29 protein-coding genes and 3 pseudogenes are annotated in these 43,870 nt (G+C 33.8%); 22 read left to right on the top strand and 10 right to left on the bottom strand.

Annotated features, from left to right (window positions below; all coding sequences use genetic code 11):
- The first annotated feature begins 66 nt into the window (after window positions 1–66).
- The 6 genes and pseudogenes from BWZ41_RS06735 to htpG all read left to right on the top strand — a co-directional run bounded on the left by BWZ41_RS06735 (window position 67) and on the right by htpG (window position 8,069).
- Complete coding sequence (locus BWZ41_RS06735) at window positions 67–1,224, top strand: IS4 family transposase (protein WP_158619498.1); 1,158 nt, start codon at window positions 67–69, stop codon at window positions 1,222–1,224.
- A 46-nt stretch (window positions 1,225–1,270) separates the two neighbouring features.
- Window positions 1,271–2,242, top strand: a pseudogene (locus tag BWZ41_RS06730) (IS110 family RNA-guided transposase); the annotation flags it as partial.
- A gap of 440 nt (window positions 2,243–2,682) precedes the next feature.
- The gene (locus BWZ41_RS06720) at window positions 2,683–4,080 is read left to right on the top strand and encodes an ankyrin repeat domain-containing protein (RefSeq protein WP_241653961.1); all 1,398 of its coding nucleotides are present in this window, start codon (window positions 2,683–2,685) and stop codon (window positions 4,078–4,080) included.
- A gap of 128 nt (window positions 4,081–4,208) precedes the next feature.
- Window positions 4,209–4,808 (top strand): recombination mediator RecR, encoded by a 600-nt coding sequence (gene recR, locus BWZ41_RS06715; RefSeq protein ID WP_458695276.1) that lies wholly within the window; start codon window positions 4,209–4,211, stop codon window positions 4,806–4,808.
- A 3-nt stretch (window positions 4,809–4,811) separates the two neighbouring features.
- The gene (locus BWZ41_RS06710) at window positions 4,812–6,014 is read left to right on the top strand and encodes a KAP family P-loop NTPase fold protein (RefSeq protein ID WP_063630800.1); all 1,203 of its coding nucleotides are present in this window, start codon (window positions 4,812–4,814) and stop codon (window positions 6,012–6,014) included.
- Window positions 6,015–6,164: 150 nt separating this feature from the next.
- Window positions 6,165–8,069 (top strand): molecular chaperone HtpG, encoded by a 1,905-nt coding sequence (htpG, locus tag BWZ41_RS06705; protein ID WP_143689859.1) that lies wholly within the window; start codon window positions 6,165–6,167, stop codon window positions 8,067–8,069.
- A gap of 188 nt (window positions 8,070–8,257) precedes the next feature.
- Here the strand turns inward: htpG and ltrA are convergent, their stop codons facing one another.
- Entirely contained in the window at window positions 8,258–9,514 is a 1,257-nt protein-coding gene (gene ltrA / locus BWZ41_RS06700; protein ID WP_177429443.1) for a group II intron reverse transcriptase/maturase, read from the bottom strand.
- Between the two features lie 507 nt (window positions 9,515–10,021).
- On the opposite strand from ltrA, the gene BWZ41_RS08205 reads away from it, so the two are divergent.
- On the top strand, window positions 10,022–13,414 hold the full coding sequence (locus BWZ41_RS08205) for a host RNA manipulator TomO (RefSeq protein ID WP_241653960.1): 3,393 nt from the start codon (window positions 10,022–10,024) through the stop codon (window positions 13,412–13,414).
- Window positions 13,415–13,478: 64 nt separating this feature from the next.
- On the top strand, window positions 13,479–14,675 hold the full coding sequence (gene hemA / locus BWZ41_RS06690; RefSeq protein ID WP_177429468.1) for a 5-aminolevulinate synthase: 1,197 nt from the start codon (window positions 13,479–13,481) through the stop codon (window positions 14,673–14,675).
- A gap of 280 nt (window positions 14,676–14,955) precedes the next feature.
- Here the strand turns inward: hemA and BWZ41_RS06685 are convergent, their stop codons facing one another.
- From BWZ41_RS06685 to rimM, 3 genes are read right to left on the bottom strand one after another with little or no spacing between them, the layout of a single operon-like run.
- Entirely contained in the window at window positions 14,956–15,648 is a 693-nt protein-coding gene (locus tag BWZ41_RS06685) for an inositol monophosphatase family protein (RefSeq protein WP_007302192.1), read from the bottom strand.
- Entirely contained in the window at window positions 15,649–16,215 is a 567-nt protein-coding gene (gene efp, locus BWZ41_RS06680; protein ID WP_143689857.1) for an elongation factor P, read from the bottom strand.
- A gap of 59 nt (window positions 16,216–16,274) precedes the next feature.
- Window positions 16,275–16,775: a ribosome maturation factor RimM gene (rimM, locus tag BWZ41_RS06675; RefSeq protein ID WP_143689856.1), complete on the bottom strand. Its 501-nt coding sequence runs from the start codon at window positions 16,773–16,775 to the stop codon at window positions 16,275–16,277.
- Window positions 16,776–16,872: 97 nt separating this feature from the next.
- Here rimM and BWZ41_RS06670 point away from each other — a divergent pair, with 97 nt between their 5' ends.
- Window positions 16,873–20,523 carry a DEAD/DEAH box helicase gene (locus tag BWZ41_RS06670; RefSeq protein ID WP_143689855.1) on the top strand — a complete coding sequence of 1,217 codons (3,651 nt, stop codon included), beginning with the start codon at window positions 16,873–16,875 and terminating at the stop codon, window positions 20,521–20,523.
- On the opposite strand, the gene BWZ41_RS06665 is transcribed toward BWZ41_RS06670, so the two are convergent.
- Window positions 20,520–21,689, bottom strand: a complete 1,170-nt coding sequence (locus tag BWZ41_RS06665) for an aspartate aminotransferase family protein (RefSeq protein WP_143689854.1) — start codon at window positions 21,687–21,689, stop codon at window positions 20,520–20,522. The genes BWZ41_RS06670 and BWZ41_RS06665 overlap by 4 nt on opposite strands.
- Window positions 21,690–21,753: 64 nt before the next feature.
- Between BWZ41_RS06665 and BWZ41_RS06660 the strand changes: the two genes are divergently transcribed.
- The 7 genes from BWZ41_RS06660 (at window position 21,754) to BWZ41_RS06630 (ending at window position 28,441) form a co-directional block, all read left to right on the top strand.
- Window positions 21,754–23,181 carry a sensor histidine kinase gene (locus BWZ41_RS06660; RefSeq protein WP_143689853.1) on the top strand — a complete coding sequence of 476 codons (1,428 nt, stop codon included), beginning with the start codon at window positions 21,754–21,756 and terminating at the stop codon, window positions 23,179–23,181.
- A 177-nt stretch (window positions 23,182–23,358) separates the two neighbouring features.
- The gene (locus BWZ41_RS06655) at window positions 23,359–24,096 is read left to right on the top strand and encodes a WD_0702 family putative metalloprotease (RefSeq protein ID WP_143689852.1); all 738 of its coding nucleotides are present in this window, start codon (window positions 23,359–23,361) and stop codon (window positions 24,094–24,096) included.
- Window positions 24,097–24,363: 267 nt separating this feature from the next.
- Window positions 24,364–24,585, top strand: coding sequence for a hypothetical protein (locus BWZ41_RS06650; RefSeq protein ID WP_143689851.1), 222 nt, complete (start codon window positions 24,364–24,366; stop codon window positions 24,583–24,585).
- Window positions 24,586–24,718: 133 nt separating this feature from the next.
- Window positions 24,719–25,327: a P44/Msp2 family outer membrane protein gene (locus tag BWZ41_RS06645; protein WP_143689850.1), complete on the top strand. Its 609-nt coding sequence runs from the start codon at window positions 24,719–24,721 to the stop codon at window positions 25,325–25,327.
- A 274-nt stretch (window positions 25,328–25,601) separates the two neighbouring features.
- Window positions 25,602–26,759 carry an IS4 family transposase gene (locus BWZ41_RS06640; protein WP_158619486.1) on the top strand — a complete coding sequence of 386 codons (1,158 nt, stop codon included), beginning with the start codon at window positions 25,602–25,604 and terminating at the stop codon, window positions 26,757–26,759.
- On the top strand, window positions 26,725–27,057 hold the full coding sequence (locus BWZ41_RS06635; protein WP_143689849.1) for a hypothetical protein: 333 nt from the start codon (window positions 26,725–26,727) through the stop codon (window positions 27,055–27,057). Before BWZ41_RS06640 ends, BWZ41_RS06635 begins: the two co-directional genes overlap by 35 nt.
- Before the next feature lie 37 nt (window positions 27,058–27,094).
- Window positions 27,095–28,441 carry an IS110 family RNA-guided transposase gene (locus BWZ41_RS06630; protein ID WP_143689027.1) on the top strand — a complete coding sequence of 449 codons (1,347 nt, stop codon included), beginning with the start codon at window positions 27,095–27,097 and terminating at the stop codon, window positions 28,439–28,441.
- A gap of 80 nt (window positions 28,442–28,521) precedes the next feature.
- Here BWZ41_RS06630 and BWZ41_RS08740 read toward each other — a convergent pair.
- Window positions 28,522–29,668: pseudogene (locus BWZ41_RS08740) on the bottom strand (IS3 family transposase).
- Window positions 29,669–29,724: 56 nt separating this feature from the next.
- Here BWZ41_RS08740 and BWZ41_RS06605 point away from each other — a divergent pair.
- The 5 genes and pseudogenes from BWZ41_RS06605 to BWZ41_RS06590 form a co-directional block, all read left to right on the top strand.
- Window positions 29,725–30,509, top strand: a pseudogene (locus tag BWZ41_RS06605) (transposase); the annotation flags it as partial.
- 114 nt (window positions 30,510–30,623) lie between these two features.
- A complete protein-coding gene (locus BWZ41_RS07580) occupies window positions 30,624–30,761 on the top strand; it encodes a hypothetical protein (protein WP_158619497.1) in 138 nt (45 codons plus the stop codon).
- Window positions 30,762–31,177: 416 nt separating this feature from the next.
- Window positions 31,178–32,236: a tRNA (adenosine(37)-N6)-threonylcarbamoyltransferase complex transferase subunit TsaD gene (gene tsaD, locus BWZ41_RS06600; RefSeq protein WP_143689848.1), complete on the top strand. Its 1,059-nt coding sequence runs from the start codon at window positions 31,178–31,180 to the stop codon at window positions 32,234–32,236.
- Window positions 32,237–32,297: 61 nt separating this feature from the next.
- Window positions 32,298–36,236, top strand: coding sequence for an ankyrin repeat domain-containing protein (locus tag BWZ41_RS06595; RefSeq protein WP_143689847.1), 3,939 nt, complete (start codon window positions 32,298–32,300; stop codon window positions 36,234–36,236).
- 195 nt (window positions 36,237–36,431) lie between these two features.
- Window positions 36,432–38,180 (top strand): type I secretion system permease/ATPase, encoded by a 1,749-nt coding sequence (locus BWZ41_RS06590; protein ID WP_143689846.1) that lies wholly within the window; start codon window positions 36,432–36,434, stop codon window positions 38,178–38,180.
- Between the two features lie 99 nt (window positions 38,181–38,279).
- On the opposite strand, the gene BWZ41_RS06585 is transcribed toward BWZ41_RS06590, so the two are convergent.
- The 3 genes from BWZ41_RS06585 to BWZ41_RS06575 form a co-directional block, all read right to left on the bottom strand.
- A complete protein-coding gene (locus BWZ41_RS06585; RefSeq protein ID WP_143689845.1) occupies window positions 38,280–39,041 on the bottom strand; it encodes a hypothetical protein in 762 nt (253 codons plus the stop codon).
- A gap of 57 nt (window positions 39,042–39,098) precedes the next feature.
- Window positions 39,099–40,355, bottom strand: coding sequence for a pyruvate dehydrogenase complex dihydrolipoamide acetyltransferase (locus BWZ41_RS06580; protein ID WP_143689844.1), 1,257 nt, complete (start codon window positions 40,353–40,355; stop codon window positions 39,099–39,101).
- Window positions 40,356–40,631: 276 nt separating this feature from the next.
- On the bottom strand, window positions 40,632–41,057 hold the full coding sequence (locus BWZ41_RS06575) for a WBM0748 family T4SS-associated protein (protein ID WP_241653959.1): 426 nt from the start codon (window positions 41,055–41,057) through the stop codon (window positions 40,632–40,634).
- Window positions 41,058–41,362: 305 nt separating this feature from the next.
- On the opposite strand from BWZ41_RS06575, the gene BWZ41_RS06570 reads away from it, so the two are divergent.
- On the top strand, window positions 41,363–42,325 hold the full coding sequence (locus tag BWZ41_RS06570; protein WP_143689843.1) for a hypothetical protein: 963 nt from the start codon (window positions 41,363–41,365) through the stop codon (window positions 42,323–42,325).
- 143 nt (window positions 42,326–42,468) lie between these two features.
- Here the strand turns inward: BWZ41_RS06570 and BWZ41_RS06565 are convergent, their stop codons facing one another.
- Window positions 42,469–43,761, bottom strand: coding sequence for an IS4 family transposase (locus BWZ41_RS06565; RefSeq protein WP_143689401.1), 1,293 nt, complete (start codon window positions 43,759–43,761; stop codon window positions 42,469–42,471).
- Window positions 43,762–43,870 lie beyond the last annotated feature (109 nt).

Below are 43,870 nucleotides of genomic sequence, written 5' to 3'. Positions count from 1 at the left end.
CATAAGTGTTGAAAGTAGTATCAGAAAAGTATAAAGAACTGTTATTGCAAGAAAATGGAGGCAATAATGGATCAAATAGAAAGAGTACTAAATTTAATAAAAGATGAGGATTTAGAAAGGCTAGGAAAATTAAGTGAAGTAGATAAATGTAATACTAAATTGTTGGGCAAGATTATATTTAAAGGTCTAATGAAGTTAATATTAATGGGGCAAAAAACAAGCTTAAGAGCGCTAGAAATGGTAATAAACAGGTGTATAATGGATAAGAATAGCGATAAAAGTACAGTAACATACAGTGGTTTGTCAAAAAGGTTAAAAGTTATAAATCCAGAATATTTTAAGGGAGTATATATTGATTTGATGAGCAAGATTAAAAAGCTATTACCCCAAAAAACATCAAATAATTTACATAAGTTTGATTCGACAATCATAAATTTATCGGGATATCTCATAAAAGATGGGCTAAAAATAGGCGGTAAAAGTAACGACAGTCAAGTTAAAGTGAGTGTAGGATTAAAGGATCAATTGCCGACAAGTATAAGATTTTGTAAAGGACAAGAAGAAAGTAGTGAAGATATAGCATTAGTGAGAGCCATTAATGAAGCTAAAGTTGAAAAAGAGGATATTTTATTATTTGATAGAGGAATCAGAAAAGTTGGAACTTTTGCCGAATTTGATGAAAAGGAGTACAAATTTATCACAAGAGTTAAAGTAGGAAGAAAACATGATGTTATAAGCAGGAACAAAGTTATAGGAGAACAAAAATCGGATGGATCAGAGATTTTAGAAGATATAATAGTTAATCTTTATCGTGCACGAGGTAAAGTAGCAGAAAAGCATGACCTACGTTTAATAAAAATTCGAAATAAGGCAGGAGATGAAATATGGTTTTTAACCAACTTGCTTGAAATGTTAGCTTATGAAGTAACAGAGCTATATAGGCGCAGGTGGGACATAGAGGTATTCTTTAAATTTATAAAGCAAAATCTTGGATATAAGCACTTTTTAAGCCATACTATGAATGGCATGAAGGTGTATATTTACATGATTATTATTACGGCTTTGTTATTTCTTGTTTATAAAATCAAAAATAATCTACACGGATTCAAAATAGCACTATTACAATTCACATTGGATCTTAATGATTCTTTTATACGTTCAATTGTTTTACTATCAGGAGGGAATTTACATGCCGTCAATCACCTTGTATCACTCCACTTATAGCACTTTCAACACTTATGGGGGCTGGTGGGGAAGTTCCACTGGTCTACTCGACCCAGATAATCAGATGTGTGTATTGCGCAGTTACGTACGGCAGCGCAGAAATCTCACTGAAAGTGCATCTACACATATTCTACGTATGCAGAAGGCATTAATTCAAATGAATATACAATTACACAAGGTTATTAGTCATATTACTGGGATAACTGGTATGAAAATCATTGAAGCTATAATTGAAGGCGAAAGAGATTCTGAAAAATTAGCAGAATTCAGGGACGTGCGAATGAAAAATGATCAGTCTACTATTGCAAAAGCGTTAGCTGGTGACTATAGAGAAGAACACTTATTTACGCTAAGGCAAGAATTTGAACTATATAATATTTATCAAGAAAAAATAGCAGAATGTGACAGAAATATTGAAGCCTATTATAAAACGTTTGAAACAAAGTCTTGTGAAAGCAAACAGCTAAGTAAGCAAAAGAATAAAAATAGCAAAAGTAAGCCAAGCTTTGCTTTGTATGAGGAACTGCACCGAATCACTGGTATGGATTTTACTAAAATTCCTGGATTTGATGTATTAAGTATACAAACCATAATTTCAGAAGTTGGTATAAACCACAGTAAATGGCCAACAGAAAAGCACTTTTCGTCGTGGTTGGGACTCAGTCCTGCTAATAAAGTTACAGGGGAAAAAGTGTTTAATACAAGAACACGTAAAGTCATTAACCGTGCTGCAAATGCTTTGCGAATAGCTGCTCATGCTGTAGGAAAGAGTAAAAGTGCGTTGGGTGCATACTACAGAAGATTGAAAAAACGACTAGGAGCACCAAAAGCAATAACAGCTACTGCAAGAAAAATGGCATGCATATTTTATAGTATGCTCAAATACGGATAGGAATATGTAGAAAAAGGAATGGAATACTATGAAACACTCTATAAAGATAGAATTGTAAAAAATTTGATCAAAAAAGCGAGCGAATTTGGCTATATATTAGTTCAACAAGAAGAGTTAGTTGAGTGAGTTTCTTAGGAGAAATCTATTCATTTAAAACTTGTTTGAGAAACCGTAGCTATACCGCAGGTACCAGTTGGTTTTTATTAACTAAAGTAAAGGTCAAGTATCTGGAATTCTAAACATAAGATCCCCCTGTATAAAAAAGATTAGAAAAAAATGCAGTGCACATACAACAGATACACTCTGAAGAGGATACGCTACATTTTTAATTAGTGTGATTAAAAAGTCTGCAGACAAAGATAAATTTTTGAGCTCTGAAAATATCTCTAATTGTAATTGTAATCAGATTTAAAATATGCGGAAGTAATTTTTTAGCTATAAAATCTTCTAAAAAATTAACACAAAAGTTAGTTTCACAAGTATTTTTATCAAAAACCATTTCAAAAATAGGGTTGAAAATTTTCAAAGATGAGATAGTCTTCCTGTAATCTACTCATTAATTTTTTATGTTACCAATAGAAGGTCAAATAAACGCTGCAGCAAATTTTCAAGCAGAAGACTTTGAGTCTAAAAATGCTACAGATCTTGATTATTTAGCTAACCCTCTAAGTGCTTCGAATGCAAAGATTGCTGAGATCAAAGATAAAAAGAACGAGGTGCCTTTTTCCAGTAGAAGAAGCAGCTCGCATGTTTTAGAACTTTTTTCTAATGAAGATGTTGAGATTAACTTTCAAGATGAAACACCTTGTGCTGCTCGGAGTGAATCAGGTATAGCTGGAATATTTAGAGGTATAGCTGGGTTGTTTAAAGGTAGGAATAGTATGGACGTAATCCTTTATCAATCTAAAGTGCAACGTAGCTCTGCAATTGATTACAGTACTACAGAAAGTATAGGGTCACGACTATTAAGTATCTGTCAAGGAAAAGAAGATATCTATTTTGACCAAGAGATTGATTATCTATATAAAGAGGGTTGTTTGTATGATGCATTATTGTTGCAAGACGAGAAAAATCAGGACACACCTTTACATGTGGCCATAAAAAAAAATCGTGCTGATTTTGTAAAAAAGCTTTTGTGTATTCTTAAGGAACCATATTGTTCGAATGAGTTTTACAAGCACAAATATTTTGAACGTAAGCAAGAGAATGAAAAGCCGCTTTTCAAAGTTATTAATACTAAGAACAAAGACGAAAAAGATTTAATTACTCTGGCTATTGAGGGTAATAATTCAGAATGTGTTTCAGCTCTTTTCAACTACTTAACTCATGAAAATATTAACAGAAGGAAAGATGTTAAAAGTGAGTACACACCTCTACACGAAGCTGTGCTTCTTGGGAAGAATGAAGCAATCAAAGAGCTTCTAAAATCAAAGGATATAGATACTGAACTCATGGATAAGGAATCTTACAAGGCATATAATTATACTAATAACAAAGAGGCAATAGAATTGTTTATTAAGCACTATAGTAGTAAAATTAGTGAGTTGCGTATAAAATTAGAAGATAATAATAAAAAACTAGCGCGAATTAAGTGCGTCCTAAACAAAACAAAACTTACTTGCATATGCTTAGCAGCCTTCGGCTCTTGTTTTAGAATGTATAAAAATTCTCATGACATAATAAATGAAGAAGTGAGTGAAGATATGTTATATTATTCTCTTGAATTGCTCTCCAACACTACAGGTCTAATATTATTTTTTAATTATTTGATCGATACAATACTTTCCAAGTATGAAGAAAAAAATTCTAGTTTGAATAAAGAATCGGACAGTTATGTGGAAGAAAGAAATATGTTGAAAAATAAATTGCGTCACTTTCAAAAAAGAGGTGCTGGAGTAACTACGCAAATGTATGAGATAATTTCAGTTATACCTGAACCAGAGTTAGGTTACAGTAGATTATGATTACATTACTTTTTTCACAATAGTTCTGAAAAAATGGGAATCTTTTTCATAGCCAATCAAACTAAGCTTCCTTTACAAAAGGTTTGGTGTTATCATTTTATGTACTATCCTAAATTTATTGAATGAACATTAATATAAAAAATTTAGTTCATGCTTTTTCTAAATTGCCAAGTTTAGGGCCATCATCATCACGAAGGTTAGTTATACATTTGCTTCAAAATAAAGAGAAAGTCATGCTACCCCTTGCATCTTTGATTAGAGAGCTAGCGGATCTTATAATAGAGTGTAAGATTTGTGGAAACCTAGATACTAAATCGCCGTGTTCTATTTGTATTAACCCAAAGCGCGACACCAAGTTAATGTGTGTAGTAGAAGAATTGGTTGATCTATGGGCATTTGAAAAAGGGAGTATATACTCAGGTATGTATCATGTTTTGGGTGGCAGGCTATCAGCAATAAATGGCATAGGTCCAAAAGAACTCAATCTTGAGAGTATTCATAAAAGAGTTACAGAATTTAAAATTGAAGAGGTTATTGTTGCAATTAATCCGACATTAGAGGGCCAAGTCACTGCACAATATATAATTGAATTGCTAAAAAACTTGGACGTAAAGATATCACGACTTGCTTGTGGCATACCGATCGGTGGAGAAATTGACTACCTAGATGAGGGAACGCTGAGAATAGCACTTACTTCAAGACAAGAGTATGAGTTAAATATAAAGTAAGGCATGTGCTTAAAAAAACTTATATCGCTAATAACATTAAAAAAAAAAGAAGAGGAGCAATTGCCTAAGGTAATAACTTGGGAGAATGATTGCTTGGGTTACAAACAAGTTGCAAGTAGATTTAGTAATATAATTAAGACAATTGATCAGTCTTTTTCGATCGTATCCTTAGAAGGATATAATGAGTGGGGTAAGACATTTTTTTTGAAAGAATGGGTAAAGGATCTAGAGCAGCAAAATGAAATTGCAGCTTATTACAGCGCATGGGATATTAGCGCGCTAGATCAGCCATTGCCTTCTTTTTTGCATTTTCTGTTTGAGGATCTATTTGCATCATACAAAGTAAAAAGGAGTGTTATACAGCAGTTCAAAAACATAAACCAAGAACTATTTTCTCTCAATACATTAGGAAAGCTGATCAGTAAATCTCCACTTGCTATGCTTTCAGTATTTCTCGATGCTGCAAAAGAGGCTGATAAGAAAGACATAGGTTTTGTCTTGGGTGAATTAAATCTTCTCCAAAGGAGAAAAGAGAATATTAGAGATTTTAAGATACAACTAGCAGATGTGGTTAATAAAATTAGAAAAGACAAAAACATCTATATAATGGTGGATGACCTTGATATATGTCGCCCTAAATTCATTGTCGATTTTTTAGAATCCATAAAGTACATGCTTGATGTCGAGGGACTGGTTTTCATTATCTCTGTTAGTCAAGATAAAAGTAACGTGCAAAGAGCAATCAGCACAATACTTGGACCAAGTTTTAGCCTAAAATCTTTTACTGATCTCTCTCTGCATTTGCCAAAACAGCCAATAGAGAAGTTTACAAGAAAGCTATTTCAAAATGTTGAATTACCGAAAAAATCAAAAAACTTAATTATAGATAGCTTTATATTTTACGCAAAAAGCTTCTCATTATCATTGCAGGCAATACAATATTGCGTAAAGAAAATAAAGCTATGTTATGCGAAAATTGATCCGAATTTATTTACATTTTTAGTAATACTACAGTCAGTAAACACTAATTTGTATGAGGAATTATATTCATCACCTCAGAAAGCACTGGAGGAGATTGAGAGCGCTTTGATTCTAAACGTTCAGGAAGAATGGGAAAAGCTTAAAACTTCTCTTGAGACTACTTTTAAAGAAAAAGAATCAAAGACTCACAAATCTTTGAAGCAAATAAGAGATCTCTTGTTCTAAGAATAAAGATAATTGTAGAACAGAACCCTCTTCTTATCATTTCAGCTTGCATGACAAATTGGCTCACATAAATTTTAGCATATATGACCTTGAAAGATCGCTGTGCAATACTTAAATTACTAGAATAGCAGGCTAATAATGGAGCTCAAAATGCACAACATAAAAGAAACTGAAAGTTTAAAATTTGACGCTGAAGTAGGCAAAGTACTAAATATAGTAATTCATTCACTTTATACTAATAAGGATATTTTCTTGCGTGAGTTAATATCAAATGCATCAGACGCATGTGATAAATTGCGCTATGAATCGCAATTAAATCCTAATTTACTAGATTCAAGCGATGAATTGAAGATTACTATTAGCTCCAGTAAAGATAAGAATGAGCTGTATATAACCGACAATGGAATTGGCATGAACAGGCAAGATTTAATAGATAATCTTGGCACGATTGCAAGTTCTGGTACGCAAAAATTCTTGGATGCAATTAAGAATAATAAAGATTCAAACCAAGCTGTAGAACTGATTGGAAAGTTTGGTGTTGGTTTTTATTCAAGCTTCATGGTTGCCTCAGAAGTTATAGTAGAGTCAAGGAAAGCTGGAGAAGAAGAGTCTTGGGTATGGAAATCTAAAGGAGATGGAGAATATTCAATCAGCAAGTTAGATGGTCAAATCTCTCGTGGCACAAAAATTACGCTCATCATGCGTCCTGAAGAAAGCGAATTTTTAGACAAATTCCGTATTGAAAACATTGTTACTACTTACTCTGACCACATAAATTTTCCCGTTGAGTTTGTAAATGAAGAGGGAAAAAGTGAAAAATTAAACAGCAAAGCTGCAATTTGGACTAAGCCAAAAAATGACGTTACTCAAGGAGAGCACAACGACTTCTTCCGCGGTGTTGCGCATGTAGGTGGTGAGCCTTGGATGATACTGCATAATAAAAATGAAGGTGCAATAGAATATACGAATTTGCTTTATGTTCCTTCTATCAAGCCTTATGATTTGTTTCATCCGGATAGACGCTGCTCTGTAAAGTTATATGTCAATAAAGTATTTATTACTGAAGATAATGTACAAATTATACCACAATACCTGCGTTTCTTGAAAGGTGTGGTTGATTCACCAGATTTGCCTCTTAACATCAGCAGAGAAACACTGCAGAATAATCGCGTTGTTGAGCAGATTAGGAAATCCCTAACTAAACGCGCGGTATCAGAGCTCGGCAAAAAAGCAAAAGATAATTTAGAGGAATACACGAAATTCTGGACCAATTTTGGTGCGGTGTTAAAAGAGGGTCTTTGCGAAGCTATGCCAACTGATGAAAGAGAAGCGTTGCTTTCCATTTGCAGATTTCATAGCACCAGTGATGATAAGCTAGTTAGTATTGATGATTATATAAGCAGAATGAAGCCTGAACAGGAACATATCTACTATCTCACAGGAAATAGTCTCGATTCAGTAAAAAACAGTCCACAACTTGAAGGATTCGTCAGCAAAGGATTGGAAGTGCTTCTATTTGTTGATCCAGTTGATGATTTCTGGACTAGCGTGATTCATGAATATAAAGATCAAAAATTTAAATCTGTAACTCGCGCTGATGTTGATTTAGAAAAATTCTCTTCAGAAGAAGGTAAGAAAGATGAAGAAAATAAATCAGATGAAAACAAAAGCGAAGAAAACGCGGATTCTATACTCGAATACTTCACCAAGGTTCTTGGAAGCTTAGTAAAAAGTGTAAAGATCTCTAAGAAATTGACCGACAGTCCTGTGTGTCTAGCAGTTGATGAAGGAACTATGGATCTTCGTATGGAGCGTTTTTTACGTGAACAGAAGCAGCTAAATTACCGCACGCCAAAAGTACTTGAAATTAACATTAAGCATCCTTTGATAAAAAACATAATGGAATCTCACGCTGAAAATGGTGAAAATCCAACACTTGGAGATATAATTTACTTATTGTTCTATCAAGCTTGTATAGTGGAAGGTGAAGAGATGGAAGACGTAAGTCTGTTTGCTAAAAGACTCAATAATTTGCTTGGCAAAATTTCTGTTTAATGCTATAATTAACTTAGCTAGTAGTTAGGGGGTAAATCATGGGTGGTTGGAATTTACTTGGTGGACTCATGCCGCCAGCAGTAGATACTGCAGGAGAAAGTGAGCGTGGAGAGTAGACCAGGAGAACTTCCCTCCTGGCCCCTTCCAGAACCCTACGTGAAACTCGCGCTTCATAAGGCTCCCACTAGTCATTGCCCTAACCCTATACTCAATTTCCAGTGCACAAACAGACTTGGTCTGCTCTTTGCAGTTCTTTCTAGTACCTTAGCTGCTTTGGTTTTGTGTCCTCTCAGCTTTTTGTACTTTGTCTGGAACCACTTTCTGAGTTTCCTATTAAACATTCTTATTATGCTATCTAGTGCAGTTATATGATGCTTCCCGTAATAGTTAAACCATCCTCTCAGGATTGGATTACATATTCGTGATATATCTTCTATTTCCAAGTTTGTTCTTCTAGCAAATTTCCAGCTTCTAATTTCTTTCTTCATCTTGTTCAGACTTTCTTTACTTACAGTTGGAGTAAAGCTTACAAACAGACTACTATCTTTTCTATTTCGTACAAGTCTTTTTCGAAATTCATATCCAAGAAATGTAAATGATACATTCTCATGATTATCCCTTCGTTTTCCATCTTGACAATAGATAATTTTGGTCTTCGTATGTTTTATTTCCAATTTGCAAATCTTCAGTCTCTGTTCAAGTTGACCAAGAATTAGTTGTGCTTGACTCTTGCTTACACAATGTATAACACCATCATCAGCATATCTTGCACACTTTACACTTGGATATTCTCTTCTCATCCACATATCAAAGCTGTAGTGCATAAATAGGTTGCTTAAGATAGGACTTACTACACCCCCTTGCGGCACCCCACTGAGACGCTTTATTTTTGTCCCATCTTTTTGCTGTATCTCTGCACTTAGCCATCTTTGTATATATAAGAGAACCCACTTATTTGTGGTATGCTTTCTGACTGCTTTCATCAGTAGATTGTGGTCTATGTTGTCAAACATTCCCTTGATGTCGAACTCTATTAACCAATCTTGGTCGAAGCATCGCCTTCTCGTTTTTCCTATGGCATCTAATGCTGACTTATTTGGCCTATAACCATATGAATCCTCATCAAATACCTTCTCAAGTTCTGGTTCTAAAACACTTCTCACCACTTCCTGTGCTATACGATCGGCAACAGTTGGTATCCCAAGTGTCCTTGTTCCTCCTTCTGTCTTAATTATATCACAAGCCTTGACTGCTGGTGGAAAATAACTACCAGAAGATAGCCTATTCCATAGCTTGTAAAGGTTCTTGCTTAAGTCTTGATCAAACTTTTCAATTGTTAGATCATCAATACCTGCTCCTCCTCTGTTTTCTTTAACTTTTTTATAAGCCGAAAACACTAGAGATTTCGGTATATCAAAAGGCTTTGTTCGTTCAATCATTTTCATCCTCCTTCAAGTTGAATGATTTACTAAAGTCGACTAGCTCAACCCCTTCGCTCCATAGTCATTACAACCACTTCTTCACTACTACAAGTTGATCCGCCCCAGTGATTTGCATTGCTACTCTAAAGCTTGAGGATTAGCCTCTTGCTTATCTCGCTTTTCATCAAATCGACTGGTTCCTGCAGTTCCTTATTAAAGCCCAGATCAGACTCGCGCCACCTTTATGCCGAACACCACCTACACAGTAATCAGGTTTCTTGTAAGCTCATTAAGAGGAGAACGACTCACTCCTCCTTTCGATGTTCACTTCCCTTTTCGACACGTTCATCAGTGGTTCACTTACGTTCGCCTTTCTGATCCACACCTTCCAGCTCTTACGCTGATTTTTCCTTAACGCTTATGACCCTATCTCTTAAATAGAGCCACTTAAGGTGGTTTGAAACCTGCTCCTGAAAACCGACTTCGAAGGACCTTCCTTCATCTTCAATAAAGCTTCTCACAAACATTACTTTGTTTGTTACTGCAGCACACCGCCATTCCAGGGATTTAGGTGCTGAAGAAGAATTTGAAGTTTTAAATAATGAAAATCAAGATGTTTCATATGCTAAGGATCTAAGCTTAGAGAATGCAATACTTGCAAACTTTCCTGATGGTTGTGATAGATCATTTATTGTAGAGTCAAAAGATGAAGACTCGTATGACATTATTCCTAAAAATTTAACTTTTGCTGAAGTAATAAGTATCTTAAATCAAGCTGTAAAAGAAGATAATTATGAAAAATTAGACGAAGTTATACAAAATATTGAGGATTATGAAGGCAGGTCTATTACGCTAGAGAGTACAAATTTAAAGAATTTTTGTGAGCAACAACTTAACTTAGATTTACGAAATAATCAACATATATATTCAAATATACTATCACAGTATAAATTTAATCAAGTAGAGCTTAAGTACGATTATTTAGTAAAAGAATTGGTGTTACTTGCAATTGCAGCTAACGATAAATTGGCAGAAAAATATCAAGACATACTTTTTGCTGAAGGAAACTTAAGTCTTTTACCTTTACTTGTTGGTGGTCAAGAATATATAAAAGCTTTTATAGAAAAATTCCATAGTATCGATGAGGTTTATAATAAAATAAAGGATCAAACTATACAACTTGTTGAACCCAATAAGATTGGCTTTTTCTCAACCATAGCATTAAGAAGAGAACAAGAGTTACTAGAGACAGTTCTTGCAGAACCCTTCTTAAGGGATCTTGAGCATGCACTAAAAACAAGTAATCCCGATCCTTTATATGGATATGGCGTCCTTGAAACAGCATCTTTGGTTAAAAATGAAAAATTTATCACGATAGCGCTAAATGCATTTGAGAGATATGTTGATGAACCAACTAAAGATCTATTGAAAGGAAGTTTTGTTACTTTATTAGAGACTGCGATAAGTCAGGAGCATCTGCCTATCATCGAATACTTGTGCAAACGATATATCAATAACAAGGGTTCTACTAGTTATGAGCAAGCATTTGTAGACGATAGAATTATTAAAGTACTCAATCAACAAATCTTAAAGAATATAGGAGCTCGTGGTAGAAAAGAAATTTATGATTTAGTTCTAAAAACTGCACTAGATGCTGGTAATATCACATTTATTGAGCACTTATGCGAAGAATATGCTGAATGTAGTAACGATGTTATCGATTATCTCAATCAAAAATTTAAAAATAACGAATTTGATAATGCATATGAATCAGCTCTTATTGCATTATCTAATCTCGAAAATAAAGATATTGTAATCGATGTAATTGCCCACGTTCAAACCTATCAGAGTATATCACACAATGAGCAAGTCACTAGGCAGGTTATACAGAATCTACTGAGAAATGCAGTACGCTACTCAATAGATCAAGAAGATTACTCCTTAATCAAGAAAGTATGTTACTTGTGCACAGAAAGTGATGAAATTAGCGTAATTTTTCGAGAGAAGTGTGAGATTTTTAAATCTAGCATAGAGAAGCGCATGGAAGATCTAGAAAGGGAAAATAAATTATTGCAGTCTGAAGCTTTACATGAATATAACTACAATTATGTGCCGGGTGTTGTAAATGGATTAGCTCAAGTTGCTCATGCGGGATATGATATATACACTGAAGATCCAAAATACAATAAACGCCAAAAGAATACTGATCTTATATTAAATTTAATGCATATTAGAAATATTCTGCAATTTTCTATTGATGTGCAAGAATATTCTTGCACTGAACGTCAAGATTTATGGGATCAAATGTACAACACTTCAGCAACTTTTATGGTGCGAAAAAAAAGTGATAACATTGCAGATAGATCAACAATCTCAGCTATAGAAAGTAACATTTTATCAGAAAATTCAGAATCTCAAAGCACTGATAGTAAGCAGCTACAAAGCAGTATTGTTGATAAAGGAGAAAATATTATAGCTAATAAAAAGGCTTCAAAAGAAGCTACAATTAATAGGAGGGGTAAAATGCCTAAAAATACAAAAACTATAGAGAAAAAATTGTCTAATGCTATCAATAGTATCGATTTTCCTAGTGTGGCAAAATTACTAGTGCTACCAAACAATAAAGTAGATAAACTTATTTTACAGAAGTCCTTAAATCAAGCAAATAACAAAATTCAAAGCTTGAAAGAGAGCAAGAAGAAGGAAAATCAGGAAAGGAATCTCAGGCTAATTATAAAACTTCTTACAGGAAGGCTTGAAGAAACTGTGTCAGTGGGTGATAAGGCAGATTGTAGCAGTACTACAAAACCACCCGTTATGAACAGTACGGATAGCCAACAACCGCAAGAAAATGTTGTTGATAAAGGAGAAAATATTATAAATAGTGAAAAAGCTTCAAAAGAAGCGATAGTTAATAATTGTGAGGAGAGTAAAATGCCTAAAAATACAAAAACTATAGAGGAAAAATTATCTGATGCTATCTTCGATCTTAATTATGAAGAAGTAATATCTCTAGTAGAACAGGTAAAGCAAGAAAATAATAGTGTAGATGCAAAGCAAATCTTGAATAAAGCCTTAGAAGACGCTAATAAGACGGAGGTTGCTAAGAAAGATAAATTATCTCAAAGCAAGCTCGCAGAAATTAAAATATTTCTTGAAAAAGAGTTAGAGCACACTGCTGCATTATCAGTAGGCGATGATGTAGGTGCTACTGCAAGTAGTCAACAAATTCCTGTGAAAGAGGTTAAAGAACGTGAATCAGATTCATCATCACTGAGTTCTGAGGATAATGACTTTTCTAAGCTTGAAGGTGATAAGAGTGACGCTTTTGCCGGAACTTCTTCAGACTCTAATAGTAATTCTCCATTTGAAGAAATTAATGAAGAAAGTTATGAAATAAGAATACCTATAATTGAAACAGTGGAACCTGAAGCAACAGCTTCTACACCAGAAATGCCTTCAATGGCCACTGAGGAAAAGCCTGGTAATATAAATGACAAAGAAAATGATGATCAACAGCAACCGGCTGACAATACAAGTGTTAAAAGTGCACTATCAATTGATGGTGACGAGGAAGAGCAAGATTCTAACCAATCTGCTAAGTGTGTAAAACAAACGGTTAAAAGAGATACACAACAAGAAACAGTGTTGCCAGTGATTAATAAGCAAAGCAGCAAAAGTGGCCTCAAAAAAAATTCACAAAACACAAAAAAGTATATTGTAGCTGCTTCTGCGCTTGCAATAACTGGTATTGCCTTAGGAGTAGCTGTTGCAGTTTACTTAGAGATGTTAGCAATAGGAGTAGCAGTTTCAGCTTGTTGTCTTATTGCAGCTACAATTACGTACTGCTATAGGCCTAAAAGCTTAGTTGAGGATAATCAGGTCAAAAAGGTTATGCAGACAGAAGAATGTCAGTCTAAGTAATAAATATAGTAGTCTATCATTTAATAATTTATTATAATTATATTGATTGTTAATAGATAAAAACTTGGTAGACTACGAAAAAATATTCTTAAATAAAATCAAAGATATAAAAGAAGAAGGGCGCTATCGTGAATTTACGCATTTTGCGTCATTACCTGGCAAACTTCCCTATATTATGGATTATGAAAGAAATAGAGAGGTTATTGTCTGGTGCAGTAATAATTATCTGGGAATGTCACAAAACGATAGTGTCATTGCTGCTATTCAAAATTCATCTGTTGGTGCTGGAGGAACAAGAAATATATCAGGTACAACAAAGGAAGTTGTTGAGCTCGAGAAGTCTTTGGCTGACTTGCATCAAAAAGAAGCTGCTTTAACTTTTGCTTGTGGCTACCTTGCCAACCAAACTACGCTTAGCACTTTGTCGTCTGTTATTCCGGGTGTGGTAATTTTTTCAGATGAGAAAAATCACTCTTCAATGATAGAAGGTATAAAGTCAGGAAAAAGACCGAAGCACATATTTAGGCATAATGACACTGATCACTTAGAGCAATTGCTAAGATCTATAGATATAAAAACACCGAAAATAATAGCGCTTGAATCTGTATACTCAATGGATGGTGATGTAGCACCGCTTGAAGCGATATGTGATCTAGCAGATCAGTATAATGCAATTACCTATTTGGATGAGGTACACGCAGTTGGCATGTATGGACCGCGCGGTGGCGGAATTGCAGAAAGAGAAGGTTTGATGGATAGAATAACTGTTATTCAAGGTACATTATCAAAGGCTTTTGGAGTGATGGGTGGATATATAGCGTCTTCAAAGAGCTTGGTGGATGTAATAAGAAGTTCAGCCCCAGGATTTATTTTTACTACTGCTATGTCACCCGTTTTAGCAGCAGCAGCAAAGGCAAGCGTTGAGCATTTAAAATCGAGCAACGTTGAAAGAGAGAAGCAAAAGCAGTCTGTTGAAAAGGTAAAAGACTCACTGAGAAACGCAGGAGTGAATTTTATGCAAACAGAAACTCATATAATTCCAATCATAATTGGCGATCCTGAGTTGTCCAAAAAAGCATCAAAATTGTTATTTGATGAGTATGGAATATATGTACAACATATAAATTACCCAACAGTTTCAAAGGGGACTGAGCGCTTCCGTATTACTCCTACGCCTTACCATACAAATGAAATGATAGAGCATTTAACAAAATCTCTTGTAAAAGTTTTTGAGAAATTGTCTGTTTGTGTCTGTTGTTGAGTTTAAAGTTGCCAAGAATAAGGTATCTATTTAAAAGCATGGTTAATGTACAAAATCAGTGCTTTATTTCTTGTCATGAAAGTAGCTAACACTGGGATCCAACTAAGTTACTTTACAACGTTTTTTGTGCAAAAGGACTAGATGCCATTGTCACACACTGACTATTTGTTCCTATAGTTGTCTTTTCTCGTCTATCTTATTTTGCCACCCTGCTGCAATGAGGGGTAGGTAAGACCATTTATTATTTTCACTACGTGACTTTTGCTCTTTTGAATGAACTTTAGTTTATATCTCCAGCAATGACAAGCGCGTTATCTTCCCTTAATCTCCCACCGCTTTCTTGCAGAAAAAGCCTACCGAGTGAAGTTTTATATTTATTAATTCCAGAGTAAATTATTCCATTGTATCTTCCGGCAGCAAGATATGCAAAACCTAGTACCGTTGAGCCAAGGGAGCGTAGATTATTATTGTCAAGTGGTAATTTATTTAACAAATTACCACTTATGTCTATTATTCCCCCTTCACGAGCTTTCATCCGCATTTTTACATGGCGAGATTTGAAATCTTCAAGAAAAGCTCCTTTCTTTTCCTCTGCCCAGAAAGTTTCTCTAAGGGCTGGAGCATCAATCACAGCTGCTACAACTCTGTTTTTATGAATGAGACAAACTGATACTGCAAAATAAACCATACAACTAAAAAGGTTTTCCTTGCCTTCTATAGGCATAATAAACCAAGTATAACCGCCGTCTTTTAGATCTTGGCCCACATCGTCTTCAAAAATAAAGTCATAGTTCTGGTTGTAGTTTTTCAAGCAATCGTATATAAGTTGCTTGGATTTTGAATAAGTTTTATTGATAAAGTCTGCTGACTTAACGCTTGAAATTTGCAATTCATTAAAATCACGTATAAGCTGCTTGGAGGCACTGCGTACAGAATCAAGCATCACATTGATTCTTGGTGATGAAATGGCCATTTACTCTTTTACTCTTTCGTAATAGCTGTTATCAGGAGTATGTAATACAATTTTATCCCCTTCTTTTATAAATTGAGGCACGTTAACACGTATTCCGTTTTCCAAAATTGCAGGCTTATAAGAAGCAGTAATAGTCTGACCTTTGATAACAGACTCTGTCTCTTTTACAGTTAGTGTAACGTGATTAGGTACATGTGCAGAAATTATTTTATCTTGATAAGTTACTACTTTAATTTTCATATTATCTTGCAAATAAGCCTTCTTTTCCCCTAATAAGTCTAAATTTATAACAATCTGCTCGTAACTACTTGGATGCATAAGATTTACGATATTCCCTTCAGTAAAGAGATAAACATATTCCTCTTCATCTAAAATTGCCCTTCTGATTGTTGCATCAGAGCGAAACCTCTCATAGTACTTTGCTCCTGTTTGGATATTTTTCATTTCAGCTTGTATATATGCACCACCTTTACCAGGTTGAGTATGCATAATACTTACAACCAAAAACAATCCACCATTATGTTCTAGTACCTGACCTGGCCTGATATCATTAGCCCTTTCTGCCATAATTACACTTTTAATTTGGTCTGATTATTATAAATAACTTTATACAAATATCAAAATTTTTATTGGCCAATGAATTCTGGCATGTTGATTACTATATACTTTTCCTTCATGTTGATGTATGGAAATACTTCTTTAGTAAAAGATAACATAATGTTTTTTTTTGTGCTGATAACCAAAATTTCTAATATATCCCCTGAGCCGAAATTATTCACAGACTTCACATAGCCATATAATTCATTACTCTCTAGTCTTACTTCCATATTCACAAGATCATCTTGGTAAAATTCATCCTCATCATTTAACTGTGGTAGCTTATCTCTTTCTATATATAACTTTTTATTTCTTAAAAGCTCTGCTTCATTACGGGAATTCACACCGCTAATTGTTGCTATTACTAAATTATTACTGACAACAGACACCAAGCTTATTTTATAATTTTCACTTCCGATTATTAGTTCACCATATAGGAAAATATTTTCGGGCTTTTCAGTAAAGGTTTTTATTTTGACAGCTCCTTTGATTCCATGAGGAGAAGTAATTATTCCGAGGCATATATTCATATTAATATGATAGTTGAAATCAGCTTTTTGTCCATAGAATTGACAATTTACTGAATTAACATACAATTAATATTGTGATAATTATAGTGGGTAATGTGTGAGTTCTATCAGTAATCAAGAAAAGCAAAGTATTATAAGTAGCTTAGAAAAAATCAACTGCAAGCTAAAAGGTGAATCTATAAAACTTGATGATACAAAGGAATCTATAATAGTAGCACGTCGTAAACCTGTTGTTGAAGGGGTATTAGAACATCTACGCAACCCTTGCACTACTAACTGTAATGTTATGGTAGATGCAGAAACTGGATTTGGTAAGACTTACGACATTGGAATACTGAGTTATGTACTAGCCCAAGCAGGGTTTCATCATCTGGTTGCAGTACCAAGTAGTGACCTAGTGAATCAAGCTAAAAAAATGATGAGTAGTGCATTTACTGTAAACATTAGGACACCTAAAACTGCTGAGGAAATTAAAAATGCACTGAAGGCAACTAAACCTACAACAATTATAGTGACACATGACCTGTTATTGCAGCAAGAAAATAATCGTAAATTTAAAGACCAAAATACCAAGTTGTGGATTAGTGTTGATGAAGCAGACAGTATTAACAAGCAGCAGGATTTTGAGAATATGTGCAAGCTTGATGAGGAGTATCCTACAACTTACCTAACTGCAACACCAAAGAGAAGGATTTTAAATAGATGCGGAAAAGTTATCAGCCCGACAAGATTGAGTAGACGTTGTATTGGAAACGCCATCGAAACAGCAAGTGTTATTACAAAAACCAATAGGAGAGCAAATTTCACTCTAGCATTAGTCGTGAATATTGCTACCTCCATAATATCTTTAGCTATATTGTTTCCTATTATAAATAGTAACGTTGCTGCTGTAATTGGTCTAACTTCAGATTATTGGCTGTATTCTGCTTTGATTGGAAACTTATATTATACAATTTCTATGTTTATATTTGGTATAGTAATGTTGCCAATTTGGTGGGTACTAACTAAAGCAACTGGTGTAGAGTCAAAAGAACTGCTTTCTAGATTTCTTGCTAACGTGCGTAGCTTATTTACTAGAGAAAAATCGAGCCCAGCTCATGAATATGTTGAAGAGAGCGAAGAAGTTTTTAATTACAATAAGCTTGTTGATACCGATGATTTATTAACTTCTATAAGATGGAATGTGCAAAGCCCAATTGGAGAAAGTGCTCTGCTTTTAGCTGATGATGTAAATAGTATAGTTAATCTTAACTTTGCGTTGCAGGGTAGAGATAATTTAGTATATGAAGGTAGTACACGTTATGAAGTGTATAATAAATTTCAGCCTGAAGGGATATCTTATCAAGACTATAGGCTCAAGTTACGCGAAGCGAACTTTATAAGCTGCGTTAAAAAGCAACATCCTAGTCTGACAGAAGAGCAGATATCTGAATTAAAAGAAAAGGTGGATTTCAGTAGTACTGCTGAATATCTAAAATATAGAGTAATGCATTCAATGATCGATCTTACTCTCTCATATTTAATGAAGTGTGATAATATTACTTTAGATAAAAAAAGAAGAGAAGGTTTGAGTGAATTGATAGAAGATGTTAAAAAGAATGTTAGCACCACTAATGATAACAATATTATAAGATACCTAGAGAGAAAAGGCTTTAGTGAGCAATTTGCTAGAGATGAGCTCTTACTGCAAATAAAGACAGTAATTGAAGCACTGAGTAAAAGTGATAATGAGCAATGCAGCTTAATAGTTGATAATTGGCGCTTAAGCAAAGAGCTCCATGACCTCATGGAAAGAGAGGAAGGTATACTACATAGTCTCATTGATTTCTGCAAACAAAATAAATGTATCTTTGCAGGAATTGGGAAAAATGATCTTGGTATTGGAGAAAACAGACTCTTTTCAGCGATAATACGTAATCAGATAGGTGGATATCGAACTCTTTATTGTGATTATGAAAAAAGAGATTTTGATTCATTGGCTAAATATGCGTTGACAACGGTTATAGATGGATCGAAAGGTCGTGGATTTGATAGTGAATATAATCATGTTGCATTAATATTTGCAGATTCGGTTAGTCAGTTCAATAATCCATCTGAAGCCCTACAGAATCTTGGAAGAAATAGAGAGCGTAATGAGAGCAGACAATCATGGTTTTTCGCTGCTGCAGGTGAAGAAGTTGAGCTATTTGTGAATAAGATCTTAGCAAATTTTAAAAACGAACCACAGAAATTTTGTCAGAAAGTTTTGTTTCCAGCTACTAATAAATACAATAAGTTGCTAAAAAATAGAATGGGAGAAGAACTTGGAAGAAAAATAGAAATCTATATTAGTAAAAATATTGATGCATTAGGAAATATTGATGATTCAGCTCTGAAGAAGTTTTCTAGTGATTTGATAAAAGAAACGTATGAAAAAGTTCATGATATAAATGATTTTGATGTCAAAAAGACAGAACAAGATTTACATAGGATTTTAAAAAGTACAGAGGCATACCTTCGTTCATATGAGAACAGAATTAAAAACAACGGTAAATTATCTTGCACACGCTCAGCTTTATTTTCTGTGGGGAGTGCTATAACAAAGGTAATGTATTATCTTTGGGCAGGGTTTGACTATTTAGTCTTTTTGGCTAAAGCGTACAATATAGATAAATCTGGAGATACCAGTGCAAGAGCGTATGTACACATAATCAGAAACTGTCACTGTGAAAGTAGTGTGAAGGCGCAAAATGTATTGGTTCATGCATTAGAAATTGCCAAAGAACATGACAGCAGTTTCAAAAGAAATAGTTTGTACGAAGGCAATGAGGATAGATGTAAAGAAAAAATCATCTCATATTTTCAATCCAAGCAATATATACGTGCATTAGATAGAACAATTGCTCAAATTGAAAATAAACACTTGGTAACAATTTTGAAAGCTGTAGGCTACAAAGATGATGCTAATAAAATGGCACAAGAAATCAAAGATTTTTTATGTGATTTAAAGAATTTAAATTGTGTAGACTTGAGAGAAAAATATTATCAAGGCAACTTATATCAAGAAAGCAAATTATACAAAATCAATAATCAAGTTAGTACGATAATTGATGAAATTGTAAGGTGTCATAAGTGGCATCATGGAATAGAGGACTTAGAGCTAAAATTAAAAATCAACCATAATATTTTTGAAGTCAGAGTTAACAATGATTTTTCTAAGTTACGTGAGAAAAACTTTAACAAACGCTCTAAAGAAAGGACATATCTAGGTAGAGCTATGTTACTTATTGGGTTTATAATTTCAATGGAGCTTATAGGTAGAATATCATCAGGTCAGGCCATGCCATTGCCTTTACTTTGCGGTTTTATAGTATTTGGACCATTGGCACTCTTGTGTGGTGCATTGTTATATGAAATAACAACCTATTTAGTGAGAGGAGCATTTTTTATTTTTGGAGTGCCAATTCTTTTAGGGGAACTGTCTAAATGTGTTTTGAGAAACGGCTCAATGAAAAGTGTGTTAGATATGACATTATCGCTTGGTAACTCGACTTTTTTCAATATTCCGAAAGACATCGTGCAATCGTTTATATTTGAGGATATAACAAAATTTGACTCACTAAGTGATATAAATGCGCTTACACTGATAAGAGAGCAGGAAAAGGTAAAGTGTACAAATGAAGTAGCTGATAAAGTTGTAGCTACTGCTTTATCTGCAATTTTGATACAGCAAACAACTAGTGAGCAGGAAGGTTTAGTTTTTAACTAGAACTTTTCAGATAAATACTGAGTGAGGATTTCAATGCCTTCATCAATCTCTTTTTCAGTGATAATGAGTGGAGGCAAGATTCTTACAACGTTATCTGATGTTACTCCAACAGTGAGTAAACCACGGTGACTTAGCTCTTCTGCAAATTTTTGGTTATTCATTTTTACTTTTATTCCTAGCATCAACCCTTTTCCTCTCACTTCTTCTATCATTGGAAACTTGCTTGCTAAGTCCTCTAGTTTGTTTTTTAAAGACTTACCTCTAACTTCAACATTTTCTAAGAAGCCAGGGCTGAGCAATTCATCCAATACAGCATTACCTACTGAAGTTGCAAGTGGATTACCACCAAAAGTAGAACCATGCATACCGACCGCCATGTACTTAGCAGCCTTTTCAGTTGCAAGACAAGCCCCTAGAGGAAAACCTCCTCCTATTCCCTTTGCAAGAGCACATATGTCAGGCTTAACTCCTATGTGTTCATATGCAAATAATTCTCCTGTTCTACCAGCACCGCACTGAACGCAATCAAAAAATAGCAGTATATCGTTTTCGTCACATAGTTCTCTTAGCTCTTTCATGAAGACTTCACTCATTACTTTAATACCACCTTGTCCCTGTATTGGTTCTATTAATATAACACCTATGTCATTAGAAATTGCTTTCTTTACACTCTCAATATTGGGCTTTATGTTATCACACCAGTCAATATAAGGATTCAGTAATTCAGAAAATTTCTGTCTATCGTTTGTTGAGCAAGTTACAAATGTCCTTCCATGAAATGCACCATGAAATGTTAGAATTCTATAGCGATTTTTATTCCCTTTTCCATTTTGATAGGCCCTAGCGATTTTAAGTCCACATTCCACTGCTTCCGATCCAGAATTTGCAAAAAATACAGTATTAGCAAAGCTGTTGTTTATTAAATTTTCTGCAAATTTGTTGGCAGTAGATATATTATAGGTATTTGATATATGCCATAGTTTTTCTCCTTGTAATTTTAGGACGTCAGTTAATCGTGAGTTGGCATGACCTAAACTGCTAACAGCTATTCCAGAGTGAAAATCTATATAGCGCTTATTATCGATATCATACAAGTAAATACCTTTGCCATAAGAAAAATTTATGTTAATAGGAGAATAAACTGGCAAGATAGGAGAAATTGTCATAAAAGTATGATATGCTAATTTTTTATTAATACCATAAAAGACGTTATTTCACAATGAGAAGAATATGTATAAATTAAGTAAATTAATGTTTACTACACTAAAAACAAATAGATATACAAAAATTATCTCGCTATTCTTATTAATTTTTGTGGTTTTATTGGGCACAATATACCGCAATTATTCATTAAAGAATAATTTTCTTTCTTTTTACCGTAATTCAAATGCAAACTTAAAAGATCTATTGGAAAATAGTATAATAAAAAAATATCATTATTTACTAATAGAAAAACATCATATTAAATATAACAGTTTTGATTACATAAACCAGTTGGTAAAATTGCGTGCTGAATTGTTACAATCAGTAAGCAAAGTAAGAAATTTTAGCTTAATACTGTATGATCAAAATGCCAGAGTAATTTTCAGTAATTTTAATACTCAAGGTCATGACTATGAGCAGTTGCTTACAAATGATGAAATTGATAAATTGCTAAGCAATCAAGAAATATTTTACGCTACAGGAAATACATTAACTTCTACTTTCCCTATATTTCATGAAGATGACATTAAGCCTTCATTTTTTTTGAAGATCATTCAAAGCTATAATGACTCTTATATTATGGTATATAGTCTATTTTCAATATTAATGGGCTTATTACTGGTTATCTTAATACTAATAATGCTTTATTTGCACTTTTCCAATACCCAAATGCTAGCCAAGCAGCATAAAACTAATATTGAATTACAAAGGGTTAAAGAGGCATTAGAGCAAGAAAATGCAAATAAGATAAAATTTTTTGCAAGTGTTACACATGAGTTGCGTACACCTCTTAATGCTATTATTGGATTTGCAAAGTTGATCAAAAATGAAACTTTAGGTTCGGTAGATCACTTTGAATACAAGGAATACGTAGACGATATATATAATGCTGGTACACATTTACTTGCTTTGATTAATGATGTGCTCGATTTTTCTAAAGCTGAATCAAGTAGTTTAACAGTAGAGAAAGTGAAGTTTAATCTGAATAAGATAATAGATTCGTGCTTAAAAATGTTATCACCTAAACTAAAAGAAACAGGTATTAGTTTAAAGAAAGAGATATCTGATAAACAATTATTAGTTATTGCAGATCCCAAAAGAATGAAGCAAGTTATAATAAATTTGTTATCAAATGCAATCAAGTTCACCCCTAAAGGTGGTTTAATAAGAATGGTTATTAAAGAGAATATAGAAAAAAATTTATTAACTATTGAGTTTCATGATAATGGAATAGGGATAATGCAGCAGGACATATATAAAGTTATGTCCGTTTTTGGTCAAGCAGATTCAGGATATAGAAATGAAGGTACAGGTATCGGATTACCGCTAAGCAAGAAATTAGTAGAGTTAATGGGTGGGACTTTCAGCATTAAGAGTGAAGCAAAGCTTGGTACTACGATAACATTGAACTTCTTTTATGAAGAACAAACATGTGAAGATCTGATTGATTTTTAGTAGAATATATTTGATATTGCACTTTTATATCTAGTACATTCCTAAGTCATACTGACATGATACCTCTTGACTGCTAACAAGTAGCGGGATGTCAGTGAACTTAAACTACTTTAGCTATACTTCCTAAAAATACTTTATAACTCTTGAGTATAAAGAAAATTCCTTTAATAATGTAGCATGCTAACCAGGAACTTAATAAAACAAGCAACTCAAGTAGGAAGTGGTGAAAACGTAATACAATATGTCGAATATCTCTATCAATTTGAGAAATTTAGAAATACATTGAACCTCACTTTGTCACTAATAAAGCAAAATAGACTCTCATTTGAAATATATCAAGAAGGATTAATGGATATGGAAGAGGGAGTGTGTAAGACAATTCGATCTTCTGGTTTAAATAAGTATGTTATTGTGCTAAGAAGGTCAAATCCTTACATCATAGTACATGAACTTTCACATATGGTTGAAAATGAACTAAACTTAATCTTAGAGCAGGAATTTCTCTATAAAGTTTATCAGGATATTGAGCAGAACTTGAAGCAGTCAAATATTCTGGTACACAAAATTATTGGTCAAGTTATATTTACAGAGATACAAGCTTATCAAACTCCAAAATCACGTGCATCTGAGTTATTCGCACGCTATTTTGAGCTGTTCGCTTGGGCTCAGGAAGTTTATCCTAAAGATAAAGAATATCTAATTCGCACTCAAGATTTAAACAAAGTATTTCTTGCTACTAACCAATGGAAAAAGAGCTATCTAGATTCACAAATAATGGAGAGAATAGATAAAGAAGTAAAGGAGTATAGCAACAAAACGGCCTTTAAAGATATAAAAAGAGTACAAAGCAGCTGGACTAATAAATTTTCTCCTGGGAGTAAAAAAATTGGTTCTATATTTGGAGACAGTGATTAGATTATAGCTAGATGTTCTTCTGCATTTACCATTATAGGTGAATCCACTAATGAGCAGTGGAATTGTGATTTTCATTGATAAGGTAATTCTAGCATTTTACAATGCGAGTGATGAGATATAATAAAGAGATGCATGCAAATATAGACTTGCCACCTGAGGTAAGCACTAGAGATCTTATAGTAAATATGCTAAAAGGTTGAGTAGGTTGTGTTCTAGGGCGATATAAACAACCAGTAATATCTCCTAATGGGCTGAAAAGAGGTAAAATTGTCTGATGATTTTATTGATGTGCTGATGGGAAGGGAAGTACAAATATCCCGCAATGCTGTCATAGCAAAGTGTATCAGGGTAATAATGCGTGCAAATGGGGAAGAAATATCAGAAGAGAAAGAAATAAAATCCCAGGGATTTGTTACAACACTAAAGGAAGAAATTAGGATATCTGCCCGAGAGAGCATTATAGAATGGGCTGCTAACGGAAGGGTTTAAGCAGACCACTACCTAATTTAGAATATGTTACTGTAGCTACAAGTCAGTAAAGCAGGCAATAATAGTAAAGTTAAAAAATTTACTTGTATTAATACTATACTATTAATAGTCTAATATATTGAGGATATTTATTATGAGCATATTAAGTAAAAAATCATTATTAAAAACAGCTATTGTAATGTTGTTATTAACTTGTGTGTCAAGTGCATCTTTTGCTTTTGAAAAAAGTGCAAGCAACAGTGAGAATGAGCATAAAAATGAAAAAAAACAGGAGTGTTATGTAGGTTTGACCCTAGGTCAAAAACTTCATCCTTTTCATGACTTAGTGAACAAATTATTCAGTGCCTCTGCTGGTTGTAAACTTGAAGATTTTAGTATTGAGATTGAGAGTATAGTTCCAACGAGTGGAAACGAAGGCCTCCCCCATCTTATGCTAATGACAAATGGTTACTATCACTTTAATAATAGCAGTCTTTTTACTCCATACATTGGTTTTGGTGTAGGATTAGCCCAATTAGGCGGATACATCAATTTTGATTTTGACAAGAAAGATGATTTCATAAAAGCTTATCAGGGAAAGTTTGGTTTAAGCTATCGTTCAAGTAGTTCAACTGAGATATCTTTTGGTTACCAATTTCTTGGTTTGCTAAATAATACTCCTGAGGTAAAGCAGCTTCAAGGTTATGATAGATATCATTCTCATTTTCATATAGTAGAAATTGGATTCAGGTTTTATATCTAGTTCATTGAGTGGTAGGTACCTACCACTTAAAAACTTACTTTTATTAAAAGCCTGAACAGACGAAATCTGTAAAACCAAAAAGAAACTCTTTCTCTTTACTTTATGTTTTTTGGATATAGTTTTACGAAGAAGCGCTTCTGCAGCTATAACCGAAACAATCAATGGTGCTATAAATGCCCGTTTGAAAGCATGGTTTTGGGGGAAACGGCATAAGTGTTGAAAGTAGTATCAGAAAAGTATAAAGAACTGTTATTGCAAGAAAATGGAGGCAATAATGGATCAAATAGAAAGAGTACTAAATTTAATAAAAGATGAGGATTTAGAAAGGCTAGGAAAATTAAGTGAAGTAGATAAATGTAATACTAAATTGTTGGGCAAGATTATATTTAAAGGTCTAATGAAGTTAATATTAATGGGGCAAAAAACAAGCTTAAGAGCGCTAGAAATGGTAATAAACAGGTGTATAATGGATAAGAATAGCGATAAAAGTACAGTAACATACAGTGGTTTGTCAAAAAGGTTAAAAGTTATAAATCCAGAATATTTTAAGGGAGTATATATTGATTTGATGAGCAAGATTAAAAAGCTATTACCCCAAAAAACATCAAATAATTTACATAAGTTTGATTCGACAATCATAAATTTATCGGGATATCTCATAAAAGATGGGCTAAAAATAGGCGGTAAAAGTAACGACAGTCAAGTTAAAGTGAGTGTAGGATTAAAGGATCAATTGCCGACAAGTATAAGATTTTGTAAAGGACAAGAAGAAATTAGTGAAGATATAGCATTAGTGAGAGCCATTAATGAAGCTAAAGTTGAAAAAGAGGATATTTTATTATTTGATAGAGGAATCAGAAAAGTTGGAACTTTTGCCGAATTTGATGAAAAGGAGTACAAATTTATCACAAGAGTTAAAGTAGGAAGAAAACATGATGTTATAAGCAGGAACAAAGTTATAGGAGAACAAAAATCGGATGGATCAGAGATTTTAGAAGATATAATAGTTAATCTTTATCGTGCACGAGGTAAAGTAGCAGAAAAGCATGACCTACGTTTAATAAAAATTCGAAATAAGGCAGGAGATGAAATATGGTTTTTAACCAACTTGCTTGAAATGTTAGCTTATGAAGTAACAGAGCTATATAGGCGCAGGTGGGACATAGAGGTATTCTTTAAATTTATAAAGCAAAATCTTGGATATAAGCACTTTTTAAGCCATACTATGAATGGCATGAAGGTGTATATTTACATGATTATTATTACGGCTTTGTTATTTCTTGTTTATAAAATCAAAAATAATCTACACGGATTCAAAATAGCACTATTACAATTCACATTGGATCTTAATGATTCTTTTATACGTTCAATTGTTTTACTATCAGGAGGGAATTTACATGCCGTCAATCACCTTGTATCACTCCACTTATAGCACTTTCAACACTTATGGGGGAAACGGTAAAGCCATTGATGGAGTTCTTTCTGGACTACCTCGTTTAGCATCGAACAAAATGAATCTGTCAAACCAGGAAGAAACTCATCAATTTAAGTTTCTAGTAGTTTTAAGTATAGTTGTGAAGGAAGCGCCTCATGCAGTTATAACCGGAATCTTCACTGGTGCCATAAGTGCCCGTCGTTTAGCATGGTTTTGGAGGAACGGTCAAATCATTGATGGAGTCCTTAGACTACCTCGGTTAGGAGATTGTATTATATCAACCGTCCCAAGCTGAAGCGTTTCCCTGCTATAAATTATATGAAGGAGTTACCATGAAAAAAACAAAAAGTAAATTAGAAATAATGAACCCTAACGCAGCAGGAATAGATGTTGGTTCAGCTATACATTATGTGTGTGTGCCAGAAGGAAGTGATGAACAGCACATACAAAAATTTAGCTGTTTTACAGAGGATCTTCATAACATAGCAAAATGGCTAAAAAAGTGTGAAGTTACTACAGTAGCCATGGAGTCAACCGGAGTGTACTGGATTCCTTTGTTTCAAGTACTTGAATCATATGGACTTGAAGTAAAACTTGCAAATGCAAGACATGTAAAAAATGTACCTGGAAGAAAGTCAGATGTCCAGGACTGCCAATGGCTTCAACAACTACACAGTTATGGGTTAATCGAAGGATCATTTAGGCCAGATAATCAAATGTGTGTATTGCGTAGTTATGTGCGGCAACGTAAAAACTTAATTGAAAATGCTGCTACACATATTAATCGTATGCAAAAGGTTTTGGTACAAATGAATATTCATTTACATAAAGTAATAAGCGATATCACTGGCGTCACAGGAATGCAAATTATTAAAGCAATAGTAGAAGGTGAAAAGAATCCCAAGAAGCTAGCTGAATTCAGAAGTGTGAATATGAAGAACGATAAAGCTACTATAGCAAAAGCATTAACAGGCGATTATAGAGAAGAACATTTATTTGTACTGAAACAAGAATATACAGCATATACTTTTTTTCAAGAGCAAATAATTGAATGTGATAAAAGCATAGAAAATTACTATAAAACATTTGAAACAAAGTCCGATGAGAGTAAAGAGTTAGGTAAGGAAAAAAACAAGTCTAGAAGAGGCAGACCAAACTTCACCTTGCGTGAGAAATTGTATAGGATAACCGGAATAGATTTTACTAAAATTCCTGGATTTGATATACTAACTGTACAAACTATTATTTCAGAAGTTGGCATTAACCATAATAAGTGGCAATCAGAAAAGCACTTTACTTCATGGTTAGGACTTAGCCCTGCTAACAAGATCACAGGAGAAAAAGTATTTGGGACAAAAACTCGTAAAGTCATTAATCGCGCTACAAATGCCCTGCGAATGGCTGCTTATGCTGTGGGAAATAGCAAAAGTGCATTAGGTGCATATTGTAGGAGATTAAAAAGACGGCTAGGAGCAATAAAAGCAATTACTGCCACAGCAAGAAAATTAGCATGTATTTTTTACCAAATGTTGAAATATGGACAAGAGTATGTGGAAAAAGGAATGAGTTATTATGAAACACGCTACAAAGAGAAAATTGTGAAAAATTTGATCAAAAAAGCGCAGGAGTTTGGCTACACACTAGTTCAACAAGAAGAGTTGATTAATGGAGTTTCTTAGGAGAAGATTGTATAACCTAACCGTCCCAAGCTGAAGTGACCTTACCCAGAAAAAGTAGACAGAAAGTTAAGACGTTTTTGCTATGAGAATGATGAATCAAAAAGCTCAGGAATGCAATAGTTAATAGTAGAATGTCTACGCTGTTTATTATAAAAAATTTCTATATATTCAAATATTGCGGTTTTAGCTTGTTGTGCAGAGTGTTGTGAAGTATCAATGAGTAACTCTCTCTTAAGTGAACTAAAAAAAGCTCTCTGAAACAGCATTATCATAACAACAACCTTTGTGACTCATACTAGAAGTAATATTTTTTGTACTTAGTAAAAATTGATAATTTTTAGAGGTGTATTGCGATCCTTGATCGCTATGAAATAGTAGATTTTTAGCAGATTTGCGCCTACCAATAGCCATGAATAACGCATCTATAACTAATTGCCTATTTACTGCATTACTCATTTACCAGCCAATCACCATGCGTGAATATAAATCTATTATTGCTGCCAAATATAACCATCCTTCATTAGTTTTTATGTACGTAATATCAGTTACCCATATCTTGTTAGGTTGATCAGCAATGAAATTCTGATTTAATATGTTAGGAGTTATAACTCTATTGTCTATTTGTGGTTTTTTACTTTTAAACTTTCGTCTAAGCTTAGCTTGAATGCCATTTTTCTGCATAACATTTTGCACTGTTTTGATGTTATAATTTTTACCTAAAGCCTTTAATTCAGCGTGAATTTTAGGAGCTCCGTATCTGCATTGTGATGATCGATATACCTTCTGAATATCTTGTATGAGCTCTTCTCTTATTGATTTTTTGTTGTTTTTTTCCTTAGTAATCCATTTATAATAACCACAAGCAGATACGTTCAAAAATCTGCATAATTCCCGTATTTTATAGCAGTTTTCATGTTCTTTTATAAAAGAATATTTTACTCTTTTTGGTTTGCAAAATATCCCAGGGCTTTTTTTAAAATGTCTCTTTCCCTCGTTACTCTTGCCAGCTCTTTCTTTAAATCAAACTTTTCTTTGTCACAATGAGCTACTTTCCCCTTTTCTGGAAACGCATCTACTCCAGACATTCTATCATTGTATGTTTTTACCCATCTGCTTACCGCTAATACCCAAATCTCTTGCTATTTTTGCTGATGATTGACCTGTTTCTTTTACTAGTCTTATAGCTTCAATTTTGAATTCTGCTGTATATTCTTTTCTTTTTGTCATACCACACCTCTTTGAAAAAACGTTTTAACTTTCTGTCTACTTTTTCTGGGTAAGGTCACCCCCAAAAACTAGCTGAATTTAGAAATTCAAACATGAAGAATGACAAGCCTACTATAGCAAAAGCATTAACAGGAGACTATAGAGAAGAACACTTGTTTGCACTAAAACAAGAATATGCAGCATATACTTTTTTTCAAGAGCAAATAACGGAATGTGATAAAAGTATAGAGAGTTACTATAAAACATTTGAGGCAAAGTCAAATGAGAACAGGATGTTGAATAAAATACGAAAGCGGAAGCAGAAGAATGGTCCAGATTTTGATGCGGATGAGGATTTAAATCGAATAACCGGGATAGATTTTACTAAAGTCCCGGGATTTGATGTATTAAGTGTACAAACTATCATTTCGGAAACAGGTATAAATCATAATAAATGGCCAACAGAAAAACATTTTTCTTCCTGGCTTGGATTAAGCCCTGCTAATAAAATTACAGGAGGAAAAATTGTTGGAACATGAACTCGTAAAGTTATTAACCGCGCTGCGAATGCATTTCGAATGGCTGCCCATTGTGTGTTGAGAAGCAAAAGTGCAATAGGTGCATATAGTAGAAGGCTGAAAAAAAAAGGCTAGGAGCACCAAAAGCAATAACTGCGACAGCAAGGAAATTAGCATGTATCTTTTATCAAATGTTGAAATATGGACAAGAATATGTAGAGAAAGGAATGAACTATTATGAAACACTTTACAAAGAGAGAGTAGTCAAAAATTTGCTTAAAAAAGCAAAGGAATTTGGTTATATACTAATGAAAGAGGAGCCGATAGATGAAAAAGGTTCTTAGGAGTTTGTTAGAAGATTGACTTGTTTTATTACTAGTATAGCATACCAAAGATATTTATTATTAGTATAAATATCACTACTAAAAACAGCTATTTCAATGTTGTTATTAATCTGTGTGTCAAGCACATCTTTTTCTTACAAAAACAGTGAGAGCAACGGTAAGGATAAAGATAAAAAAGCAGAACATTTTTTTTATACGAGTGTAAATCTAGGTGTGGTAAAATCGGCGTTACTTAATACAGAAAAAGGATAGGAGAACTCTAATAAAGAAGGTTTTTTATTAGCAGTGCTATTGTCCATAGAGTTGAAAACGTGGGTACAGAATTTGAGATTCTTGATATATCTTCAACAAAAAGAATAGAATTTAGTAATTCTTCTTATATTATTAATGATTTTTAATAATGAAAGCGATTTTATCCCATAAGTTGGAAATTGGCAAAAGGTTTATTACAGGGTAAAGAAAGAAATTAAGATGTCTGACCAAGAGAATATAATAAATGAGTTGCTGATTAATTCATGGAAAGGGTTTAGGAAGGCCGCTATTTGATCTAGAACTGCATCTATAAGTCAGCAAAATAGGTAATAGTGTAGATTTAGCTCAAGGTATATATGTTTTCCAGTTAACTTCTACAGCATTTCAAGGTATAGTTTTTTATAACCAAAGTATTTATGAAGACTATTTTAGCTATTGAAACAAGCTGCGATGAAACTGCAGTTGCAATTGTAAATAGCAACAAGCAAGTTCTTGCTCACGAAATTCTTTCTCAGGCAGAGCATAAAAAGCGCGGTGGAGTAATTCCCGAAATAGCATCACGTGCTCATATGAAGCATTTAAGTGGTTTAATAAAAAGTGCTATGGAAAAATATAACCTTAGTTTTTGTGATTTGGATGCAATTGCAGCGACATCAGGACCAGGACTCATAGGTGGATTAATAGTTGGTACAATGATGGCTAAAGCAATTGCGCATGTAGCACAAAAACCGTTTATTGCAGTCAATCACTTAGAAGCACATGCGTTAGTTGTTAGGCTACTATATGAAGTTAAATTTCCGTTTTTAGTCCTACTGATATCAGGTGGCCATTGTCAATTTTTAATTGCACAGGATGTAGGTAAATACATCAAACTTGGAGAAACGCTTGATGACTCATTAGGAGAAGCATTTGACAAAGTCGCTAAGATGCTGGGTCTAAGCTATCCAGGAGGTCCATTGATTGAAAAATTAGCTAAAAAAGGTGATGGTATGAGATTTAAACTGCCAAGGGCGATGACAAAACGCTCCGGATGTGACTTTTCGTTTTCTGGAATTAAAACAGCAGTAAAAAACTTAATACGAGAACTTGTAATGAATGAACAGGATGTATGTGATATGTGTGCCTCATTTCAAGAGTGTGTCAGCGACATACTACTTGATAGAGTCAAAAATGCAATTACTATTGCTTCATCCTTAAATATTAAAATTAATGATTTTATAATTACTGGTGGAGTTGCAGCAAATAATTTCCTGAAAGAGAGATTAAAAAAGCACATAGACTTGAACGTGCTTTCTCCTCCAAGCAATTTATGTACAGACAATGCAGTGATGGTTGGATGGACAGGAATTGAAAGGTTACAGAGAAACTATGTAGACTCTCTTGACTTTGCACCAAGGCCAAAGTGGGAATTAGAAAATATTACTGGCACAAAAAATCATCTACTATATAATGCGGCTGCTGGTGAATTTTTGTAGGCTTGAAAATTATAGTGGAAAGCCTTATTCACTACCAGCATTACTATTTATGAGGTACAGTATGTTCAAAAATACAATTACTAGTGTTTTCAAAGCTAAATCTAGTACAAGCGCAAAGACACTCAGTTCAGGTTTATTTGCTGCGGGAACCATTGGTATGGCAAGAGCAGTTAGTAAGATTGACCTCTCTTCATTACAAGGCAATTCAGAAGATGAAGTAAATAAGCAAGATTTAATAAGTCTGTATGATTATATCAATAAAGCAACTCAAGAAGAAAACTATAATATATATGCTGACAATCTTGATGATGTAAAAAGCAAAATTTTGGAACGCAAACTCAAAAGTATAAGTGATTCATTAGCTGAAAAATTTTGTCAAGATGGATGGAATATAACAAGTAATGATGGTTCTTCGCTATTAACAGTGGCTATTGAAAGAATTAGAGAAAGACAAAAAAGAAATAAAGATTGTGATATTCAAATGGCTGTATCTCTAATTCTTGGTATGAAGAAAGAGTTGATTACAGAACTGGAGAATTTTGCAGACAGTAATGATAAAACGCTTCTACATTACTTAGCTGAATCGGGTAGAGAAGATATTTTACGTTTTGTAATAGAAAAGTTTAATTTCAACATTAAAGAAGCAGTAAAAGATAGAAGTGGTAAAACACCACTACATTATGCAGCTAAATTTGGCAAGAAAAAATGCTTTGAAACTCTAGTGGAAAATGAGGCACACTTTATTAGCACCATTAATTATAAGAGTGAATTGCACTATGCTGCTAAAAGCGGAAATTTTAGCTTCCTAGAATATTTAGGAGAAATACTTAAGGCAAAAGGAATTTTTGATAGGGAAAAAATTAAAATAGATAAATATTTAAATAACGCATTACACTATGCTGCCCAATCTGGGAATGCTGAGTGCATAGGGTTCTGCATCAATAATCAAGTGCAATTTTTAAAAAATCAATATAATGAGAATCCTTTGCATAAGATTGCAGGTAACGCAAAAATCCAAGACAATGCTATAAATTTTCTTATAGAGCACCTAAGATTGTTAGGTAAGCTAAAAAGTGAAATTAATCGAGAAGATGTAGGTGGCAACACTCCATTACATATAGCTGCACAATATGGAAATAAACAACTAATAGAAGTGTTGAGTAGATTAGGTGCAAAAATTGTTAAAAATAAACAAGATAACACCCCATTACATATTGCTATTATACATGGTAATACAGATTGTATTGAGCTATTTATTGAAGAGAGTGAAAATAAAGAAGATAGCATCCTTGAGTTTAAAGGTGAGCATGGAAGAGATCTTGTACATTTGGCTGCAATGTACGGGCAATTTGATTGTCTAAATTTCTTACTTGATAAATTTCCTGATTATGATTTAAACACAAAAACAAGCAAAGGAAATACAGCACTACACTTAGCTCTATCGAAAAGCACAGAGATAGAGCTAAGAAAAGAATGTGTGAAACTATTAATACGCAAAGGTATACAAAAAAATGAGAGTAATAATGAAGGAAATACCCCTTTACATTTTGCTGTTCAACTGGTTGATCTAGAATTTTTAAGAATATTACAAAAAGAGTTAGCAAACAACATTCATCAGGAGATTTTTTGTGAGAACCAAAACGGTAACACCGCATTTCATATGGCAGCGCGTGTTGGTAATAAATCATGCCTTCAGCACCTTTTCTCTCTTACACAGAAAAAGGAAGTAGAAGAGATATTAAGCAAGGAGAATAACGATGGACACACCTTACTACACTTATCCATGTTAAGTGGAAACGTAGAATGTGTTAAGTATTTGATGGAAGAAAGCCAAGTTGATATTTTTTCAGGACAAAATACACAAAGAAAGTTGTTATTTGCAGCTATTTTGAGCGGTAATAAGGAATGCCTTGAGTTTTTAGCAGAAAGCCTTGTAGATAGAAACGTGGCTGATAGCGTTGGAGTGTTATTTTCTCATAATGATGAAAATGACAATACATCGTTACACATGGCTGCCCTTGCTGGCTGCGTAGAATGTTCTCAGTATGTTATTGGAAGTGTTTTTAAGTCAACTATTAGAACACTCTTTAACGCAGCAAACAATCACAGACTTACACCTCTACACTTAGCTGCTATGAGCCTTAACGCTGAAGTAATAGAATATTTTATGACAGATAATTATTCCTATAATGAGCAAATGTTGAATGTTGTATCTAAATCTGAAAGAACACCATTGCACTATCTTGTAATGAATGATAATGATTTTGAAAGAATGATAAATGAGGATTTTAAGCAAGATAAATTCTTAAAAAATCTAATTTTAGAAAAGCGTAAACATAATAAGCACTTAATGGAAAAAGCTGTCAGTGCTTTACTCTATTTAACAATGGACAGCAAAGAGAAAATTGTAAATAAGAAAATAAATTTTGATATAAAAGACAATGCAGGAAAAATAACTTTAGATTATGCTCTTGAGCATAATCTAAATATCTTGAGGCTATTCTTGGATGTTTTTTATGAAATAAGGGAAGAAATAAAAAGAAGATATGATAGATTTGAGATAGATTATCAAGAAAAAAGAGAAATAGTTTTACACATCACTGGTTTGCTTACACCAATAGCAGGTATTACTATTTCACTTTGCATTCTATCTGATCAGTCGGACTCTGAAGTGAAAAAAGTTTTTACCTATGTTTCGATGGTCTGTTCTTTTATATCATTTGTATTTTTCTTGTCCAATTTAGTAGTTGGCCGTCAAAAAGGACCTCTTAAGAGTAAAATAGAAAACTATACTGAGAAAATAGACAGAATTGAAGAGTTAACAGGAAAGTCAATTAAAGAAGCTTGCGATTTAGAAGGATATAACGTAATATTGGAACAATTAGCAAAAAGTATAGAAGACACTGCACAATTGCAAAGTAAGTTTAATAAATTTGTGGATGAAATTGACTTACAGAATAGAGATAAACTCAGTATTCCTTTCCAAGAAATGAGTGGGAGTGGTAGTGCAGCGTCAGCAGGAAGAAGAAGCTCATCTTTTCTGGGTAATTTAGAGGAAAAGCTTAGTCAGTATGCAAGACACAACAGTAGAATGCAAGACAAAATTGACAGACACGATAGTGCATCATGTTTAATTACTATGGATAAGTATTCAGAAAGTAAACCAAAAGCTCCACAAAGCAAATTCAAAACTGCAGTAAACAAGATAAAGGTATCTAATATTTTTGGAAAGAAGGAAAACGTAGTTAACTCATCGCAAAGCAAATTCAAAACTGCAGTAAACAAGATAAAAGTAACCAGTATTCTTGAGGAGAAAGAAAATCTGGTTGATTCATTAAACTTATTAGGAGAAAAAAATACTACAAAAAAGGATGATGAAGAAAAGCAGCCTCATAGCTACTCAATATTCTCAAATCCCTTTAATCCAAGTTGTTCAATACCTATAAAAAGAGAATTTGATGTTATTGATCATGCAAACAGTCATTATGTGGATCTACCTTCTATGAGCAAGAAGCCCTCTAGTTCTAAAGCGAAGACTACCATTAAAGAAGAAGACTTTTTGGAAAGACCAAGGGTTCAATCAAATCGGATTTATATGATAAGAAAAAAAGCCATAGGTAAATTACACAAATATAGTGATCATAGTGATCATATAGAAAGGGTAAAGAGTTCAGTATTTTCAACTTTAAGTTGCCCAATTCTCACAAAAGAAGAGTGTGGTATCACTGGCTATACAGGTAATAGCGCAGTTCATCTGAAGAAATTACCTTTTGTGAGCGAGGAACTTCCACATACAACGCTTTCTAGCCCTGGAACAGAGGCTATTATTCAGGAAGAAAACTTTTTTGGATTAGAGTACAGGCCAAGAACACAGTCAAGTCCACCTTGTATGAGCAGAAGAGGAGTTGCAGGTAGAGCACTAAGATCTAGAATATCTTCTGATCATATAAGAGGAATAATGAGGATTGTAGTAACTGATTCGGATGGCGTCAATTTTTAGATTTAAGTATTGAGTAGTAGGCAGTTGGTAAGGCTATCGCAAGTAAAGAAGGAGTAAGATAGCCTTGCTATGAAAAAGTTTATATTCGCATATCATTAATATTTTATTACATTAATGATATGGTAAGGCAATAGCTGTTAATACTTTTGAAATAAAAACTATATATGGTACATATATTAAATAAAAAGGAAGATTGTGGAAATCACTCCGTCAATAAAAAAGGAATTAAAGCAAAGTATACTATATACTTGTCTAGAGAAGTGCAAGAGTGCGTTTTGGTTTATTTTCTGGTTTAGCTCAGGGATTAATGCGTTAATGTTATTTTTGCCACTTTATACCTCTCAGGTACTTGATCGAGTGATATCGAGCGAGAGTGTGTCAACACTAGTTATGCTGACGATTATTACTTTATCTGCGTTTGCATGTTCTGCAATGCTTGAAACTTGTCGATATTTAGCTATGGCTAAAATTGGTGATTGGATTGATAAAACCGCAACACCAGACCTAATAGTAAGGTCAATCAGGTTAACATCAGTACAAAGCTCAACTTCAAGTGGTGAAGCAATACGAGATCTTGGAGTAATAAAAAATTTCATTACAGGAAATGGTATATTTTCACTGTTCGATACTCCATGGTCGTTAATTTACCTTGTTGTGATCTTTATGATACACACCTCTACAGGGTTTATAGCTATTGCTGGAATCATTATATTAGTTTCAATGGCAGTATGGAATGAACTTGCTACTAAGCGTATACTGCGAGAGACTAATGAAGAAACTATACGTAATATTAATGCTATAGATGTTGCAACAAGAAATGCAGAGGTGGTTGAAGCTATGGGTATGTCAGAATTTATAGTTTCTGATTGGTGTAAACGGAATGATCAAAATCGTGCAATGCAAGTTACAGCGCAGAATCGTTCTAATGTGATTACTGGGATTACTAAATTTCTACGCTCAACTCTGCAAATTTCAGTAATTGGAACAGGCGCATTACTTGCAATCACAGCTCACAAAACTGCCGGTAGCATTATTGCTGCCTCGATTTTGATGGGTAGAGTATTGGCTCCATTTGATGCAGCAGTTCATACTTGGAAATTTTTAAATCAAGCCAGGATGTCATATGGCAGGCTGCAAAGACTTATCCTAACATCCCCAAAAAGAGAGCAAACTATGGCTCTACCAGAGCCTGAAGGGAAGTTGGAATTTGATAGGGTATTTTTTACTCCTTATGGGAGCAATAAGCCAACAGTAAAAGGAATCTCATTTGTAATAGAACCAGGGGATGTAGTTGGTGTTATTGGTGCGAGTGCTTCTGGTAAGTCAACCATTGCAAAGCTAACCGTTGGTGTATGGAAGCCCATATCAGGTGTAGTTAGACTAGATGGTGCTGATGTATACACTTGGAATCGAGAAAATTTTGGTAATTATGTTGGTTACTTACCTCAGGATATTGAACTATTTAACACGAGCGTTAAAGCTAATATTGCCCGCATGAGACCAGATCCAAATCCTGAAGAAATAATCAAAGCAGCAAAAATTGCAGGAATACATGAATTAATACTGAGCTTACCAAATGGGTATGATACAACAATAGGAGGACCTGGAGGAGTAATACTCTCTGGTGGCCAAAAACAGCTTCTTGGACTTGCAAGGGCTTTCTATGGTAATACTAAGCTTTTAGTGCTTGATGAACCGAATGCTAACTTAGACAGTAATGGAGAGGCGCGCTTGATTAATGCAATCAATGTTGCAAGAGAGCAAAATACTACCACTGTTATCATCACTCATAAGCTACAGCTACTATCTGTAGTCAATACAGTGATCGTCATGTCAGATGGGGTTATTTATGCTATGGGACCAAAAGATGAGATTTTGAGTAGATTAGTTGCTCCATCACCACCAGATGCCACAGAAGATAAACGTTCTTCAGCAAGTGGTTAAGAAAGAGAGAAGTTGTCACACTTCTCTTTCTCTTATAGAGTACTATATGCACAGTTTATAAAATCTTAAGCAATTGTTATTCGAAAAATCCAATAATGATTAGCCACGGAACCTATTTGCTAATTCTCTCACATTAACCTTAGACATTTCTGATATAGGCTCTTGTGTATATGAGGCATCAGATTTAACGCCTTTTTTGTCATGACCTTTAGTAATAGAACATACTACAGTATCAGCCTTTACATGCTTAACACTTGGATCTGATTGAAACCCATGCTTTCTTTCCATTTGTGCTTCAAGCTTACTGCTATCATGTGTAACCCTACACCTTTCTAGATTACGGTCACGTTTGTCAGGAGCTACATATCCATCTATATCACTACATAAGAGCGGGTGCACTTTGAACCTGTCTGAACTAACACCATTTTCAACACTTGCAGAATTATGAGCTTTTCTATTATTGCGCATTTTATCTACAGCTTCCTTTATTTTTTCTTTTGATGGTTTTGGCAGCAGTGCTGGCTTATATGCACATGCTGGTAGTTCTGGAAATGAGTCTTCCTGAGACAGCAAATGACTTTGGTTTCTCTTACTATCTGATTCTTCAATATTCTTTATTGATGTCTTGAAAGAGTTTTCGTTTTTCTTTTTTAGATCTAACTCATTTAATCCGCTTCCAACATTATTTTTTCTTGTTGTAGTGTGAATAACACCTGGAAGTTTCACTTCATACTTAAATTTTTTATCAATGGTATCCATTGACTCATTAGACGAGGAATCTATTTGAAACCTATCGTTTGAAAATTTTGATTTTGCAGCATCAAAAAATATACTACGTTTTTCTATCTTTTTATCAGTCATATTTTACCTCTAAACCTATCAATTAATAAAAGTATAAATTAAGAGGTATTAATTTTATTATAATAATAAAGGCTCAAGAAGCATCACCGTAGGGTTTTCTATATAGTACTTAAAGGCATTTAAAAATTTTGCTCCGAGTGCTCCATCAACTGCTCTGTGGTCAACAGAGAGAGTAACTGTCATTATCTCTGCTACCTCTATTTTTTCACCTATGACAACCGGCTGTTTTTTAGATTCACCAACAGCCATAATGCAAGATTGCGGTGGATTGATTATAGCGCTGAAAGTTTTTATACCAAACATGCCTAAGTTGGAGATAGTAAATCCTCCTCCTTGAAATTCTTTAGGCTTTAGTTTTCCAGATCTTGCCCTACTTACTAAATCTTTCACTTCTTTTGATATAGATAAAACACTTTTTTCATCAGCATTTTTTACTATAGGAGTAATCAGTCCATCCTCAAGCGCTACAGCAATTGAGATATCTATATTTGAGTATCTTACTATTTTAGTATCTATCCACGATGAGTTTATATCAGGAAATTTTTTCATGCTGAAAGCCACAGCTTTTATAATTAAGTCATTAATTGTTACTTTATTGTTTTCATTTGCTGAATTAACCTCATTTTTGAGCGATATTAGCTTATCAACGTGGCAGTCTACAGTTAAATAAAAGTGTGGAATATTTTGCTTAGATTCAACTAGGCGCTGCGCTATCACTTGGCGCATATTGCTTACTTCAACTGTTGTATTTTCCTCAAATCTCTCATAGCTTTTAGTTTGATCTAAAAATTCTAATACATCAGCTTTGATGATACGACCATATGGACCTGTACCTTTTAATCGCTTTATATCAACACCTTCATTTTGAGCTATTTTTTTAGCTAAGGGGCTTATTTTTATTCTATTTTCTGTTGCTCTATCCTCTTTTTTAGATCCCAGTGTCACACACTGGGATGACATTGAAGAGCTAGATGAAATCGAAGGGTTGGATGAAAAATCGGCTTCAACCTCCTTCTCAACCTTGGTATTGACGGCAGAAGCTAAATCAAGTGCGCTTTTATCTTCCCCTTCCTCTAACATTAGAGCTATCAGTTGATTTACAGGTACGCCACTTGTTCCTTCCGACACTAAAATTTTTGCTAAAACTCCTTCATCGACAGATTCAAACTCCATTATGGCTTTATCAGTCTCAATTTCAGCGATTACATCACCTATTTCAACTTTATCTTGTTCTTTTTTACACCACTTTACAATTTTTCCTCCAGTTTTACTCATTGTTGGGGAAAGAGCAGGCATCAATATTTCTATAGGCATTTATTCTGCATTAAAAGATCTATTTAATTTTTAATTTACTCTTTACCCTATGTCAATCTAATCGTAAATTATGATACTTATATCAACTTAGTACGTGATCTTGGTTGACTACTGTTATCCTACTATTTCTATTGCTTAGTCCTAGACAGAGTACAAATAGTAAGATTATCATGAAAATAGACGAATATGTTATAATGGAAATAGAAAAATGTAGTACTTACTATCCTCTCACAAACATATAGCTTGGATACAGAAAAAATTTATATGAGGAGCTGGTTAAATTGATAAAAGATCAGAATTAACAGTAGTTTCCGAATCTTCTGTAGCAGGCTCTTCATGTGAAGCAGAGGATACACTAACTTCTTTATCCTCTGTCCTCTGTATAGAACTACCACAAAAACTCCTTAACATCTCCTCAGCAGATGAATTTAGAATCTGTACAATAGACTTTTCACTTTGTTCTTTCAGCGATTGAGCCATTTTAGAAATCAACTCGAAAAATTCACTACCTTCTTTTCTAGCTTCACTTTCTATCTTGTTTTTTATGCTTTCTATATTACTTTGGTTAATTTCTTCTTTCGTTATGTTAAATGAATTAGCAATACCTTGATACTTAATCTCGCAATCGCCACAGCCAATTATACACAGAGCGATGGAGTTAGATATTTCATTTGCAGCCCAATTGTGTATAGTGTAAGCCAACTAATTGTCATGGTATTTTATATCAAGCTGCTCCTCTATAAACTCAGAAATTTTCTTTTTTTAAGACATAAAGTACCTCCTTCTTACATTACTGTACCTTCTGATTAAAGTACAACAGCTGCTCCTAAATAGCAATCCATATATGGTTTACTTTAATAAATTATTAAAGTAAGAAGCTTTTACATCCTAAAACATAACTTAGATAGGCCAATGTAAAAAAATTTTTAAACGAGAATTATTGCATATATATTACCTATTTGGTAAAGTTATTTTGGTAAAATAGCATATAAAAGTTGAGGCTAATTATGAATGTTAACGAACGAAAGGATTTACAACAGGAGTTATTAGGAATTGTTTTCAATATACTAGTAGAAAGTGAAGATAGCGCCATAGAAGCTATGGAAACAAGAGCAGTAGAGATAATTAAAAAACTAAAAGAACACATTAATGATGATATAGAACATGGTGTAGGATTTGATAGTCAAAAAATGACAATTTTAGACTGGATCGTTGCTTGTGATTCTCAGAATCATGTTAGACTAAACAACAAGTCGCTATTAAAATTTGAAAAGACAATTAAGGATGTTGGAGGAAGATCAAAGGGAAATTCAAGAGGTTATGTTGGAGGTGAAAGAGAAACATTTCTGAATTTCCACTTTTTTGAAAACGTGAATGAAAGAAGGGCAAGGAACTATGAGAGATTAGATCATATTCTAAATATAGTAAGGCAAAGAACGCAAGAGATACTAAATAACATCAGAGATCTTGATAGAGCAACTGACAGAGAACTATTCTCTGGAAACAGGAGTGAAAGTATAAGAAGACCAGGAGAACAAATGCAGCCAAGTGAAGTATCACTAAATCTCTCCGAAAATAGGGATGAATATACAATAATGAGAGAAAGAAGAAGAGCGGGAAGGCGAATGCGGCCAAATTTTGTTAGACGTGAAAGAGAAGTAACACTTGGTTCAAAAATAGGACAATTAATTGTTGTAGTTTCGTCCATAATTGTAGGTGCTTTCATTGGTACAATGGTTGGTATGGTCATTGCTGGTTTATGTATTGAGCTTTGTGTAATCACCACTGCAGAACCGATTCTTCTCATCATGGGTGCTACTGCTGTTATAGGAGCTATTGTAGCAGGAACTGCTCCTGTATTAAAGCTAATAGAGATGTTTAAAGGTCAAGAACCTAATCTTTTTCCTAGTAGCGGTCTGGAAAGCTCTAATACTGAACATACTTATTTAAATAGGCAAAGAGTTATTTAGAAAAAAATTGGAAGAATGTTCAAAAAAGTCCATTTATAAAATACATCGGCTTAACTATGATCTTATAACTTAAGCTAATTAATTAAAAATTTTTGTTTTAGCGGTTAAATAAAGGGAGTGTTAAATAAACCATACGCGTCAAGTTAAGAGATTGTGATCAAATTTAGAGAAGTTAAGGTGGATACCCTAGTTTTTCTGTACTTGTCTTTTAATGAAAACTGCGACCAAGTTATGGTAAGCTTTTTGAGAAAAATATTTAAGCCTTTAATTTTATTATTTAGTGCTAAAAATAACTCTCTAATCCGTCTTTTTAGCTCAATAAATGCCTTTGTTAAGCTAAGCTCCGTATTTTTTTTCAGTTCTGTGCAACCAACTATTCCATGAAATATAAGAATTGCACACAATTTGGCATATAGCTCACATAATACTCTGTATGGCTTTCCTCTCAGCTTATCAAGCCTTATATTACTCTTATATAATTTGAACAATAATTCAATTTGCCATCTTATTCGGTAAACTACTAGTATTTGCTCAGCATTAATCTTACTTTTTGGAACATTAGTTATAAATATCGACCAATTTAGTAACTTTTGGTTCCTTTGAGAAGATGTGTATCCATGTGATCTTGCTAACCTATTAGCCTTTCTTCTTCTAGCCATAGCTTGTTCTTCAGTTAGTTTTTTAAATATAATTCTTACTTTAACCCTTGTCTCTTTTCCTAACAATACCTCCTGTTCTAGAAAAGATCGATCTCCCAAATGTTCTAGTAAATCTATTTTTTGACCTGTCTCTATATCATATATGTTAGTATCGGATTTATAACGACTTATGAAATAAGCTCCTATTTCATTGATTTGTTTAAAAGAACTTGGCACAAAATAACCCAAATCAGATATTAGTAAATCGTTGTTCGATATATTGCTTAAATGGCTTCTATAACCCTGATCTGACCTTATTCCTTCAGTTATATTAAGCTGGTCTAATGTCTGGTTTAGGTAGTAAAAAACTAATTGTAACTTTATTCCAGACTTAGTATTGCTTTCATAACCACTGTAGCTTGTGCCATATCCTTTATACATGTCTTTCATACTGTTAGGTAAGCTAATGTAGCTGCTGTCTAATAATTTAACACCTCCAAAGTGCTTCAAGATTCTGCAATCAACTTGTAAGGTATTTTTAAGTAACGTTAAAGATTCATTATACATTCTTTTCATAAATTCCACTGCTTCCTTGGTAAATCTAAAGTCCAGACCTTGTTTTGTTATATTTATCGAGTCTTCATTCAATAATTGACACACTGTCTCTATACTACAATTATCAACCCCTATATTACCCAAAACGATGGCTTTTATGAACCCTGTTGTAGCTGAGATTTTATCTGCTTTTTCATTAAAAAATTCTTTGAGCTTTTTTGAAATGCAAACTATTCTTTTCATTGTATAAGTTCTCCGTTTTCTTTGTTAGATTTAAGAGAACTTATATCTTTTTTTTCTCTTCCTTACACTAAGTTTATTACCACAGTTCCTTAACTTGACGCGTATGGTT

The organism is Wolbachia endosymbiont of Nilaparvata lugens, assembly GCF_007115045.1.
In the GTDB taxonomy this organism is placed as follows: domain Bacteria; phylum Pseudomonadota; class Alphaproteobacteria; order Rickettsiales; family Anaplasmataceae; genus Wolbachia.
The sequence above is the reverse complement of the archived record's forward strand: the minus strand, read 5'-3'. Positions and strand labels throughout refer to the sequence as shown.

What these genes read in the sequence shown, in the direction of transcription:
- BWZ41_RS06635 (WP_143689849.1), top strand. Translation starts at nt 26,725, where the DNA reads ATGCCGTCAATCACCTTGTATCACTCCACTTATAGCACTTTCAACACT.
- BWZ41_RS06685 (WP_007302192.1), bottom strand. Translation starts at nt 15,648, where the DNA reads ATGGCCATTTCATCACCAAGAATCAATGTGATGCTTGATTCTGTACGC.
- ltrA (WP_177429443.1), bottom strand. Translation starts at nt 9,514, where the DNA reads ATGAAAATGATTGAACGAACAAAGCCTTTTGATATACCGAAATCTCTA.
- rimM (WP_143689856.1), bottom strand. Translation starts at nt 16,775, where the DNA reads ATGAATATATGCCTCGGAATAATTACTTCTCCTCATGGAATCAAAGGA.
- BWZ41_RS06640 (WP_158619486.1), top strand. Translation starts at nt 25,602, where the DNA reads ATGGATCAAATAGAAAGAGTACTAAATTTAATAAAAGATGAGGATTTA.
- BWZ41_RS06565 (WP_143689401.1), bottom strand. Translation starts at nt 43,761, where the DNA reads ATGAAAAGAATAGTTTGCATTTCAAAAAAGCTCAAAGAATTTTTTAAT.
- tsaD (WP_143689848.1), top strand. Translation starts at nt 31,178, where the DNA reads ATGAAGACTATTTTAGCTATTGAAACAAGCTGCGATGAAACTGCAGTT.
- htpG (WP_143689859.1), top strand. Translation starts at nt 6,165, where the DNA reads ATGCACAACATAAAAGAAACTGAAAGTTTAAAATTTGACGCTGAAGTA.
- BWZ41_RS06735 (WP_158619498.1), top strand. Translation starts at nt 67, where the DNA reads ATGGATCAAATAGAAAGAGTACTAAATTTAATAAAAGATGAGGATTTA.
- efp (WP_143689857.1), bottom strand. Translation starts at nt 16,215, where the DNA reads ATGGCAGAAAGGGCTAATGATATCAGGCCAGGTCAGGTACTAGAACAT.
- BWZ41_RS06595 (WP_143689847.1), top strand. Translation starts at nt 32,298, where the DNA reads ATGTTCAAAAATACAATTACTAGTGTTTTCAAAGCTAAATCTAGTACA.
- BWZ41_RS06580 (WP_143689844.1), bottom strand. Translation starts at nt 40,355, where the DNA reads ATGCCTATAGAAATATTGATGCCTGCTCTTTCCCCAACAATGAGTAAA.
- BWZ41_RS06585 (WP_143689845.1), bottom strand. Translation starts at nt 39,041, where the DNA reads ATGACTGATAAAAAGATAGAAAAACGTAGTATATTTTTTGATGCTGCA.
- BWZ41_RS06710 (WP_063630800.1), top strand. Translation starts at nt 4,812, where the DNA reads ATGTGCTTAAAAAAACTTATATCGCTAATAACATTAAAAAAAAAAGAA.
- BWZ41_RS06660 (WP_143689853.1), top strand. Translation starts at nt 21,754, where the DNA reads ATGTATAAATTAAGTAAATTAATGTTTACTACACTAAAAACAAATAGA.
- BWZ41_RS06645 (WP_143689850.1), top strand. Translation starts at nt 24,719, where the DNA reads ATGAGCATATTAAGTAAAAAATCATTATTAAAAACAGCTATTGTAATG.
- BWZ41_RS06630 (WP_143689027.1), top strand. Translation starts at nt 27,095, where the DNA reads ATGAAAAAAACAAAAAGTAAATTAGAAATAATGAACCCTAACGCAGCA.
- BWZ41_RS06570 (WP_143689843.1), top strand. Translation starts at nt 41,363, where the DNA reads ATGAATGTTAACGAACGAAAGGATTTACAACAGGAGTTATTAGGAATT.
- BWZ41_RS06665 (WP_143689854.1), bottom strand. Translation starts at nt 21,689, where the DNA reads ATGACAATTTCTCCTATCTTGCCAGTTTATTCTCCTATTAACATAAAT.
- BWZ41_RS06655 (WP_143689852.1), top strand. Translation starts at nt 23,359, where the DNA reads ATGCTAACCAGGAACTTAATAAAACAAGCAACTCAAGTAGGAAGTGGT.
- BWZ41_RS06720 (WP_241653961.1), top strand. Translation starts at nt 2,683, where the DNA reads ATGTTACCAATAGAAGGTCAAATAAACGCTGCAGCAAATTTTCAAGCA.